The organism is Myxococcus sp. RHSTA-1-4 (assembly GCF_020037125.1).
GTDB lineage: Bacteria > Myxococcota > Myxococcia > Myxococcales > Myxococcaceae > Myxococcus.
On sequence record NZ_JAIQDG010000018.1, the window covers coordinates 1 to 57,671 of the forward strand.

The 57,671-nt window shown below is 70.8% G+C and carries 44 protein-coding genes; 10 read left to right on the forward strand and 34 right to left on the reverse strand.

Translation table 11 applies throughout. The annotated features are described in order from the left end of the window. The 3 genes from K8638_RS23660 to K8638_RS23670 all read right to left on the reverse strand — a co-directional run. On the reverse strand, nt 1–406 hold a 406-nt coding region (locus K8638_RS23660; RefSeq protein WP_255662891.1), incomplete at its 3' end, for a contractile injection system protein, VgrG/Pvc8 family. A 228-nt stretch (nt 407–634) separates the two neighbouring features. Further along, entirely contained in the window at nt 635–1,606 is a 972-nt protein-coding gene (locus K8638_RS23665; protein ID WP_223756871.1) for a nicotinamidase, read from the reverse strand. A 43-nt stretch (nt 1,607–1,649) separates the two neighbouring features. Then, complete coding sequence (locus K8638_RS23670; RefSeq protein WP_223756872.1) at nt 1,650–3,092, reverse strand: nicotinate phosphoribosyltransferase; 1,443 nt, start codon at nt 3,090–3,092, stop codon at nt 1,650–1,652. A gap of 896 nt (nt 3,093–3,988) precedes the next feature. Here K8638_RS23670 and K8638_RS23680 point away from each other — a divergent pair. After that, nucleotides 3,989–4,831: an energy transducer TonB gene (locus K8638_RS23680; RefSeq protein WP_223756873.1), complete on the forward strand. Its 843-nt coding sequence runs from the start codon at nt 3,989–3,991 to the stop codon at nt 4,829–4,831. On the opposite strand, the gene K8638_RS23685 is transcribed toward K8638_RS23680, so the two are convergent. Genes K8638_RS23685 through epmA form a run of 3 tightly spaced genes read right to left on the reverse strand, consistent with a single transcriptional unit; the run spans nt 4,828 to nt 7,270 of the window. Then, complete coding sequence (locus K8638_RS23685; RefSeq protein ID WP_223756874.1) at nt 4,828–5,532, reverse strand: inorganic pyrophosphatase; 705 nt, start codon at nt 5,530–5,532, stop codon at nt 4,828–4,830. The genes K8638_RS23680 and K8638_RS23685 overlap by 4 nt on opposite strands. Beyond that, on the reverse strand, nt 5,529–6,269 hold the full coding sequence (locus tag K8638_RS23690; RefSeq protein WP_223756875.1) for a lysophospholipid acyltransferase family protein: 741 nt from the start codon (nt 6,267–6,269) through the stop codon (nt 5,529–5,531). Before K8638_RS23690 ends, K8638_RS23685 begins: the two co-directional genes overlap by 4 nt. After that, the gene (gene epmA / locus K8638_RS23695; protein ID WP_223756876.1) at nt 6,266–7,270 is read right to left on the reverse strand and encodes an EF-P lysine aminoacylase EpmA; all 1,005 of its coding nucleotides are present in this window, start codon (nt 7,268–7,270) and stop codon (nt 6,266–6,268) included. Before epmA ends, K8638_RS23690 begins: the two co-directional genes overlap by 4 nt. A 30-nt stretch (nt 7,271–7,300) precedes the next feature. Here epmA and K8638_RS23700 point away from each other — a divergent pair, with 30 nt between their 5' ends. After that, on the forward strand, nt 7,301–9,031 hold the full coding sequence (locus K8638_RS23700) for a chromosome segregation protein SMC (protein WP_223756877.1): 1,731 nt from the start codon (nt 7,301–7,303) through the stop codon (nt 9,029–9,031). Between the two features lie 77 nt (nt 9,032–9,108). Here K8638_RS23700 and K8638_RS23705 read toward each other — a convergent pair whose 3' ends face one another. The 4 genes from K8638_RS23705 to K8638_RS23720 form a co-directional block, all read right to left on the reverse strand. After that, nucleotides 9,109–10,167: an SPFH domain-containing protein gene (locus K8638_RS23705; protein ID WP_223756878.1), complete on the reverse strand. Its 1,059-nt coding sequence runs from the start codon at nt 10,165–10,167 to the stop codon at nt 9,109–9,111. 194 nt (nt 10,168–10,361) lie between these two features. Continuing rightward, complete coding sequence (locus K8638_RS23710) at nt 10,362–11,162, reverse strand: ABC transporter permease subunit (protein WP_223756879.1); 801 nt, start codon at nt 11,160–11,162, stop codon at nt 10,362–10,364. A gap of 3 nt (nt 11,163–11,165) precedes the next feature. Further along, entirely contained in the window at nt 11,166–12,083 is a 918-nt protein-coding gene (locus K8638_RS23715; RefSeq protein WP_223756880.1) for an ABC transporter ATP-binding protein, read from the reverse strand. Continuing rightward, nucleotides 12,080–14,383: a glycosyltransferase family 39 protein gene (locus tag K8638_RS23720; protein ID WP_223756881.1), complete on the reverse strand. Its 2,304-nt coding sequence runs from the start codon at nt 14,381–14,383 to the stop codon at nt 12,080–12,082. Before K8638_RS23720 ends, K8638_RS23715 begins: the two co-directional genes overlap by 4 nt. A 275-nt stretch (nt 14,384–14,658) precedes the next feature. Between K8638_RS23720 and K8638_RS44935 the strand changes: the two genes are divergently transcribed. From K8638_RS44935 to K8638_RS23740, 4 genes are all read left to right on the forward strand, one after another. After that, nucleotides 14,659–15,927, forward strand: coding sequence for a hypothetical protein (locus K8638_RS44935; RefSeq protein WP_305071187.1), 1,269 nt, complete (start codon nt 14,659–14,661; stop codon nt 15,925–15,927). A 4-nt stretch (nt 15,928–15,931) separates the two neighbouring features. After that, nucleotides 15,932–16,855 (forward strand): hypothetical protein, encoded by a 924-nt coding sequence (locus K8638_RS23730; protein WP_223756882.1) that lies wholly within the window; start codon nt 15,932–15,934, stop codon nt 16,853–16,855. Nucleotides 16,856–16,966: 111 nt separating this feature from the next. Then, complete coding sequence (locus K8638_RS23735) at nt 16,967–18,217, forward strand: oxygenase MpaB family protein (protein WP_223756883.1); 1,251 nt, start codon at nt 16,967–16,969, stop codon at nt 18,215–18,217. A gap of 1 nt (nt 18,218) precedes the next feature. Further along, nucleotides 18,219–18,962: a hypothetical protein gene (locus K8638_RS23740; protein WP_223756884.1), complete on the forward strand. Its 744-nt coding sequence runs from the start codon at nt 18,219–18,221 to the stop codon at nt 18,960–18,962. A 10-nt stretch (nt 18,963–18,972) separates the two neighbouring features. Here the strand turns inward: K8638_RS23740 and K8638_RS23745 are convergent, their stop codons facing one another. After that, a complete protein-coding gene (locus tag K8638_RS23745) occupies nt 18,973–20,478 on the reverse strand; it encodes a rhomboid family intramembrane serine protease (RefSeq protein ID WP_370644097.1) in 1,506 nt (501 codons plus the stop codon). A 174-nt stretch (nt 20,479–20,652) separates the two neighbouring features. Between K8638_RS23745 and K8638_RS23750 the strand changes: the two genes are divergently transcribed. Next, nucleotides 20,653–22,467 (forward strand): FHA domain-containing protein, encoded by a 1,815-nt coding sequence (locus K8638_RS23750; protein ID WP_223756886.1) that lies wholly within the window; start codon nt 20,653–20,655, stop codon nt 22,465–22,467. Nucleotides 22,468–22,553: 86 nt separating this feature from the next. Beyond that, a complete protein-coding gene (locus K8638_RS23755) occupies nt 22,554–23,147 on the forward strand; it encodes a response regulator (protein ID WP_002634367.1) in 594 nt (197 codons plus the stop codon). Nucleotides 23,148–23,184: 37 nt separating this feature from the next. Here K8638_RS23755 and K8638_RS23760 read toward each other — a convergent pair whose 3' ends face one another. Genes K8638_RS23760 through K8638_RS23770 form a run of 3 tightly spaced genes read right to left on the reverse strand, consistent with a single transcriptional unit; the run spans nt 23,185 to nt 25,595 of the window. Continuing rightward, nucleotides 23,185–23,961: an enoyl-CoA hydratase/isomerase family protein gene (locus tag K8638_RS23760; RefSeq protein WP_223756887.1), complete on the reverse strand. Its 777-nt coding sequence runs from the start codon at nt 23,959–23,961 to the stop codon at nt 23,185–23,187. Between the two features lie 14 nt (nt 23,962–23,975). Continuing rightward, nucleotides 23,976–24,188: a biotin/lipoyl-binding carrier protein gene (locus tag K8638_RS23765; RefSeq protein ID WP_169350026.1), complete on the reverse strand. Its 213-nt coding sequence runs from the start codon at nt 24,186–24,188 to the stop codon at nt 23,976–23,978. A gap of 54 nt (nt 24,189–24,242) precedes the next feature. Beyond that, entirely contained in the window at nt 24,243–25,595 is a 1,353-nt protein-coding gene (locus K8638_RS23770) for an acetyl/propionyl/methylcrotonyl-CoA carboxylase subunit alpha (protein ID WP_223756888.1), read from the reverse strand. Nucleotides 25,596–25,767: 172 nt separating this feature from the next. On the opposite strand from K8638_RS23770, the gene K8638_RS23775 reads away from it, so the two are divergent. After that, a complete protein-coding gene (locus K8638_RS23775) occupies nt 25,768–26,121 on the forward strand; it encodes a hypothetical protein (RefSeq protein ID WP_223757068.1) in 354 nt (117 codons plus the stop codon). 2 nt (nt 26,122–26,123) lie between these two features. On the opposite strand, the gene ftsZ is transcribed toward K8638_RS23775, so the two are convergent. The 18 genes from ftsZ to mraZ all read right to left on the reverse strand — a co-directional run bounded on the left by ftsZ (nt 26,124) and on the right by mraZ (nt 53,798). After that, nucleotides 26,124–27,350, reverse strand: a complete 1,227-nt coding sequence (ftsZ, locus tag K8638_RS23780) for a cell division protein FtsZ (protein WP_223756889.1) — start codon at nt 27,348–27,350, stop codon at nt 26,124–26,126. Nucleotides 27,351–27,713: 363 nt separating this feature from the next. Beyond that, nucleotides 27,714–35,651, reverse strand: coding sequence for an Ig-like domain-containing protein (locus K8638_RS23785; protein ID WP_223756890.1), 7,938 nt, complete (start codon nt 35,649–35,651; stop codon nt 27,714–27,716). Nucleotides 35,652–36,010: 359 nt separating this feature from the next. Continuing rightward, nucleotides 36,011–37,243: a cell division protein FtsA gene (ftsA, locus tag K8638_RS23790; protein ID WP_223756891.1), complete on the reverse strand. Its 1,233-nt coding sequence runs from the start codon at nt 37,241–37,243 to the stop codon at nt 36,011–36,013. Between the two features lie 44 nt (nt 37,244–37,287). Further along, nucleotides 37,288–38,142, reverse strand: coding sequence for a cell division protein FtsQ/DivIB (locus K8638_RS23795; RefSeq protein WP_223756892.1), 855 nt, complete (start codon nt 38,140–38,142; stop codon nt 37,288–37,290). 162 nt (nt 38,143–38,304) lie between these two features. Next, nucleotides 38,305–39,261 (reverse strand): D-alanine--D-alanine ligase, encoded by a 957-nt coding sequence (locus K8638_RS23800; RefSeq protein WP_223756893.1) that lies wholly within the window; start codon nt 39,259–39,261, stop codon nt 38,305–38,307. Next, nucleotides 39,258–40,193 (reverse strand): UDP-N-acetylmuramate dehydrogenase, encoded by a 936-nt coding sequence (gene murB / locus K8638_RS23805; protein WP_223756894.1) that lies wholly within the window; start codon nt 40,191–40,193, stop codon nt 39,258–39,260. The genes K8638_RS23800 and murB overlap by 4 nt, the downstream gene beginning before the upstream one ends. A 7-nt stretch (nt 40,194–40,200) precedes the next feature. Next, nucleotides 40,201–41,619 carry a UDP-N-acetylmuramate--L-alanine ligase gene (murC, locus tag K8638_RS23810; protein ID WP_223756895.1) on the reverse strand — a complete coding sequence of 473 codons (1,419 nt, stop codon included), beginning with the start codon at nt 41,617–41,619 and terminating at the stop codon, nt 40,201–40,203. Further along, a complete protein-coding gene (gene murG / locus K8638_RS23815) occupies nt 41,616–42,761 on the reverse strand; it encodes an undecaprenyldiphospho-muramoylpentapeptide beta-N-acetylglucosaminyltransferase (protein ID WP_223756896.1) in 1,146 nt (381 codons plus the stop codon). Before murG ends, murC begins: the two co-directional genes overlap by 4 nt. After that, nucleotides 42,758–43,933: a putative lipid II flippase FtsW gene (gene ftsW / locus K8638_RS23820; protein ID WP_223756897.1), complete on the reverse strand. Its 1,176-nt coding sequence runs from the start codon at nt 43,931–43,933 to the stop codon at nt 42,758–42,760. The genes murG and ftsW overlap by 4 nt, the downstream gene beginning before the upstream one ends. Before the next feature lie 5 nt (nt 43,934–43,938). After that, a complete protein-coding gene (gene murD / locus K8638_RS23825; RefSeq protein ID WP_223756898.1) occupies nt 43,939–45,339 on the reverse strand; it encodes a UDP-N-acetylmuramoyl-L-alanine--D-glutamate ligase in 1,401 nt (466 codons plus the stop codon). Nucleotides 45,340–45,359: 20 nt separating this feature from the next. After that, a complete protein-coding gene (gene mraY, locus K8638_RS23830; protein ID WP_223756899.1) occupies nt 45,360–46,538 on the reverse strand; it encodes a phospho-N-acetylmuramoyl-pentapeptide-transferase in 1,179 nt (392 codons plus the stop codon). Next, nucleotides 46,538–47,938 carry a UDP-N-acetylmuramoyl-tripeptide--D-alanyl-D-alanine ligase gene (gene murF / locus K8638_RS23835; protein ID WP_223756900.1) on the reverse strand — a complete coding sequence of 467 codons (1,401 nt, stop codon included), beginning with the start codon at nt 47,936–47,938 and terminating at the stop codon, nt 46,538–46,540. Before murF ends, mraY begins: the two co-directional genes overlap by 1 nt. A gap of 47 nt (nt 47,939–47,985) precedes the next feature. Next, on the reverse strand, nt 47,986–49,506 hold the full coding sequence (locus K8638_RS23840; RefSeq protein WP_223756901.1) for a UDP-N-acetylmuramoyl-L-alanyl-D-glutamate--2,6-diaminopimelate ligase: 1,521 nt from the start codon (nt 49,504–49,506) through the stop codon (nt 47,986–47,988). A gap of 51 nt (nt 49,507–49,557) precedes the next feature. Beyond that, complete coding sequence (locus tag K8638_RS23845; RefSeq protein ID WP_223756902.1) at nt 49,558–51,576, reverse strand: penicillin-binding protein; 2,019 nt, start codon at nt 51,574–51,576, stop codon at nt 49,558–49,560. Then, nucleotides 51,573–51,995 carry a cell division protein FtsL gene (gene ftsL, locus K8638_RS23850; RefSeq protein WP_223756903.1) on the reverse strand — a complete coding sequence of 141 codons (423 nt, stop codon included), beginning with the start codon at nt 51,993–51,995 and terminating at the stop codon, nt 51,573–51,575. The genes K8638_RS23845 and ftsL overlap by 4 nt, the downstream gene beginning before the upstream one ends. Then, nucleotides 51,992–52,906 carry a 16S rRNA (cytosine(1402)-N(4))-methyltransferase RsmH gene (rsmH, locus tag K8638_RS23855; RefSeq protein WP_223756904.1) on the reverse strand — a complete coding sequence of 305 codons (915 nt, stop codon included), beginning with the start codon at nt 52,904–52,906 and terminating at the stop codon, nt 51,992–51,994. Before rsmH ends, ftsL begins: the two co-directional genes overlap by 4 nt. Nucleotides 52,907–52,912: 6 nt before the next feature. Further along, nucleotides 52,913–53,299 carry an STAS domain-containing protein gene (locus tag K8638_RS23860; protein ID WP_223756905.1) on the reverse strand — a complete coding sequence of 129 codons (387 nt, stop codon included), beginning with the start codon at nt 53,297–53,299 and terminating at the stop codon, nt 52,913–52,915. A gap of 49 nt (nt 53,300–53,348) precedes the next feature. Further along, nucleotides 53,349–53,798, reverse strand: a complete 450-nt coding sequence (gene mraZ, locus K8638_RS23865; RefSeq protein ID WP_223756906.1) for a division/cell wall cluster transcriptional repressor MraZ — start codon at nt 53,796–53,798, stop codon at nt 53,349–53,351. Nucleotides 53,799–54,108: 310 nt separating this feature from the next. Here mraZ and K8638_RS23870 point away from each other — a divergent pair, with 310 nt between their 5' ends. Continuing rightward, the gene (locus K8638_RS23870) at nt 54,109–54,804 is read left to right on the forward strand and encodes a PilZ domain-containing protein (protein WP_223756907.1); all 696 of its coding nucleotides are present in this window, start codon (nt 54,109–54,111) and stop codon (nt 54,802–54,804) included. A 15-nt stretch (nt 54,805–54,819) separates the two neighbouring features. Here the strand turns inward: K8638_RS23870 and K8638_RS23875 are convergent, their stop codons facing one another. Together K8638_RS23875 and K8638_RS23880 are read right to left on the reverse strand one after the other, a co-directional pair. After that, nucleotides 54,820–56,625, reverse strand: a complete 1,806-nt coding sequence (locus K8638_RS23875) for an acyl-CoA dehydrogenase family protein (RefSeq protein WP_223756908.1) — start codon at nt 56,623–56,625, stop codon at nt 54,820–54,822. 144 nt (nt 56,626–56,769) lie between these two features. After that, nucleotides 56,770–57,663 (reverse strand): type VI immunity family protein, encoded by an 894-nt coding sequence (locus tag K8638_RS23880; RefSeq protein ID WP_223756909.1) that lies wholly within the window; start codon nt 57,661–57,663, stop codon nt 56,770–56,772. Nucleotides 57,664–57,671 lie beyond the last annotated feature (8 nt).

Below are 57,671 nucleotides of genomic sequence, written 5' to 3' on the forward strand. Positions count from 1 at the left end.
CCAGCCGCACCTCCACCCCACCCTCGCCCAGCACCGCCTTGAGGATGTCCGGCACGCTCTTGCCCTGGAAGATGCGGCTCTTGTGTACCTGGCTCAGCCGCCACAGCCTGGGCACCACGTGCGCGCGGTAGCGCCGCCGGCCCGTCTTCATCCCCAGCGACTCCACCCCGCGCACCTGGCCGTGCACGTAGCGGGGGCTGCCGTCGCGTACGGAAACCGTGAGCAGTGCGTCCTTGCCCACCAGGTCCGCCACCGCCAGCGGCTCGCCATCTCGGGCGAAGAAGTCCACCCGGAAGTCGTACAGCCGGCTCAGGCCCTCGGTGCCGGACACTCCGGACACACTCAGGGCCTCGGGGCCATACGCACCGATCTGCACGGAGAAAGCGGGCGAGCTCGCTCGAGACATGACGCCCCCTGCGCCAGCGGAGGAAACCGCCAGGCCAAGAATGGGAGCGGAATACTACTACACTACGGGTACACGAACGCAGCCCCCCTGGCGGGCTGACGCCCGACATCCGCCCGGGGCGTCACGGGAGGCCACCCGCCACGAGGCGCGTGCGCACGCTTCCGGGCACCCCGGCAGGTCCCCGAATCCACCACGCGGGGACACCATGCGCGCCCCCGGACGGTGGCTTCAGGCGTCGAGCGGATCCGTGGTGCGCACCACACGCATGCCGGCCGCCTGGAAGTCCTCGAGCGCGGCGGCGGCCACGCGAGGGAAGTCCAGCGCCGGGGGCAGCGGCTCCAACGGAGGCGCCGGCACCGGGCTCATGGCGTCCTCCAGGATGAAGATGCGCCCCATCTTCGAGCGGTCCGTCCGCTCGATGTGCTGACGCAGGTCCCGCAGCGTGGACAGGACGCAGTGGGACTTGGCCTGGCCGAAGACGTACACCCGATCAAACGACATCAGGTGCGCGAAGAGGCGCGTATTGAACTCACCCACCTTCTGCCCCTTCACCTCCGTCACCTCGGGAGAAAGGACGGAGTAGTTCTCCGTGAGCGGGTGCTCCCCCTTGAGCTCGAAGTGCGTGGGCGTGTCGCGCACCAGGGCGTGGAAGAGGCTCGCCTCGTAGACGGCGGGCACCAGCGCGTGGCTCAAGCCCCCGAGCAGCGCGTGATAGGGCCAGATGGTGAGCACGTACCGGCCGCTGGCCTCCAGGCGCTCACAGTAGGCGAGGCTCTCCTCCGGGAAGCGGGTGGCCCGCCAGCGGCCCGCCCGCACGTCCGCCGCGGTAATCACCGACAGCGGCGCGGGCGGCCGGCCCTCCGCGTCCTTCCACCACGCCGGATGGAAGATTTGAAACGCGCGGTGGGTGTCGAGCGAGAACACCAGCTCCGTGACGCGGTCCAGGTGCGAGTAGAGGAAGCGCAGCGCGCGCTGCGTGTCCTCCACGGCGCCAGGGACGAAGAGGCTGGCGCCGGGGGTGCAGAAGGCCACCTGTACGTCGATGCCGAAGGCGGCGATGCGGACCTTGTCCTCGCGGGCCGGGCGGATGCGGTGCTCGGCGGCGTAGCGGCGGGCCTCGTCGGCCACCTCCGCGCCGCGCTCCAGGTAGAGCTGGCCGGCGCGCGCGTCCTCGTGGAAGCGGGGCATGGGCAGGGGCATGACGTCCTCGGGTGTCCTGACGGAAGTTGATGATGGAAGCGGCTCAGCGCCCCTGGGGGAAGTGGCGCCGCTTGAGGTCCTCCACGAGCGCCTGCGTGGCCGGGGTGTAGCCGATGCGGACCTCGGCCGGGACTTCGGGGGTGCCCACGAGCGATGGGGACTCGGGCTCGCTGTCCATGAGGGGGAAGTAGCCCTCCGGCACCGGCTCGCCCTCCTGGCCGACGAGGCCGATGGGCCCCGAGCCATGACGGCGGCGGAAGAGCACCGGCGTGCCGGGGATGCTCTGCTTGCCCTCGGCCAGCTCGTTGCCGAACTTCATCACCGGGGTGCGGCCGGTGCTGGACAGCTTGTAGATGGCGGCCACGCGGTCACGCGTGAAGGGGCAGTCCATGGTGCGGGCGACGATGTGGCCGCCGTAGCCGTAGAACTGCGCGGACGGCTCCCAGCCCACCTGGCGCCGCAACTCCTCGAACTCGCGGGTGGCCTGGGCATCCAGGCCGTCCTCGAGGATGTTGACGGGGCGGATGCCGATGTCCCGCGCGCGCGTCACGGCGTAGAGATACTGGAGCTTCTTGTTTCCCGAGTCGAAGCGGATGGAGTCCTGGGCGCTCGGGTCCTCGCGGATGAGCTGGAAGGCGGCGGGGATGCCGGAGGTGAGCGTGTCGAAGGTATCCAGCAGGTAGCTGGAGCGGCCAGGCCGGCGCTCGCGCATGGCCCGGAAGGCGGCGTCATCCGAGCCGAAGCGCTGGACGTGCTCGTGGCCCATGGTGCCCACGGGAATCATCCCCAGCTTGCGCGCGCCCTCCACGTTGCTGGTGCGCTGGACACCCGCCTCCTTGCAGGCGAGCAGGGCCAGCTCGTGGTGCCCCATGCAGGTGGCGGCGCGCAGGCCCACCTCGAAGACGCGGGCGGGGTCCTCGACGATGTCGACCAGCTCCTTCACGGTGGCGCGCACGCGGCGCAGGTAGCCCTCGGAGTCGACGGTGATGGGCACGGGCTTCACGCCCACGGCGTCGAGCGTCTCCAGGGCGATGGCCTTCTGCTCCTCGCAGGTGACGGTGGCCAGGGCGCGGGCCAGCGCGTCACGGTCCGCCAGGGCCTGGGTGGCCACCTGGATGCGGAAGTTGAGCTGGAGCAGCAGCGGCTCCACCCAGGACACGAGGGCGGAGGGACCGGTGACGGTGAGGATGGGCTCGCGCGGGTAGAAGACGGCGCCGCGGGGGATGGCGCGGACGGTCAGCCTGTCCTTGCGGAGGATGGCGGCCTTGAAGCCCACGCCCATCTCGTAGTCGTAGCGGGCGAGGTACTCGTAGTCCTCGGGGCGGGGCTCGGGGAGCAGCGCCTTGACGTAGGCGGCCAGGTCCAGCGGCATGACCTGGAGGCCCCCCTTGCGGTGCGAGTAGTAGAAGGTCTCCTGGCGCAGCGGCCAGCCCGCCTCCGCCATGCTGAATTTGTAACCATCCGTCGCGAGCAGCGAGGTCGACATCCTGGGTGTACTCCTCCGTGGAGGAGGAGCCTAAGCGCGAGAAGGTATTGTTTCCTACCTTCGGCCCACGCATTCGCGGGCGCGGCGCCGGAGCGGGGTTAAAAGCAGGGGCCATGTCGCCGGCTCCCTCTCGACGACTGCTCCTCGCGCTGGCCGTCAGCGCTGGCTTCCATGGGCTCCTGTGGCTCCTGGTGGCCGGAGAGGTATCACCCCGGGTGCGCCCTCCCCCGGCGCCCGCGGCGGTGGAGTGGGTCGAGGTGGAGGTGTCAAAACCGCCCGAGCCAGCGCCCCAGCCCCCGGAGCCCGCCCGTGTCACCGAGCGGACACCTCCCGAGCCTGGCGCGCCGCCCCGGAACGAGCCGCCTCGCGTCACCGAGCGACCGCCGCCAGTTCCTCCCGAGCCGGCGTCCGAAGTGCCACGCCCGCCCGAGCGCCCCGCGCCATCGCCTTCCCCCATCGCGGACAGGACGCCTCAGCGCCTCCCCGAACCGCCCCCTCCGGATGCGCCGCGCGAGGAGACGCGCCGGGCGGAACCGGACTCTACGGGCGCGCCCCGCGCGGAACTGACTCCGCCTTCAGCACCGCCACGCGCGGAGACTCCGAGGCCGGCCCCACGCTCCACCGACGTGCCCCACGCAGACGCGCCGAGGGCGGGCCTGTCTCCCTCCGGCATGCCCCGCGCTGACTCCCCCAGGTCGGAGCTGTCTCCCTCCGGCATGCCCCGCGCTGACTCCCCCAGGTCGGAGCTGTCTCCCTCCGACGCGTCGCGCGCGGACGCCCAGAGGGCGGACCCGTCCCCCTCCGACATGCTCCGCGCGGAAGCCCAAAGAGCGGCCCCGTTCCCCACCGACATGCCTCGCGCGGACGCGCCGAGGGCGGTCCCGCCCCTCTCCGACATGCCCCGTGCGGACCTGTTCCCCTCCGGCCTGCCTGGCGCGGGCACACCGGACTCGCGCCTGCTCCTGGCCGCGCGCGAGTCGCGGCCCCCCGTGCACGGCGGAGATGTGGTGGGCGAGGTGGACGCGGGAGTCCCGGACCCGCGCGCGCCACCGTCGGCGCAGCAGCTCGTGCAGGACCTGGTGTCGGAGAGCGTCGGCCGCGGCAAGGTGGACCGGGGACTGGTGCATCCCTATTTCAGCGCACTGGGCAAGGCGCTGGTGAAGGCGTGGGACGCGGACCGCTCGGTGAAGGAGCACGGCCTTCAGGGCTACTTCGACATGGGCGTGGAGCGCAGCCGTGCATTCTCACGCATCTGGCTGGAACGCGCGGAACACTACGGCGCCTCGGGCTCGTTCGCGCGAAAGGGCGCGCCGGAGCAGAACCGGCGCCGGCCCGTCAGCACCGTGGGAGACCCACAGCTCCAGGCACGCCGGGAGATGCGCCAGCAGATGCGCGAGGAGTTCCGCTCCACCCGGCGCGCCGTCATCCGCGTGGACCAGGATGCCCGGGGCCGGCTGCTGGACGTGCTGCTCGTGGACCCCAGCCACCAGCCGGAGGTGGACAAGGAGGCCATCAAGGACGTGCGGGCCGCGGCGGAGAAGCTCCCTCCACCACCTCCCGAAGCGGTCGCCGGACGGGAGCGCATCACCAGCTTCTGGCAGTTCGAGCTGATCATCTCCATCAGCCCGCCAATCCCCTCCTTCAGCTTCGAGTTCGATGAAGCGCTCGGCTTCATCGACACCCGGATGCCGCTGGACCGCCGCCTCTACAAGCGCGTGCGGCTCCTGGAGATTCGCTAGCTGGCGCGCGTGCGGGCCTTCGTCTTGCGGGCGGCCGGCCGCGCGGGCCGGGCGCGGCTCGCCGTCATGTTGGCCTTGGCGCCGTAGAGCCGCTCGTAGTCCTTCATGCTGCGCTTGATGACCTCGAGCGCCTCGGGCTGGTCGTAGACCTCGGCGATCTCCACGCTGCGCTTCCCCTCGCCCGGAATCTGCTTGTAGGTGAGGAAGTAGTGCTTGAGCCGGTCCAGCAGCGCGCGCGGGAGCTGCGCGATGTGCTGCAGCTCGCCGTACACCAGGTCCGACTCCAGCACGGCGATGATCTTGTCGTCCGCCTCGTTGCCGTCGACCATCCGGAAGCCGCCGATGGGCACCGCGCGCACCAGCAGGTTGCCGCTGGAGACGACCTTCTCCGTCAGCACGCAGATGTCAATCGGGTCGCCGTCGCCGTGGATGTCCCTCATGCCGGTGCGCTCGGCGCAGCGCTTCGCCACCAGCTCGTCGCAGTACGTCTGCGGGATGAACCCGTAGAGCGTGGGGCACTGGCTGCTGAACCGCTGCGGGCGGTCCAGCTTGAGGATGCCGGACTCCTTGTCCAGCTCGTACTTCACGGCGTCCGTGGGGACGATCTCGATGTACGCGGTGACGATGGAAGGAGCCTCATCTCCGGGCGTGATGCCATGCCAGGGGTGGGCCTGAGAGGTGGTCTGTACGGGCTTCTTCATGGAACATCTCCCGAGCGCTTGCACGCCTCGGAATAGAGTTGAGCGACCGCGTCTTCCAGCCGGCGCGTGAGCGCCTCACGGTCTTGAATCGTCAGGTCCTGGGTGGAGATGGGCTCGCCCACCATCAGCGCCACGCGCTGGCCCCACCGCACCGCCCTGCCCCCCTTGGGAAGAATGAGCCGTGTTCCGGACACGGCCATGGGAACCACCGGCACGCCCGCCTGGATGGCGAGCGCCGCGGCCCCCTTCTTGAACGGCCGCAAGAAGCCGTCCTCGCTGCGCGTGCCTTCCGCGAAGAAGAGCACGCTCACCCGTTCGCGCACCGCTCGCGCGGCCTCTGACAGGCGGGCCTTGTCTCCCCGGCCGCCCGTGCGCTCCACCGGAATGTTGCCCGAGCGCCTCAGCGCCGCGCCGAACACCGGTATCTTGAAGAGCTCCGCCTTGGCCACGTACCGCGTATGCTTGCGGATGTGCGCCAGGTGCACCAGCGCGTCGTAGTGCGACTGGTGGTTGCACACGAAGACGACGTTCCCGTCCGCGGGAATGTGCTCCAACCCCACCGCCTCGTGCCGCACTCCCGCCGACGCCAGCACCAGCCGCGCCCACGCGTTCAGCGCCCGGTCCGCGTCCTGCGGGTCCTCCCGCAGCGACAGCGCGGACACCACGGGGGAGAACACCCCCGTGAGCCCCACCGCCGCCGTCCCGGCGAACGCCGTCTGCAGGAGGTTTCGAATCACACGAACTCGTGAGCGGGGAACAGAAGGACGTCCGAGATGCGCTGGACCCCGAGCAGCAACATCAAGATGCGGTCGAGCCCCACGGCGATACCCGCCGAGGGTGGCATTCGACCTACCGCGTCAAGGAACCGCTCGTCCAGTGGATACACGGACCGCCCCAGCCGGCGCCTGAGCTCCTGTTCCTCCACCAACCGGGTTCTCTGCTCTACCGGGTCTGTCAGCTCTGAGAACCCGTTCGCGAGTTCCAGGCCCTTGGCGTACAGCTCCACGCGCTCGGCCACCGCCGAATCTCCAGGCTTCAGCCGGGACAGCGCCGCCATGGACGCCGGGTACTCGATGAGGAACGTGGGCCGCTCGTGCCCCAGCCCGGTCTCCACCTTCTGCAGGAAGAGGTGGAAGAAGACGTCGTCGAAGCTCTCCGCGTCGCCGGTGCGCACCCCGGCGGCCTCGGCGGCCCGCTTCAGCGAGGGCCCGTCCGGGTGCTTCCGGATGTCCACGCCCGTGGCGCGCAGCACCGCGTCGCGCACCGTCAGCCGCTCGTAGGGCGTGCGCGTGAAGAAGGCCGGGTCCGCGCCGGGCTCGCCCTCGGTGGCGGAGCGCCCCGCCTCCGCCAGCGCCCCCTCCAGGTCCGCCATGATGGCGTGGTAGTCCGCCTGGGGCCGGTAGAACTCCAGCATCGTGAATTCCGGGTTGTGCGTGGGGGACACCTCGCCGTTCCGGAACACCTTGCAGATTTGAAACAGGGGGCCTGCCCCGTCGGCGAGCAGGCGCTTCATCGCGTACTCGGGGCTGGTGTGGAGGTAGAGGGTGCGGGCCCGGCCGACGTCGGTCTCCGGGATGAAGCCGGCCTCGAAGGCGTTGATGTGCGGCTCCATGCCTGGGGCGGGGACGAGCAGCGGGGTCTCCACCTCCAGGTAGCCGTGGGCGGCGAAGAAACGGCGCAGGGCGGAGTAGAGGGCCTGGCGTCCCCGGGCGGCCCGCCATTGAGAAAGGTTGGGCATGGGCAGCGCGGAAGTAACATGAGGCACCACATGCACCCAAGGATTCCCCTGCTGCTCGCTGTTGCCTTCTGCATCAGCGCCTGTCCCAAAGGTCCGCCAGCCGATGCCCGCCGGGCCCTCACCGAGCAGCAGCAGCTCGCCGCCGACGTGAAGGAACTGTCCACGCAGGCGGAGGCGCTCCTGGAGGCGCAGCACCGGCTCGTCTGGGTGTTCTGGACGGAGGGCCGCCACGTGGACGTCGCCGGGACGTACGCGGGCAAGGAGACGCTGTTCAGCGTCGAGAACATCCGGAAGATAGACCGGCTCCGGCAGCTCACGCAGGACCCGCGCGAGGTGCGGGCCCTCACCGCGCTGCACTCACACTTCGCGGGGGAGTACCTCTCCCGCGCGCTGGCCGAGTTCAACGACGCGGCGGCCAACCTGGAGGCCTCCCTCACCTTCACGGTGGACGGGAAGGAGCTGCGCTACCGGAACCTGGAGCGGCTGCTCGCCAACGAGCGCTCGGTGGCGAAGCGGCGGGCCATGTACGCCGCGGCCACGCCCGCGATTGAACGGCTCAACCAGACGCTGCGGCGCCGCGAGGAGCGCGCGGAGCAGCTCGTGCGCGAGCTGGGCTTCGCCTCCTACGAGGCCTTCGGCAGCGAGCTGCGGCAGGCGGACCTGGGGCGGCTGAGCGTGCTGGCGGAGGAAATCCTCCAGGCCACGCAGGGGCCGTACCGCGTGGTGATGGAGCGGCTGAGCCAGCGCGAGCTGGGCATGCCCTTCAAGGACATCACCCGCGCGGACATCCCCCGGCTGTTCCGCTCGCGCGAGGTGGAGGAGGCTTTTCCCAAGGGCGAGTCGCTGCTCAAGGCGCACGGGACGCTGGCGGGGATGAGCATCGACCTGGGTGAGATGGCCAACGTGAAGATTGATTCACGCGACATCCAGGGGAAGAGCTCGCGCCCGCTGGCGCTGGCGGTGCGGGTGCCGGACGACGTGCGGCTGTCCTTCAAGCCGGGCTCGGGCGTGCTGCACCAGGGCCGGGTGCTGCACGAGTTCGGACACATGCTGCACGCGGCCTTCACGAAGGAGCCGCGCTTCGAGCTGGCGCGGCTGGGCAACCCCACGGTGGGCAAGGCGTACTCGGCGCTCTTCGCGGACCTGGTGGAGGACCCGGTGTGGCTGGAGGAGCACGCGGGCGTGGCGGGCGAGCAGCGCGCGAAGTACCTGGCGGCCTCCAGCGCGCACAAGCTGTACCTCATCCGCCACGCGGCGGGCCGGCTGCTGTACCAGCTGGAGCTGCACCGGCGAGCGGACGCGGACCCGCTGGAGCTGTACCGCGAGGTCATGTCGCGCACGGACGACATCCCGATGACGGACGAGGACGTGGTGCGCTACCTCGTGGACCAGGAGGACTTCTTCCAGTCCGCGGACAGCTTCCGCGCGTGGTTCCTGGCGGGCCAGCTCCAGGCGCAGCTCAAGGCACGCTTCGGCCCGGCGTGGTGGCGCGCCCCGCAGTCCGGCGCCTTCCTCAAGGAGCTGTGGGCCAAGGGCAACGCGCTGTCCGCGCGCGAGGTGGCCGAGGCGATTGGCGAGAAGGGCATCGAGCCGGACGTGCTGCTCCTGCGCCTGGGCACCACGCTGCAGGTGCCCATGAAGCTGAACCTGGAAGGCGTGGAGGACGCCATCCTCCCCGCGGCGCCGGGCCTGGAGGGCTTCACCCAGCCGCCTCCGCCGCCGGGCCTGGAGGAGTTCACGGGCTCCGGCGACGGCCGCTGAGCCCCTGAGACGGCGAAGGCCCCCGCCCTGCTCGTGAGGACGGAGGCCTTCGTATCAGTCGAGCAACGCGCCCGGGGTTACAGCAGCTTCATCAGCTCCGCGCGCTTGGCGTTGTACTCCTCGTCGGAGAGCACGCCCGCGTCCTTCAGCTCCTTGATTTCCTTCAGGCGCTGCGCGGGGCTGCGCGTGTCGGCGGGAGCCGCCTGGGGCGCGGGCTCGGGCGGACGCTGCTGCTGCTGCTGTTGCTGCTGCTGCTGGTTCATGTTCATGAACTGCTGGGCCATGCCGAAGCCCATGCCCATGCCCATGCCACCCAGCGCGTTGCCGGAGCCCTCGCCGCCCTTGGCCATGCCCTCGGCGGCGCCCAGCATCGCCTGGCCCTGCGCGTACTGCTGGAAGCCGCCGGCCAGGCGCGAGTACGCCACGTCCTTGGACAGCTTCTTCAGCGTCGCCTCGTCCTCCGGCTTGATGCTGACGTGGAAGTTGCCCATCCGCACCACGGTGAGGCCGTAGGTGTCCACGTGCGGCTTCAGCCCGCCGATGACCTCGGTCTCGATTTCCTCCGTGTACGCGCCGCTCGTCACGTCCAGCAGCGGCCAGCGCTTCTTCACCAGCAGCTCGGCGATGCGGTCGCGCGTCACCTTGAGCACCTGGTTCTTGAACCACTGGAGCAGCTCGTCGTTGCCGGTGCGGCCCATGCCGACGAGGCCCACCACCAGCTTCTCCGGGTCCGTCACGCGGATGGAGAAGTCGCCGTACACCATGGTGCCGATGCCCAGGCCCGTCTCCGGATCTCGCACGTCACCGATGGGGCCGCCGAACTTCACCCCGGCGAACTCGCGCACGGAGACGAAGAAGACCTCGGAGACGAAGAGGTTGCCGCCGGTGAACTTCTCCAGCAGCCGCGACAGGAACGGGATGTTGTTGGTGTCCAGCGTGTGGCGGCCGGGCCCGAGCTTGCCCTCCACCTTCCCGTCCTTCACGAAGAGGGCGACCTCGTCCGCGTCGACGGTGAGCTGGGTCATCATCCGGACGTTGTTCTCCGGATACTTGTAGATGATCTCGCCCTTCGCCGTGTCCGCACGGGCAATGAAGTTGCGCTTCGCCTCGCCCTTGATGGAATCGAAGATACCCATTGCTAGTCAGCGCCTCCGTGGCCGCCTCGGCAGCCGGTCAACCCGCACCGCCACCCACTCCTCTTAAGAACGTGGCACCCACGACGAAAACGCGCCCGCCTTCGCCCGGCTGCCTGCTCGTAAGATGCCAGTTTCACTGGCCATTGCCTAGCCGCCTGCCTGCCTGACGGCCTGATACCGCAGCGTAACGGACGTCAGCCCCAGCGGCTCACCAATCGCTCGCGGTCCAGCAGGCGGATGCTGGCCCACAGGAGGATGGCGTCCAGTACCAGCACCACCGCGCCCTGGAGGGCGTAGTAGCCCAGCCCCGCCTTGAGGAAACCGGCCACCTGCCCGCCCACCATCCCGACGATGGGCAGCACCACCAGGGCGGACAACTGCTGCGCCATCCGCGCCTCGCTCACCCGCGCGGAGATGAGCACCGCCACGCCGTTGCCGAAGAAGGCGAACAGCGGGGCGATGACGAACACACCGAAGGTCCACAGCGCGTCCGGCATCAGCGGCATCTTCACCAGCGGCCACGCGACGACGTCCACGCCCACGCAGAAGAAGACGAAGGCCACCCACGTAATCGCCACCGCGGGCACCAGCGCCGCCAGGCTCTTGCCCGTCACCAGCTCCGCGGCCGTCACCGGCGAGGCCAGCAGCGGCTCCAGCGTGCGCCGCTCCTTCTCGCCCGCCACGCTCTGCGAGGCGATGAGGATGGGGACGAACACCGGCATCACCAGGAACATGCCGAACCAGTCGGTGAGCGTCTTGTCGATGAGGAAGCGCGCCGCGCTCGCCCCCAAGGGCAGCGAGGGGTCATAGAAGAGCGCCACGCTGCGCAGGTCCGCGTGGTTGGGCGTCCGCACGTAGGACCACACGACGCCGATGGGCACCAGCACCATGACGGTGGGCAGCACCGCCATGGACACCAGCAGCCCCACGTTCTTGCGCAGGTCCAGGAAGTCCTTCCAGAACACCGCCAGGGCCCGCCGCGGACGGAACGCCATGGGCTACCCCCTCCCCTCGCGCAGCAGCTCCAGGTAGACCTCTTCCAGCGGCCGCTGGGCCGGCACCGCGCTGTGCACCCGCGCGCCCGCGCCCACCAGGCACGCCACCACGTCCGGCGCGTGCGCCTCGTCCGCCAGCATGACGCGCAGCCGCGCCCCTTCCGCCAGCACGTTGGGGGCGAAGGGCAGCGACGTCAGCACGTTGCGGTAGCGCTCCGCCTCGCCGTCCACGCGCACGTCCAGCGCGTGCCCCGCCCGCCGCAGTTCCTTCACGGGGCCGATGGCCAGCAGCCGCCGCTTCACCACGGCGACGCGCTCGCACAGGCGCTCCACCTCCGCCAGGTTGTGCGAGCACAGGACGATGGTGCGCCCCTCCGACGCCAGCTCCGCCACCGCGTCGCGCACCGTGCGCGCGGACTCCGGGTCCAGCCCGCTGGTGGGCTCATCCAGGAAGATGACCTTCGGGTCGTGCACCAGCGTGCGGACGATGGCCAGCTTCTGGCGCATGCCCTTGGAGAAGCCGCCCACCGGCTCCTCCTCGCGCCCGCCCAGCCCGAAGCGCTCCAGGTAGTGCAGCGCGCGCGGCCACGCCCTGGCCTCATCCAGTTCGTGCAGCTTCATGAAGAAGCGCAGGTTCTCCCGCGCGGTGAGCCTGTCATAGAGGCCGGGCTGCTCCGTGAGCAGGCCCACCACCTTGCGCAGCGGCTCGCCGTCGCCGTCCACGGGGTGGCCCCACACGGTGGCCTCGCCCTCGCTGGGGCGCAGGAGGCCGGTGAGCATGCGCACCGTGGTCGTCTTTCCCGCGCCGTTGGGCCCGAGCAGGCCGAACACCTCGCCGGGCCGCACGTGGAAGGAGAGCCCCTCCACGGCGGTGCGCTCGCCGAAGCGCTTGCCCAGTCCCTCGACGTGGATGCCGCTCAATCGACGGTCACCAGGACGAACTTGTTGTTGATGTCCCGGTCGATGGGGGTGACGACCTTGTCGGCGCCCACCGCGTTGCGAAGCAGGTTGAGGCGGTTGTGCTCCACCAGCACCCACTCGCGGCCGGGCCGCGCGGCCAGGTTGCGCATGCGGGTGTTGGCGTCGCTGCTGCGGTACTGCTCCACCGTGTTGCGCGAGTAGAGCGTCTCGCCGCGCCAGTTCATCATGTACGCGACGATGGGCTCGTCCGCCTTGCGCTGCGCGTAGTACCGCCAGAAGAGGTCGCGCTGCGTCCAATGGTGGGACAGGTCCACCCAGTGGCTCCAGTTGAACCAGAGGGCCACGCCCGCCGCGAGCGCCCAGAAGGTGCCGAACAGCATCACCCGCGCCCGCAGCAGCGCCGCCACCACGGCCATGGCGCCGGCCACCGCGAAGGTGAAGCCCAGGGAGCTCTTGATGTTGACGGGCTCGGACAGCGCCTTGAGCAGCGAGTCCTCCGCCACCGGCTTGTCGAAGCCGCGCGCGGCGAGCGCCACGCCCACCACCGCCAGCAGCCCCGCCAGGGTCTGCAAGCTGGCGCGGCCCTCCGTCCCCGGACGCGTGGACTGCCAGCCCAGGAAGGCGGCCACGCCCACCAGCGCCAGCCCCATCAGCGCCGTCGCGGACACCTGCGCCTGCGACGCCACCGCGCCCAGGGTGGCCACGCCCAGCAGCAGCAGGAGCAGCGCCACCGCGCGCGCGCCCGGAGAAACCCTGGCCTTGGGGCGGGGCGCGAAGGCGTCGAAGGACAGGTACACGCCGAAGGCCAGCAGCACCAGCGTCACCAGGTCCCCCGTCCACAGCGGGCGCGAGGCGAAGAAGGCGATGGGCTTCGACACCAGGTCCTGCGGGTAGGGCCGGTCGTAGTTGTAGACGAACAGGTCGGTGAAGTTCTTCGGGTTCTCCGACAGGTCCTTGCCCACCAGGATGAAGAGGACGAGGCCGAAGATGAGGCTCACCGCGTGGGCGGAGATGCCCTCCTCCCAGAGCCGGTCGGCGAACAGCGCCAGCAGGATGGCCATGCCCGGCAGCACGGGGAAGACGTAGTGGTGGAACTTGGTGGCGCTGGAGGCCAGCAGCCAGAAGGAGAAGGCCACCCACAGCACGGCGATGATGGCCAGGTGGTCCGCCTTCTTCTCCGAGCGCAGCTTCAGGCGCGCCACCACGGCGAAGGCGCCGGGCAGCAGGGCCACCCAGGGGAAGATGGCGAAGCCGCCCTGCTCGATGAAGTAGATGAAGGTGCCGCCCGGCGTCGTGGTGTGCACGCCCGCGGTGAGGCGGTTCAGGTGGTCGTGGACGAAGAAGCGGTACCAGAAGAGCTTGCCCTCGTCGTCCACGCTCTCGAAGAGGGACATCGTGACGTACCAGGGCGCCGCCACCGCGAGGAAGACGAGGATGCCCGTGCCCAGGTGCATCCGGTACATCTGCCCCCACAGCACCGGCATGGGCTGGCGGCCCTCTCGCACGTCCTTACGGAAGCCGCGTTTCATCAACCACTTGAGGTGCGCGTCCACGCTGGCGCCATCCCAGGGGATGACGGACAGCGCCGCGTACAGCACCAGGATGACGGCGGGCAGGCCCACGCCGAGCAGGCCCTTGGCCAGCGTGGACAGGCCGGCGAAGAAGTAGAAGCCGTACCACCACGCGGCGCGGTGCTTCGTCGTCTCATCCAGCTGGCCGATGAGCGCGCACGCCATGGCGCAGATGAAGGTGGTGACGAAGGGCGTGTCCGTCACCGTCTGCCGGGTGAGCAGGAAGTACAGCGGCATGGTGGCCAGGATGAAGCCGGTGGCCAGGCCCGCGCGCCGGCTCACCACCCGCGCCACCGCCAGCGACAGCAGCGCCACGGCGGTGATGCTCAGCAGGGCGAAGGGCACGCGCATGCCCCACTCGGTGAACAGGCCCAGCGCGCCTTCCGAGCGCAGGGTGCCCGCCACCTGCATGCCCAGCGCCTGCATCCACATGGTGAGGGGCGGCTTGGAGAAGAACCACGAGCCTTCCCAGTAGGGGTACACGTAGTCGCGGCGGACAATCATCATCCGCGCCACCTCGCCGTAGTGCGTCTCCCAGCAGTCCCAGAGCCCCACCGCCCCCAGGTAGGGCAGGAAGAGCAGGGCCGCGAAGCCGGCCGTGGCCACCACGACGCGCGTGCTGAACGGCAGCGCCAGCCACCGCGTCATCCACTTCGCCGAGAGGGTCTCCTTCCCGAGGATGGCCTCGGTGAAGGTCTGCTCGCGCTGCTGTTCGCCTTCGCTCGCCACGGGCTGAAGCTCCTTGAGTCTTTTCGGGCGGTTGGCCCGCGCCATCGGCACGGGCCGCGGACTTATATCCCCGCCGCCCCCGCCGGTCGACCACCGCCACGAGGCCACCGTCGTGTCCCGGGGTGCGCGCCATTGTGCAGGAGCCTGCACAAGGAGGGGAGCCCAACCCCGCGAAAGCCCGCCCGGCGGCCGGGGGCACGGGCCTTGTAACAGCCGCCCTCGCCGGCCCTTCCCGACCTTCTTCCCCGACCGGGCCGCGCCATCGAGGAGGCATCATGCTCGTTCCAGCCGTGGCCCTGGGTTGTGCCCTCCTGCTCGCACAGACAGGAGGCGAGGCGGACCTCGGGCCCCGGGTGGGCGACGTCCTGCCCCGGCTGGAGGTGGAGCCCGCCGGCCCGCCCGTCATCCAGCCTCCCGCCTCGCCCCTGCCCGTGCAGCACTGGCAGGCGCCCACGGTGTGCCTGACGCTGCCACCGACGAAGGCCGTGCCCTCCGGGAAGTGGCGGGCACAGTGCGACGCTGGCTCCAGGCGGTGCCTGGTGGCGCCCCAGCACGAGCTGGACTCGGAGGGCGTGGAGACGGAGCGCCCGCTGGAGCGGGTGACGTACTGCGCGGACGAGGGCTACGTCTCCGAGTCGGCGCTGATGAAGACGTACCGGCTGGAACCCGCGGTGGCCGACGCGCCGCCCGGCTGGTACCGCGACGAGCGCGGGCGGGTGATGCAGTTCAACTTCGACCTGAACCGGCGCCTCTGGCTGGGAGGCGCGTGGGCGCCGCTCTGGCGCGAAGGGCAGACGGAGGGCCGCATGCGCGCGGACTTCGGAATCTCCGTGGAGGTCCCTGGCGAGGGCCGGCGCCTGCACCGGCTCCGCTTCCTGGAGACGGAGCTGTACCTGGGCGAGCCCGGCTTCGACGCCACGGCGATGCGCTACGACTTCAGCGTGGAGCGGAACGAGCCGCTCTTCCGGGTGACGACCTTCTTCGGCGAGCCCCGGCGGCACGACATCCACATCAACCTGGGCCTGTGGATGGAGGTGCTGCGCGCGGAGGAACTGGAGCGCGACGGCACGGAGGCGGGCTTCCTCACCTGGGGTGCCGTGCACGCCACGCTGGACCTGTGGCACTCGAAGGACCTGGTGTCCTACGTGCGCGTGCGCGCCGGCCCGTCCGTGGAGCGCGACTACAAGAACGGCTTCAGCACGCTGGTGCCGGGCGCGGCGCTGGAGGGCGACCTGACGTTGGACCGGGACGGCTTCCATCACCTGCGCCTGGGCGTGGAGGCGGAGAAGGTGCTGCTGGCCCCGTCGGTGGAGGGCCGCCCGCTGCGCCCGGAGCGGCTGCGCGTGAGCGCCGGCTACGAGCTCATCCTCCTGGCCATCAACGACCAGCCGCTGAGCCTCGTGGTGGACGGACGCGGCGCGTGGCGCAGCGACCTGGCGAACGTGCCGGCGCGGTGGGAGTGGTCCGCCGCCGCGGGCCTGCGCTTCTCGCTGTGGGCCCCGGCGCGCCGCTCGGCGCCCATGGCTCCGGCCGCGAGGGAGTAGCCGCGTGCTCGCGCTCGGCCTGGCGTTGCTACTCACCTCCACGGCGCTCCCGCCGCGCGACGCGCACGCGGCCCCCTCGGTGCTCGAAGCGCACGTGGCTCTGGAAACAGGCGCCGCGGAGTGCCTCCCCGTGGACGCGCGCGGTGAGCCCTACCCCATCTGCTTCGACCCGGGGGACGGGCTGGTGCTGGGCACGGGGGGCCGGCTGCGGGACGGAGAAGGGGCGCCGTCTCTGCGGGCCGGCGTCCACATCCGCACGGGGCGCACCAGCCGGAGCAAGGGCACGCCCTGGTTCAACAGTCACCGCCTGCTGGGCCTGGAGGCCTGGGGCGGCGAGCAGCGCGGGCTCACCTTCACCGTGTACGACGGCACCCTGCGCCGGCACCTGGAGGAGGGCTTCATCCTGGTGCCCACCGCGCGCCCGCTGCGCATCCCCTTCCCCTTCGACGTGACGCTGGCGCCCCGCGTGGGTCACCTGGAGCGGCGCGTGTGGGAAGGCCCCGGCTGGACGCTGGAGACGGTGCGCGCCGGCCTGCTGCTGGACCCGGTGCGCTCGGAGACGGGGCGGGTGTGGCTGGGCGTGGGGCCCGTGGCCAGCCACACGCTGCGGCGCTCGCCCGACGGCGCCGAGCACACCGTGTCCCCCTTCACGACGCTGATGCTCGACACGGGCGTGGAGTCCGAGGACGGGCTGTGGGCGCTGCGCGCGTCGGGGCTCGCGGGGTGGAGCCTCGGTTTCGAGAATGGGACGTTCTTCCGCGCTCGGGCCGAGGCCGGCCTGGAGCGCGTGCTGCTGGCGGTGGAGGACCAGCCGGTGGTGCTCCAGCTCTCCGGCGCATACACACACCGGGACGCGGGACTCTCACGGCGGAGCGAATGGACGGCGGGCGCGGGGCTCGCGGTGCGCGCCTTCAGCGCCCGGTGGTGAAGTGAAGCGCCTCCGCCCGCGCTGAAACATCCACTCGCGACGACCAGCCCTGGCATCAGGGTCCGTATCACCGTCAGGAGGGCACATTTCCCGCGCCCTCCGGGACCCAACATGGCACCGAGCTTCTGGACCCACGCGTCCCTCGACGCGCTGCGGATGCATGGAGATCCGCTCGCGGACTCCGTCATCGAGCGGCTGTTCACCGAAGGCAGGGTGGACGCCGTCAACTTCCTGATGCGCGCGCTCGTCAGCAACGACGACCTGCCCTCCTCCCAGCTCCCGCCCTACGTGCTCGACTACCTGGCCCGCACGTCGGCGGACCTGCCCGCCATCGACGCCGAGCACCTCCGGCGGGCGCAGGCCCTCTTCGGCCTCTTCGGGCCGGAAATCATGGCGGTGCTCGGCTTCTACTCGCTGCCCGCCTCATACGCGGCGCGCAAGGGCGTCCAGGTGCTCGACCGCACCGGCTACCTGCGCAAGGCCCCCGTGCGCCGCCTCTTCGAGACGGCGCAGTTCGTGGTGGATGTGATGAGCGCGGGAGGCCTCGAAGCCGGTGGCCGCGGCCTGCGCACCGCTCAGAAGGTGCGGCTGATGCACGCGGCCGTGCGCCACCTCATCCTCCAGGACACCGCCCGGCCGTGGGACGCGGCGGAGCTGGGCATGCCCATCAATCAGGAGGACATGGCCGGCACGCTGATGACCTTCTCGTACGTGGTCCTCGAAGGGCTCAAGGCGCTCGACATCGCCCTCTCCTCCCGGCAGCAGGAGGCGTGGCTGCATGCCTGGGGCGCCGTGGGACACGTGCTCGGGTTGGAGCCGCGGCTCATCCCCTCCAACATGGAGGAGGCGCGCGAGCTGACCTTCCTCATCCGCGAGCGGCAGATTGCCCCCAGCTCCGAGGGCGTGGTGATGACGCACTCGCTGATGGAGGGCCTGAAGGAGCTGGTGCCCGGCCCGCTGCACGGACTGCCCGCCAGCCTCATCCACTTCTTCCTGGACCAGGACCAATGGCGGGGCCTCAACGTGGCGGACATGCTCCAGGTGCCCCGGCCGGACTGGACGGCCGTCATCCCCGAGGGGCTCCGGTACGTCGGCGGCTTCGTGGGGTGGATGGGGGACCGCACGCCGGTGGCGGCCCGGCTGCTGCGCTTCGTCAGCCGGGACTTCGTGGCGGCCATGGTGCGCGCCGGCAACGGGGGCCCGCGCGCCACCTTCAGCCTGCCGGAGGAGCTCCAGTCGAAGTGGCTGCTGGCACCCGAGCGGCGCGCCGCGCTCCCCGAGGCCCTGCGCGGCTTCGGCGAGGTCCTGGCCGCCGCCCGCGACGCGCTGACGCCTCGAGTCCTGTCCCGGAAGGTGGCCTGAGATGCTCCGCTCCCTGTTGCCCGAGAACTACGTCGTCGGCGGGCCGTATGACCCGCTGGCCTGGTTCAACATCGTCGGCGAGGTGGGCTGCGTCTTCTGGGTGCTGGCCTATGCCTTCATCATCCGCCAGTGCTTCAAGGACAAGTCGTACGGCCTGCCCCTGGTGGCCATCTGCATGAACCTGGCGTGGGAGTTCCTCGCCTCGTGGATCATCCCCAACCCGGTGCCGCTCTGGCACCTGTTCGACCGGGTCTGGTTCTTCGTGGACCTGGTCATCGTCTACCAGTTGCTGCGCTACGGGCGCTCGCTGCAGACGATTCCGGAGGTGCGGCAGCACTTCCATTGGGTGGTGGCGGGCACCACGGTGCTGGCGGGCATCGGGCTCTACACCTTCTACCTCCAGTACCACGACCTGCTCGGGCTGGTGGGCGCGTTCATGATCAACCTGGTGATGAGCGTGAGCTTCGTCTTCTTCTACTTCTCGCGCCGCCACCAGGCAGGCGTGGGCCTGTCCGTGCCCGCCGCGTTGTGCAAGATGCTGGGCACCCTGGGCACCTCCATCGAGTGCCACTACGTCATCGGCATGACGCAGCCCTGGCTGGGCGGCCTGTCCTTCCTCCACTTCCTCTGCGTCTCCATCTTCCTGTTCGACGCGCTCTACCTGTACCTCGTGGCGAAGGCGGCGCTGGCTCGCGCGCCCGCGGCGCGGGGGGAGCGGCCCGCCGGAGCCCTGGCCGTGGCGTAGTAGCCTCCTGTCAGTCCGGGTGCGGAGCGCCGCTTCCCGGGTGCCCCCCCGGCGCGTCCATCACGGCTCGCAGCGCCAGCTCCGCGGCCCGCAGCCGCGCGTCGCGCGGGTCCACGCGCCGTGCCTCCTCCAGGCGCTCCAGCGCGCGCGCCACGTCGCCCCGCGCCAGCTCGCAGCGCACGCCGGCCTCCAGCGCCCCCGTGTCCGAGGGCCCGTACACCTGGGCCTCCGCCGCCGCGTGGCACCCCTCGTCCACCCGTCCCGCCTCGAGGAGCGCCCGCGCCAGCTCCACGCGCGTCTCCACATGCGAGGGCGCCACCCGCACCGCGTCCGCCAGCGGCGCCACCGCTTCCTCCGGCACGCCCCAGCGCCTCAGCGTCACGCCCAGCGCGCGCAGCGGCCCCGGCGCGCCCGGCACCAGCAGCGCCCGAGCCCTCGCCTCGCGCAGCACCGCCGGCTCGCCGAAGCGCAACTCCGCCACCATCCGGTCCACCACCGCCTCGTAGGCCGGGTACGCCGCGGGCCAGGTGAAGAGCAGCCGGTACACCCATTCCCCTCGCGGCACGAAGAAGGCCACCAGGTGCGTGGCCCCACCCGGGCCTTCCAGCTCCGCCCGCATCCGCTGCGCGGCCCTTCCGCCCACCCGCACCGGCGTGGGCCCGGCCACCTTCAACGTCCGCCCCTCCGGCCCCGGCGCCCCGGGCACCAGCGACTCCTCCTGGAAGTGCCGCGCCTGCGCGGCGCCGTCCCCGGGCTCGCCCACCTCGATGACCTCCGCGGAGAAGGTGGCACGCCCCAGGCCCGGCAGCCCGTTGGAGAAGGAGCGCCTCCCCTGCCCGTCCTCCTCGCTCCGCCAGCCCTCCGGCAGCCCCACCGACACCCCGAAACCGTCGTCCCGCTCCACCCGCCAGCCGGAGCGCTCGCCCACCACCAGCGCCGCCACCACCGCCGCGGTCAGCACCACGGCCACCGGCCGCGCCGCCCCGGCTCGGCCCAGGGAGCGGGGCTCCAGGAAGGCGCCCACCAGCAGCCCGGTGAGCAGGCCTCCCAGGTGCCCGGCGTTGTCCACGCCCACCGACGTCCACCCCATCCACAGGAAGATGAGCACCGTGGGCAGCGCGCTCTCTCCGGAGAGCCAGCGCGCGCTCGGCAGCCGCGCGCGGTAACGCCGGCCCAGCACCAGCAGCGCCCCCACGCACCCGTAGACGAGCCCCGAGGCTCCCACGCTCACCGCCCCCGACCACCCGAGCGAGCCCGCCATGGTGGTCAGCCCCGCCGCCACCAGCAGCGCCGCGTACTCCCCGCGTCTGCACGTCCGCTCCAGCGCCGTGCCCGCCGCCACCAGCACCAGCAGGTTGAGCCCCAGGTGCAGCCAGTCCCGGTGCAGGAAGTTGGCGGTGACGAGCCGCCACGTCTGACCTGCCTCCACCACCAGCGGCCCCGCCTTGGCGCCCCAGCGCACCAACGCGTCCACGTCCGCCGGACCCGCCCACACCACCGCCCCGTGCACCGCCACCAGGGCCACCGCAAGGGCCAAAGTGACCCAGGGCCCCCCGCTCCCGGCCGATTGACCGATGGACAACAGGCTCGCCTGCCCCTCCTCTTGGGAAGAAAGCCCTGTCTTTTGAGGGGGATACATGGCTTGTGCAGGTAAAGTCCGTTCTGCTATGACTGTACGCGGATCGGACCCGTGCTGAAGCTCATCATCGAAGACGACGAGGGGCGCAAGACCGTTGTTCCCTTCGTGCGTGACGAGATCACCATCGGCCGTCAGGAGGGAAACACCATCCGCCTGACGGAACGTAACGTGTCTCGCCGTCACGCACGATTGGTGCGACTCAATGGCCACGTCGTGGTGGAAGACCTGGGTAGCTATAACGGCACCCGGATCAACGGCGAGCGAATCGCGGGTCAGTCGCCCCTGAAAGAGGGCGACCTGATCCAGATCGGCGACTACGACCTGGCCCTCCAGGCCGAGGGCGCCGCCAGCGTCGCCGGCCCCATCACCGCCAAGGTTCCCGCCCGCAGGCCGGAACTGGCGAAGACGGAGCCCGCGCTCGAGGCCATTTCCCCGCAGGCGCAGGAGCAGGAGGAGGAAGACACCTCCGACGAGCGCGCCTCCGAGGAGGACGGGGACGAGCACGACCAGACCCCGCCGCCCTCCGCCGACGTGCGCCGGCACTCCACCTCCATCATCCGCCTGGACCAGGTGGAGGCGGACCGCCCCCGCAAGGTGATGGACGTGCCCGCCGAGGACGCCCCCCGGCTGGTGGTGCTGACGCCGGACGAGCTGAAGGGCCAGGAGTTCGCCTGCATCCGCACCGAGCTGCGGATCGGCCGCACCGACGACAACGACATCACGCTGGACCATCGCTCCCTGTCGCGCACGCACGCCAAGCTGGTGCGCGAGGACGGCGGCGAGTGGCGCGTCATCGACATGCAGTCCGCCAACGGGCTGACCGTCAATGGCGAGAGCTACGCCCAGGCCACGCTCGGCAGCGGCGACATCATCGAGCTGGGGCACGTGAAGCTCCGCTTCCTCCACGCCGGTGACGCCGCGGACGACGTGCCCGCGAGCGAGGGCGGCTCACGCTCCAAGATGCCGCTGGTGGCGGGGCTCGTCGCCCTGCTGCTGGGCATTGGCGGCGCCGCCTTCTTCGCCATGCGCTCGCAGCAGGGCACCCAGCCGGTGCAGCCGGTGGCCCAGCCCACGGAGCCCACGCCGGAGCCCACCCCGGAGCCGGTGCGTCCTCCCTCCAATGGCGAGCCGACCCAGGCGGCCAACCCGCCCGAGGGTCAGACGCCCGAGACGCCGCCCACGCCGGCCGGCCCCTCGCTCCAGGAGCGGATGACGCTGGCCCAGGAGGCCATCGAGGCCCGCGACTTCGACAAGGCCGAGGACTACCTGTCCAACGCCAAGGATGCCCAGGGCAAGCGCCCGAAGGCCGCGGAGGACCTGCTCGACCGGGCCCGCGCGGAGCGGATGGTGGAGAAGCAGCTCGCCGCCGCCCGCACGGCGCTCTCCGAGGGCAAGCTCGACGACGCGGACGAGGCGCTGCGGGACAGCGCCGGCACCCAGGCCTTCGCCACCGAGCGCGCGGACCTGCTCGCCCGGCTCGCCGAGGCCCGGAAGAAGACGGCCGCCGTGACGCCTCCCCCGCCCACCAACCCCACCATCCCCGCGGGCGCCACCGAGCCCGCCGCGGTGCCGACGGTGGACAAGCTCCTCGTCGACATCCGCGAGCTGCTCAAGGCGAAGCAGAGCGCGAAGTACCGCGAGGCGCTCAAGCTGGCGAAGGAGTGCGCCAGGGTGGCCCCGTCCAACCCCGACTGCCATCTGATGCTGGGCACGGTGGAGGCCCGCCTGGGCAACATCGACACGGGCGCGGACCACTACCGCCGCTACATCGAGCTGGCTCCACAGGACCATCCGTACCGCGCCGGCGTGCTGGAGCGCCTGCGCATGTACGACACGGGCAAGCAGCAGGAAAACCCGGGAGGCTGACCCTCCATTGTCGGTTGTGGATGCCCGGCATTCCCGAGTTCCACATCCACCCAACCAACGCTGTTCACCTGCAGCGAGGAGACGCTGTGCAGATTCGCATCCTGGTGGTTGATGACGAGCAGGACAACTGCGACTACCTCAAGCTGGTGCTGACCCGTGAGGGTTACGAGGTCGTGACCACGACGGACCCCACGCAGACGGTGGAGATCCTCCGTGGCTCGGACTTCCATCTGGTCATCCTGGACATGATGATGCCGCAGATGTCCGGCACCGAGGTACTCGAGCAGATTCGCAAGTACGACACCGACGTCGCCGTCATCGTCGCCACCGCGTACCCCACGGTGGACACGGCCGTGGCGTCGCTCAAGGCCCAGGCTTCCGACTACGTGAAGAAGCCCATGGAGCCGGAGCAATTCATCACCGCGGTCCGCAACGCCCTCCAGAAGAAGGGCCTGTCGCAGGACCCGGAGGCGGACCTGCACCGCGCCATCGGCCGCACCATCCGCGACGCGCGCAAGACGCAGGAGCTCACGCTCAAGCAGCTCGCGCGGCGCACCGGCCTGTCCGTGTCGCTGCTGTCGCAGATTGAGCGCGCGGAGTCCTCCGCCTCCATCTCCTCGCTGTACAAGATTGCCTCGGCGCTCCAGCTGCGCATGGGCGAGCTGTTCGGCGACACCTGAGGCGGCACGCGGTACCGCCCCCCACCGGCCGCCGTGACTAACGGCCGGTGAAGCGGGGCGGGCGCTTCTCCAGGAAGGACGCCCGCCCCTCCTTCGCGTCCTCGCTGCCGAAGGCCGCCGCGCGCAGCTCGCGCAGCCGCGCCCGGTCCGCCTCTCCCAACGAGGCCCTGGCGAGCAGGCCGAAGGACTCCTTCATCCCCGACACCGCCAGCGGCGCATGCCCCGCCAGCGTGGCGCACAGCGCGAGCGCGCGGGCCTCGGCCGCGTCCGCCTCCAGACACTCGTCCAGCAGGCCCCAGTCGAGCGCCTCCCTCGCGTCCAGCTTCCGGGCGGCCAGGAAGAGCTGCTTGGCGCGGGCGAAGCCCACCAGCCGCGCCGCCCGGGCCAGTCCCTCCGGCGAGTAGACGATGCCCAGCCGCGCCGGGGGCATGAGGAAGACGGTGCCCGGCGTGCCCACGCGGAAGTCGCACGAGGCCGCCAGGTCGAAGCCCGCGCCCACCGCCGCGCCCTCCACCAGCGCCACGCTGGGCGCCGGGTGCCGCTCCAGCTTCAGGAGGCACGCCACCAGCGGGTCATCCGGCAGCCGCCCGTCCGCGCCAGGCGGCCCCAGGTGCGTCAAGTCATAGCCGGAGCAGAAGGTGCCGCCCGCGCCGCGCACCAGCAGCGCGCGGACATGCGGGGCGGGCGCCAGCGCCGCATCCAGCCGGGCCAGCAGCGCGTCGTTGAGCGCGTTGCGCCGGGCCGGGTTGGACACCGTGAGCACGCGGATGCCACCCTCCCGGTCCTCCACCTCCAGCGACGGCTCCGCTCCCAACGAAGGCTCCACCGCTAGCCGAGCACCACGAGGACGTCGCCCTCGTTGACGGGCTGGGACTCCTTGCAGCGAATCTCCTTCACCGTGCCGCCCTCCTCCGCCTCCACCGGCATCTCCATCTTCATGGACTCGAGGATGACGAGCGTGTCGCCCGCGTTGACCTGCTGGCCAACCTTCACCTCGATCTTCCACACCGTACCGGTGATGTGCGCCGCGACGTCCGCCATAAAAACCGTGCCTCCTCAGGGGGTGGATGGGGCTGGAGCGGGCCCCGGCTGCTGCTACGCCGGCTTGGCGTGGTGCTCCAGGAAGTGCGTGTCCAGCTCGCCGGCCCGGAAGGCCGCATCCTGCACGATGCGCAGGTGGAGCGGGATGTTCGTCTTGATGCCTTCGATGCGGAAGTTCCGCAGCGCCGCCACGGAGCGCTCAATCGCCTGGGCGCGCGTGTCGCCGGAGATGATGAGCTTGGCAATCATCGGGTCGTAGTTCGGCGTGACGGTGTTGCCCTCGCCGTAGCCCGAGTCCAGCCGGACGCCCTCGCCCGTGGGAGGCTGGAACACCTTGAGGGGGCCCGGCGAGGGGAAGAACTTCACCGGGTCCTCCGCGTAGATGCGGAACTCCAGCGCCGCCCCGCGCCGCTTCACGTCCTCCTGCTTCACCGTGAGGCGCTCGCCCGCGGCGATGCGCAGCTGCCAGCCGATGAGGTCCAGCCCCGTGGTCAGCTCCGTCACCGGGTGCTCCACCTGGAGCCGGGCGTTCATCTCGATGAAGTAGACCTGCCCGTCCGAGTAGAGGAACTCCACCGTGCCGGCGTTGGCGTAGCCGAACGTCTTCGCGGCGGTGACGGCGGCGGTGAACAGCGTCTTCGCCAGCTCCGGGTTGCGCCCGTCGGCGAACAGCACGGAGGGCGCCTCCTCCACCACCTTCTGGTGCCGGCGCTGGATGGAGCACTCGCGCTCCAGGCAGTGGATGAGGTGGCCGTGGTGGTCGCCCAGAATCTGGACCTCGATGTGGCGCGGCGCCGGGAAGTAGCGCTCCAGGTAGACGCCCTCGCGGCCGAAGGCGGCCTTCGCCCGGTCCGTGCACTGGCGGAAGACCTTCTCCAGCTCCGCGGCGTCCTTCGCCACCGCCATGCCGATGCCGCCGCCGCCGCTGGCCGCCTTGCACAGCACCGGGTAGCCGATGCGCTCGGCCGCCTCCAGTGCGCCCGCCACGTCCGGCACCACGCCGTCGCTGCCGGGCACCACCGGCACGCCGGCCGCGGCCACCAGCTTGCGAGCCTGGCTCTTGTCCTTCATCCGCGCCATGGCCGCCGGGGGCGGGCCCACGAAGGTGAGCCCCGCGTCCGCGCAGGCCTGGGCGAACTCTCCGTTTTCGGACAGGAAGCCGTAACCGGGGTGCACGGCCTGGGCGCCCGTCTGCTTCGCGGCGTCCAGGATGGCGGCGATGTTGAGGTAGCTGTCCTTCGCCGGGGCGGGGCCGATGCGCACGGCCTCGTCCGCCTCCTTCACGAAGGGCAGCTCGGCGTCCGCGTCCGAGTACACGGCGACCGTCTTCAGCCCCATCCCCCGGGCCACGGTGCTGATCCGCCGGGCAATCTCTCCCCGGTTGGCGATGAGCAGCTTCTGGAACATGGCGACGCCCTCCCCTGCGAAGGGCGGCGAACCTAACCCTCGCCCCCTCTCAAGACAAGGGCGCGAGCGAGTGCGCTACAGGAGGGTACAGTCCCGTAAATTTGCGGCTTTGCGCGGCCATGACGTACCTTGCCGCACCGTGAAGCCCCCCTCTTCCACAGGCCCTGGCGGCGTGGTGGATCTCCACCGTGCGCGCCGCGCGAAGCGGCTGGACCTCTACCGTTCCCGGCAGGCGGATCGCGTGCGCTCCGTCCGCGCCACGCTCGAAGCCCTCACCCAGAGCGGCACCCTCTTCACCCAGGAGGGCACGCGGCGCGGGCTGTCCCTGCTGAAGGCGCTGCAGCTGCTTCAGCGCGCCGGCGCCCGTCTGGACGAGCTGTCCGGCGGCGGCGTGCTGCCCGCGCCCCGCAGGCCGGAGCGGGTCGACGCGCTGTACGAGGAGGTGGATGACCTCTTCGACCGCGCGGACAAGCTGGCCGGCCGCGACGAGGCGAGCGTGGCCCGCCTCCCGGGCAGCCAGGGCTGACCTTACGGCAGCTCCGTCTGGCCCTGGCGCCGGAGGAAGGTGGGGATGTCGAACTGATCCTCATCCAGCGGCAGCGCGGCGTCCTTCACCACGGCGGTGCGGGCGCTGACGGCCTTGCCGCCCTCCACGGAGGACAGGGCGCGGGGCTGGCTGCCCCCCTTCGTGGGCACCAGGCTGGCCACCTCCTCGCGCGAGGCGGCGAGCACCGACGCCGGAGCCGGGCGGGACAGCGGCACCTGCACCACCGGCGCCACGGGGCGCGCCTTGGGCGCGTCGCGGTGGACGAAGCCGGTGGCGATGATGGTGATCTTCACCTCGTCCTGGATCTGGTCGTCGATGAGCGAGCCGAAGATGATCTCCGCCTCGCTGTCCGCCGCGTCGTGGACCAGGGTGAGCGCCTCGTTGACCTCCTGAAGCGTCATGTCCCGGCCGCCGGTGATGTTGATGAGCAGGCCGGTGGCGCCGTCGATGGAGACGTCCTCCAGCAGCGGGCTGGAGATGGCCTGCTGCATGGCGGTCAGGGCGCGCTTGTCGCCGGACGAGTGGCCGGTGCCCATGAGCGCCAGGCCCTTGTCGCTCATGATGGTCTTCACGTCCGCGAAGTCCACGTTGATGTAGCCGTGGTACTGGATGAGGTCGCTGATGCCCTGCACGGCGTTCAGCAGCACCTCGTCCGCGCGCTTGAAGGTCTCCAGCAGCGGCATGGGCTCGTTGGAGAGCGACAACAGGCGCTGATTGGGAATCGTGATGAGGGTGTCCACCGCGGCCTTCAGCTCCACGATGCCCTGCTCGGCCTGCTTGCGGCGCTTGTTGCCCTCGAAGAGGAAGGGCTTGGTGACGACACCCACCGTCAGGCAGCCCAGGCTCTTGGCGATGTCCGCGATGATGGGCGCGGCGCCCGTGCCGGTGCCGCCGCCCATGCCGGCGGTGACGAACACCATGTCGGCGCCCTCGAGCACCGCGGCAATCTGGTCGCGCGACTCCAGGGCGGCCTCGCGGCCCATCTCCGGGTTGGCGCCCGCGCCCAGGCCCTTCGTCAGCGTCTGCCCGAGCTGCAGCCGCGTGGGCGCCTTGCTCGCGGCGAGCGCCTGGACATCGGTGTTCGCGGCGATGAAGTCGACCCGGTCGAGCTTCGAGAGAATCATCGTGTTGACCGCGTTGCAGCCGGCCCCACCTGCCCCCACCACCCGAATCTTGGCGGCCTGCTTGTTCTGGTCGAACTGGTCCATGGCGGTCCTTTCGGCTGGAGCGGCGCGGTGCAGCGCGCGCACTCCCAACCTCCACAATCATCAGCAAGTCCCACGCTTTGGCAAGTATTCCGCTACGAGCCTGTAGCGGGATGCTTCGCCGCCGAGTCCTCACGCACACTTACACGGCATCCCCCGCGTGCGCGCGGTGCGGCCTGGTGGGTGCACTTCGCCTCTTGACTCGCGAAAAGCGGCCCCCCTTGGCGGGTCGGACTCACGCCCTACCCGAAAAACAAAGGGTGGTCCCGGAACGACTTCCAGGACCACCCTCGCTCATCGTCCGGTGTGCCTCACCGGGTCCTCATCGGCGCCAGCAGCGCGCCTACCAGGGGCCGGCGGAGCGCGTCAGGGGGCGTCGCGCTCGACCTCCACCTTGCCCACGCGGAGGATGTTGAACTCCACGCGGCGGTTGTTCTCGCGGCCCTTCGCCGTCTTGTTGGTGTCCACCGGCTTCGTCTCGCCGTAGCCCTCGGACTCCAGGCGGCCGGCGGCGATGCCCTCCTCGATGAGGAAGGCGCGCACGTTGGCGGCGCGGCGCTTGGACAGGTCCAGGTTCATGGCGTCGTTGCCCTGGTCGTCCGTGTGGCCCTCGATGCGCAGCAGCTCCACCTGCGGGTTGGCGCGCAGCACCGCGGCCACCTGCTTCAGCAGCGGGAAGGAGCGCGCGAGGATGATGTCCTTCGCCGTGGCGAAGTACACCTTCTCCAGGATGAGGATGCGCTCGCCGTCGACCTGCACCTTCACCTTGCCCTTGTCCGGGCAGCCGTCCTCGTCCTGCACGCCGTTGATGACCTCCGGCTCGGCCGGGCACTTGTCCGCCGTGTCGGGGATGCCGTCCTTGTCGTTGTCCAGCTCGGGGCAGCCGTCCGCGTCCTCGAAGCCGTCCTTGTCCTCGGCGGACTTGGGGCAGCCATCGTTCGGGTCCAGCAGGCCGTCACCATCCGAGTCCACCGGCGCGGGCTCCGTGTCCGGGCACCCGTCCGCGTCCTCGTGGCCGTTCTTCGTCTCGGGCTCGTTCACGCACTTGTCGGAGTCGTCGAAGATGCCGTCCTTGTCGTTGTCCACGTCGGGGCAGCCGTCCGCGTCCTCGAAGCCGTCCTTGTCCTCGGGCTCCGTGGAGCACGCGTCCTGGCCGTCCACCAGGCCGTCGCCGTCCGAGTCCACCGGAGCGGGCGGCGGGGCCTTCTTCGGCTCGCGCGAGGGCTCGGGGCTGTAGCTCAGGCCTCCGAGCACGCGAAAGCCCGGCGTGCCATAGCCGCGGGTGAGGCCCGGCCCGGCGCCCAGGTGCGCGGAGAAGCCACTCACCGAGCGGTACTTCAGCGCGGCCAGCAGCTCCAGGGGACGCTCCTCCGAGTCCTGCTCCTCGAAGCCGAGCCCGCCTACCAGGGTGGCGGCGGCGGCCAGCGGAAGCTCGCCCACGGTGAAGGGCATCTCCGCGCCCAGGCCGAAGGCCAGCGAGTTGCCGGTGTGCAGGTTGCGGAGCTGCTGCTTGCTGCGGAAGTCCACGCCCAGGTTGGCCGCGAGGCGCAGCTTCTGGCCGTACTCCGCCACCAGGCGCGGCTGCACGCCAAAGCCCGAGCCGCCGAGGAAGTCCGCCTCGCCACCCGTGGGCAGCACCACCGGCACCGCCAGCGCGAGGTCGAAGTCCTCACCGTCCACCAGCCGGGCCTTGGGCACCACGCGCAGGTCGCCGATGCCGCCGGAGCCCACGCCCTGCGAGAAGGACGGGTCCACCTGCGGCGCCGGCTCCGAGTCCTGCAGCGTCACCGGCAGCAGCACGCCCACCTCGAAGCGGTCGAACAGGCCGACCGCCCCCATCAGGTCCAGCCCCACCTGGCTGCGCACCAGGGCGGTGATGAACCGGTCCTCGCGCGGGTCCAGGAAGTTGAGCGGCTTGTCCGCGTAGTTGAGGGACAGGCCCACGTTCCAGCCCAGGTGGGGATGCACGCGGGCGCTGTGCACGCCGAGGATGTCGTTGACGCTCGGCCCCGGCTTGTACTGCTGCACGTCGATGGCCTGCGAGGCCGTGGGCACTGTCACCTGCGCCTCGGCCGGCGAGGCCACCAGCGCGCCCGTGAGCGCGAGTCCACCAGCGGCCCCGGCCACCAGGGCCCGGGAGGGACGCCGGCCCGCGCGGCGCAGGCGTCCCAGCAGGGGCAGCGCGAGAAGCAGCAGTGCCAGCGGCGCGAAGGTGCCCGCCCCGCCCGTGCTGCAGCCACGGCCCACCACGACGAAGTCGTCGTTGCCGTCCAGCGGGTCGCCGCCGCCGTTGACCTCGTCGCCGTCGCTGGCACCGCCCTGGTCCGTGTCGGAGTTGAGCGGGTCGGTCTCTCCGTCGTCGAGGCCGCCGTTGTGGTTGGCGTCCTCCACACCGTCCTTCAGTCCGTCCTCGTCCGAGTCGGGATTGAGCGGGTCGGTGGCGTTGCTGCCCCGCACCTCCACCCCGTCGCTCAGGCCGTCGTCGTCCGTGTCCGCGTTGTTCGGGTCGGTCTCGGTGGCGCCCACGCGGCCGTTGTGGTCCGCGTCCTCCGCGCCGTCGTTCAGCCCGTCACCGTCCGTGTCCGCCCGCTTCGGGTCGGTGGTGGTGCTCGGGTCGTCATCCGGGCGGAAGTTGGGCGAGCGGGTGTTGGTGCCCACCGGCGCGTTCTCCAGCGTCACGCCCAGCTCCGTGCCGTCGAGGATGCCGTCGTTGTCGCTGTCCGGATCCTTCGCGTCGATGGTCCCGTCCCCGTCCGTGTCGGTGAGGCCATCCGCGCCGTCCTGCACGCCGTCGTCGTCGGTGTCCGCGTCGAGCGGGTCCGTGCCCAGCTCGATTTCGGTGATGTCATCCACGCCGTCGCCGTCCGAGTCGGTCATCGCCACCGTGAAGGTGTTCGTGTCCGTGGCGGTATTCCCGGCCGTATCAGTGGTCGTAGCGGTGACGGAGTGAGAACCATTGGTCAGCGGCGTGGCGCCAGTCACGGACCAGGTGCCATCCGCGGCCGCCGTCGTCGTGCCCACCGTCTGGCCGTCCACCACCACCGTCACCGTGGCCCCCGGCTCCGCCGTGCCCGTGTACGTCACCGTGCCGGTGTTGAGCACCGCGCCCTCCGCGGGCGTGGTGATGGCCACCGACGTCTGCGTGTCCACCGTGAAGGCGTTCGTGTCCATGGCGGTGTTGCCCTGTGCATCCGTGGCCGTCGCCGTCACCGTGTGTGCCCCATCCGCCAGCGGAGTGGCGACAGCAACCGACCAGGAGCCATCGGCGGCCGCCGTCACCGTACCCACCGTCTGGCCGTCCACCGCCACCGTCACCGTGGCGCCCGGCTCGGCCATGCCCGTGTACGTCACCACCGGGTTGCTGAGCACCGCGCCCTCGGCCGGAGTGGCAATGGCCACCGACGTCTGCGCGTCCACCGTGAAGGTGTTCGTGTCCGTGGCGGTATTGCCAGCCGCGTCCGTGGCCGTGGCCGTCACCGAGTGCGGACCATTGGTCAGCGGCGTAGCGCCAGTCACGGACCAGGTGCCATCCGCGGCCGCCGTCGTCGTGCCCACCGTCTGGCCGTCCACCACCACCGTCACCGTGGCCCCCGGCTCCGCCGTGCCCGTGTACGTCACCGTGCCGGTGTTGAGCACCGCGCCCTCCGCGGGCGTGGTGATGGCCACCGACGTCGCCGTGTCCACCGTGAAGGCGTTCGTGTCCGTGGCGGTGTTGCCCTGCGAGTCGCGCGCCGTGGCCGTCACCGTGTGAGCTCCGTCCGCCAGCGTGGTGTTCGACTCGATCTGCCAGCTACCGTCCGCAGCGGCCGTCACCGTACCAAGCGTCTGACCGTCCACTACCACCGTCACCTCGGCCCCCGGCTCCGCCGTGCCCCGGTACGTCACCGTGCCGTTGTTGAGCACCGCGCCCTCGGCCGGAGTGGTAATGGCCACGGACGTCTGCGCGTCCACCGTGAAGGTGTTCGTGTCCGTGGCGGTGTTGCCGGCCGCGTCCGTGGCCGTGGCCGTCACCGAGTGCGGACCATTGGTCAGCGGCGTGGCGCCGGTCACGGACCAGCTTCCGTCCGCACCCGCCGTCACCGTGCCCACCGTCTGGCCGTCCACCACCACCGTCACCGTGGCCCCCGGCTCCGCCGTGCCCGTGTACGTCACCGTGCCGGTGTTGAGCACCGCGCCCTCGGCCGGAGCCGTGATGGCCACCGACGTCGCCGTGTCCACCGTGAAGGCGTTCGTGTCCGTGGCGGTGTTGCCCTGCGCATCGCGCGCCGTGGCCGTCACCGTGTGAGCTCCGTCCGCCAGCGTGGTGTTCGACTCGATCTGCCAGCTACCGTCCGCAGCGGCCGTCACCGTGCCAAGCGTCTGACCGTCCACCACCACCGTCACCTCGGCCCCCGGCTCCGCCGTGCCCCGGTACGTCACCACCGGGTTGCCGAGCACCGCGCCCTCGGCCGGAGCCGTGATGGCCACCGACGTCGCCGTGTCCACCGTGAAGGCGTGGGTGTCGGTAGCCGTGTTGCCTTGCGCATCACGCGCCGTGGCCGTCACCGTGTGCGTTCCGTCCGCCAGCGTCGCGGCGGAGGCCAGGGACCAGGAGCCATCCGCGGCCGCCGTCACCGTGCCAAGCGTCTGACCGTCCACCACCACCGTCACCTCGGCACCCGGCTCCGCCGTGCCCGAGTACGTCACCACGGGGTTGGTCAGCACCGCGCCGTCCGCGGGTAGCAGGATGTCCACCACCGTCTGCGTATTCACCGAGAAGGTATTCGTGTCCGTGGCGGTGTTGCCCTGCGCATCACGCGCCGTGGCCGTCACCGTGTGAGCTCCGTCCGCCAGCGTCGCGGCGGAGGCCAGGGACCAGGAGCCATCCGCGGCCGCCGTCACCGTGCCAAGCGTCTGACCATCCACCACCACCGTCACCTCGGCGCCTGGCTCCGCCGTGCCCGAGTACGTCACCACGGGGTTGCCGAGCACCGCGCCCTCGGCGGGCGAGGTGATGGCCACCGACGTCGCCGTGTCCACCGTGAAGGCGTTCGTGTCCGTGGCGGTGTTACCGGCCGTGTCCGTGGCCGTCGCCGTCACCGTGTGAGCCCCGTCCGCCAGCGTCGCGGCGGAAGCCAGGGACCAGGAGCCATCCGCGGCCGCCGTCACCGTGCCCACCGTCTGGCCGTCCACCACCACCGTCACCGTGGCCCCCGGCTCCGCCGTACCCGTGTACGTCACCACCGGGTTGCCGAGCACCGCGCCCTCGGCCGGAGCCGTGATGGCCACCGACGTCGCCGTGTCCACAGAGAAGGCGTGGGTGTCGGTAGCCGTGTTGCCTTGCGCATCACGCGCCGTGGCCGTCACCGCGTGCGAACCATCCGCCAGCGAAGTGGCGACAGCAACCGACCAGGAGCCATCGGCGGCGGCCGTCACCGTGCCCACCGTCTGGCCATCCACCACCACCGTCACTTCCGCGCCCGGCTCCGCCGTGCCCTGGTACGTCACCACGGGGTTGGTCAGCACCACACCATCGGCGGGCGTGGTGATGGCCACCGACGTCTGCGCGTCCACCGTGAAGGTGTTCGTGTCCGTGGCGGTATTGCCGGCCGTGTCCGTGGCCGTCGCCGTCACCGTGTGCGGACCATCGGTCAGCGGCGTGGCGCCGGTCACGGACCAGCTTCCGTCCGCACCCGCCGTCACCGTGCCCACCGTCTGGCCGTCCACCACCACCGTCACCGTGGCCCCCGGCTCCGCCGTACCCGTGTACGTCACCGTGCCGTTGTTGAGCACCGCGCCCTCCGCCGGCGTCGCGATGGCCACCGACGTCGCCGTGTCCACCGTGAAGGCGTTCGTGTCCGTGGCGGTATTGCCAGCCGCGTCCGTGGCCGTGGCCGTCACCGAGTGCGGACCATCGGTCAGCGGCGTGGCGCCAGTCACGGACCAACTCCCGTCCGCGCCCGCCGTCACCGTGCCCACCGTCTGGCCGTCCACCACCACCGTCACCGTGGCCCCCGGCTCCGCCGTACCCGTGTACGTCACCGTGCCGGTGTTGAGCACCGCGCCCTCGGCCGGAGCCGTGATGGCCACCGACGTCGCCGTGTCCACCGTGAAGGCGTTCGTGTCCGTGGCGGTGTTGCCGGCCGTGTCCGTGGCCGTCGCCGTCACCGAGTGCGGACCATCCGCCAGCGTCGCCACGGCCGCCACGGACCAGGAGCCATCCGCGCCCGCCGTCACCGTGCCCACCGTCTGGCCGTCCACCACCACCGTCACCGTGGCGCCCGGCTCCGCCGTACCCGTGTACGTCACCACCGGGTTGGTCAGCACCGCGCCCTCGGCCGGCGTTGCAATGGCGACCGAGGTCGCCGTGTCCACCGTGAAGGCGTTCGTGTCCGTGGCGGTGTTGCCGGCCGTGTCCGTGGCCGTCGCTGTCACCGTGTGCGCCCCATCCGCCAGCGTCGCGGCGGAAGCCAGGGACCAGGAGCCATCCGCGGCGGCCGTCACCGTGCCCACCGTCTGGCCGTCCACCACCACCGTCACCGTGGCGCCCGGCTCCGCCGTGCCCGTGTACGTCACCACCGGGTTGGTCAGCACCGCGCCCTCGGCCGGCGTCGCAATGGCCACCGACGTCGCCGTGTCCACCCGGAAGGAGTGGGAATCCGTGGTGGTCGCGCCCAGCGGGTCGACCGCCGTGGCCACCGCCGTGTGCTGCCCGTCCGGCAGCGGCGTCGCCGCGGTCACGGTCCAGCTGCCATCGGCGGCCGCCGTCACCGGCCCCAGCGTCTGACCGTTCACCACCACCGTCACCGTGGCGCCCGGCTCCGCCGTGCCCGTGTACGTCACCACGGGGTTCGTCAGCACCGCGCCGTTGGCCGGCGTCAGGAGGTCCACCGGATCCGCCGAGGCCAGGACCACCCGCGTGACGAGACCGGGGCTGCCCTGCACGGCGCCGTACGAAGGTCCGTCGATGGCGCCCGCGTCCGGCTGAACCCCCGCGACGCCCTGGGCGGCGCTCGCGTCGCAGGTAATCGCCAGGCCCTCCAGCAGCACGCGGCCACCGCCACCACCACCACCCGTGCCGTGGGGCGAATCGAGGAAGGTGGAGTCACCGCCCTTCCCCCCCCGCGCGAAGACCCTGTCCGCGCCGCAGGTGAGCGTGCCCGTGAAGCGCAGGTACAGCGTGCCGCCCGCGCCACCGCCGCTCGCCGCGTCATTCACCGCGCCGCCACCCGCCGCGCCATCCGCCGAAATCTCGCCCGCGCCGGAGAGAGAATCGCCGCGGATGAAGACGATGCCGCCGCCGTTACCGCCCGAGGTGCCCGTGTCATCGTTGCTGTGTCCGGCGCCACCACCACCGCCGAACAGCAGGCGGGTCGCCGGGTCGTAGACCAGCTGCGTGCCACCCAGACCACCCACGTCACGCGACGGAGGCTCATCGCCGCTCCAGGTGCGGCCGCCCTTGCCACCCGCGCCGGCACCACCACCACCGCCGCCACCCGAGTTGTGGCACACGCCGCCACCACCGGCGTTGACCACGTTGCCGTTGCCGAACATCTGGGCGGTCACGGGGGGAAAGCCCAGATCGAAGGTGTAGTAGAGCGAGGACGCCACGCCCTCGCCCTTCGGCGCGCCGTGGGGCCAGAGCAGGTCCAGGCCGTCACAGCCGTCATCCTGTCCATTGAGCATGATGCCGCCGCGGAAGCCCCGCCCGCTCGCGGTGATGACACCCGCGTTGTTCACCGCGCCCGTCGCCAGGAAGGCCACCACGCCACCCATCGCCCCATCCCAGGGCTGGGCGACGATGCGGCCCGTACCGGTGACGGTGACCGTGGTGTACTCGGGCACCTTCACCACCTGCGTCGCCAGGGCCGCGAAGGCCACCGTGAGCGGTTGGGTGAACTCGATTTGTCCGGGGTCGCCGTCCACCACCGCCGCCACGCGAGCGAACTCCCAGCGTCCAACGGCGCCGCCCGCGAGGGGAACGGGCGTCTGGTCACCCGAGGTGACAGGCAGCGGATGACCCGCGCCCTGCAGCACCAGCACCAGGTCCCCGGCATTGAAGCCCGCCGTGGCGCTCACCACGACGAAGTCCTGCCCGGCCGCAACGGCCTCCCGGACCTGGGCATAGCTGTTGACGGTTTGCTCGTCGTTGACGGTCAGCGGACCATCCGAGCCATCGCCCAGGCCAAAGGTGTCGGGCTCGGCGTAAGCGGAGGGAGCGACCAGCACGGCGCACAGGAGCGCCAGCAGACCGGCGGCAGGCAACCGGGCACGAAGCCGCGGCGCCGGTACCAGCGAAGTGGGGGTGTGGGTGTTTTCGTTCATGGGCGGGGCCCGCCGGGGTGGGATGGGTGTCCCGGCGGCAACAGCCGCACATAGCAATCCCGAAGCCAGCCGCCGTCCACTTCCCGCCCCCTCACGGTTCCGAGGGCTTCGGCGACCCACCACTCCCCTCTTAGAGGGGCCAATCCGAATCACGGATCCGGATTCTGGAAACCGGACAGCTTGAGACCCCAACGGTGCCGTGGAGGGCCCCACTTGACGCGTCACCCGGCGACGCGGCCCCCGGCTGACGCGTCCATCCCGGACGCACCCGGCGTATGACGCACCCGGCCGGAACGCAAAAAGGGGCCCCCCTTCCGGAGAGCCCCTTCACATGCGGCGGGCGAGCGAGCCTCGGCCCGTCAGAAGATTTCCTCGAGCCACTCGCGCATGCGGCCCTTCACCTTCTTGTACACGTTCTCCTCGCGGATGCGGAACATGCGCCGGTCCAGGTGCTTGGCACCGTAGACGACCAGGCCCACGCCGGTGGCGTACATGGGGCTCTTCACCACGTCCACCAGCCCGCCGATGCCGCGCGGCATGCCCCGGCGCACCGGCAGTCCCAGCACCTCTTCGGCCAGCTCCGGCATGCCGGCCAGCAGCGTGGAGCCACCCGTAATCACCACGCCCGAGGCCAGCAGGTCCTCGTAGCCGCACTTCTGGATTTCGCGGTGCACGAGCTGGAAGATCTCCTCCACCCGCGGCTCCAGAATCTCGCAGAGAATCTGCCGCCCCAGCACGCGCGGCTGGCGGCCGCCCACGCTCGGCACCTCAATCGTCTCGTCCTTGTTGATGAGGGACGCGAGCGCGCAGCCGTACTTCTGCTTGATGCGCTCGGCCTCGTGCGCCGGCGTGCGCAGGCCGATGGCGATGTCGCTGGTGAGGTTGTTGCCGCCCAGCGCAATCACCGCCGTGTGCACGATGGAGCCGCCGGAGAAGATGGCGATGTCCGTGGTGCCGCCGCCGATGTCGACGAGGCACACGCCCAGCTCCTTCTCGTCCTCGCCCAGCACCGCCTCCGCGCTCGCCAGCGGCTGGAGCACGATGTCGGAGACATTCAGCCCCGTGCGGTTGGCGCACTTGACGATGTTCTGCGCGCTGGAGACGGCCCCGGTGACGATGTGCACCTTGGCCTCCAGGCGCACGCCCGCCATGCCCAGCGGCTCCTTGATGCCGCCCTGGTCGTCGATGATGAACTCCTGCGGAAGGACGTGGATGACCTCCCGGTCCAGCGGAATGGCCACCGCCTTCGCCGCGTCGATGACACGGGCGATGTCCGCCTCGCGGACCTCCTTGTCCTTCACCGCGACGATGCCCTGGGAGTTGAACCCCTTGATGTGGCCGCCGGCGATACCCGTGTAGACGTGAGAGATTTCGGCGCCAGCCATCAGCTCCGCTTCCTCGACGGCGCGGCGGATGGAGGACACCGTGGCCTCGATGTTGACCACCACGCCCTTGCGCAACCCCTTCGACGGGTGCGTACCGATACCGATGATGTCGATCCCGCTGTCGGTCAGCTCCCCGACGATGGCGCAGATCTTCGTCGTGCCGATGTCGAGGCCGACGATGATCTCCCCCGACTTCTGCTTCGCCATGACAACCCTCCCAGGCCCCCCACTCTCGTGAAAGGGGCATCCTCTTACCGCGTCGAGGTCCCGTTCCTCTCGGAGACAGGACTCGAAAGCTTCACCGCCACCCAACCGGGCCGAGCACGGTTATCCAGGTGAATGATCTCCGCTGCAAGTCCCCTCGCACCCAGCTCGCGCCGGACACGGTCCAACCGCTGCAGCTTGACCTCGGAATCCCCTTCTCCCAGGCGCACTTCCTGGCCGGACGCCGTCACCAGCGCCAGCCCCTGCGCCTCCACGCGGACCTCGGACAGCCGCTCGTCCTTGCCGGGTGACAGCGCCGTGTACGCGCGCGCCACCTCCAGCGCCGAGCGGATGCGCTCCCGCGCCACCACCGGGTCCGTCACGTAGCCTTCCCTGTCAAGCCCCGTGACGAGCGGCAAATCCAGCCCGTCTCCCGGCGTCACCCGCTTGAAGGGCTCGCCGTCCTCGTCCAGGACGTACAAATCCCCCAGCACCGCCATGGCGACGGGGACGTGCTCGGTCACCTCCACCGACACGCGGTTGGGAAAGCGCCGGGTGACCTCGACCGTCTTCACCCAGGGGTGCTGCGACATGGCGCGCTCCAGGGTGCCCGTGTCCAGGCTCCACAGGTTCTGCCCCTTCGTCAGCGCGGCCAGCCGCAGCAGCTCCACGCGGGATGCGCGCTGGAGACCGGAGAAGGACACCGCCGCCAGGTCGAAGCGGGGGGACGTCAGCGCCCAACGCCGCGCTTCCACCCCACCCCACACCAGCAGGCCCGTGGCCAGCGTCAGCGCCAGCACCTTCAGGACGCCCGGCCCGTGCGTGCGCACGGCGCCCTTCACCGCCTCCTTCTGCTGGGCGGTGTCCTGACGGCGGCGATTTCGCGTTCTGCCAAAGGCCATGGGTCGGGGACGGTCGCACGCATGCTGCGCGCGGATGGATCTCCACGCCAGTTTTTGGCTACAGGTACGTCGCTGTAGCGCCCGGCGGCTGGGGGTGGGCCTGGAACTTCGGGGGTTTTCGACGGAGCCGGACGCGAAGTTGCGTCCGGCATGCAACTTCACTCAGGCCTTGAGGCTCGCGCCTTGCAACAGGCGCTCACACAGGGTCGGGAAGTCGATGCCGCGCCCGGCGGCAATCTTGGGCAGGAGGCTGGTGGCCGTCATGCCCGGCAGGGTGTTGATCTCCAGCAGGAACACCTCGCCTCCCTCGGTGACGATGACGTCCGACCGGGAGCCCCCGCTGCAGCCCAGGGCCTTGTGCGCGGCCAGACACACCTCGTTCACCCGCGCATACTGATCCGGCGGCAGGGGGGCGGGGAAGAGGTACTGCGTGCCGGAGCCCGACTTGTACTTGGCCTCGTAGTCGTAGAACTCGCGGGCGGCGCGCACCTCGATGACGCCGAGGGCCTCGTTGTCCAGCACCCCACCCTGCACCTCGCGTCCCTTGACGAACTGCTCCACCAGCAGGAAGCCGGCGTACTTCTCGGCGTCCTTGACGGCGGCCTCGTAGTCCTCGCGCGTCTTGCAGATGTGCACGCCCACGCTGCTGCCCTCGCGGCTGGGCTTCACCACCACCGGGAAGGGGAAGGGCAGCGAGCCCGCCTCCGCCAGCGCGGACGCCGCGTCCCGGAAGGCCCGGTACGCCGGGGTGGGGATGCCGTGCGCGACGAAGACCTGCTTGGCGTACACCTTGTCCATGCCCAGCGCGGACGCGAGCACGCCACTGCCGGTGTAGGGGATGAACATGGACTCCAGCAGGCCCTGGAGGCACCCGTCCTCGCCGTAGCGGCCGTGCACGGCCAGCCACGCCACCTCCACCTTCTCCGCCGTGAGGCGCGCGGGCAGATCGCGGCCCACGTCGATGTCCACCACGTCGTAGCCCTTGGAGCGCAGCGCCTCGGCCACCGCGGCGCCGGTGCGCAGGGACACCTCGCGCTCGGTGGAGAGGCCGCCGTACAGCACGCCCACGCGCTTCTTCTTGAGCTCGTCCGGGGTGAAGGCGCTGCGAATCGTGGTCATGGCAGGAACTCTCCGACGCGCTTGACTTCGGGTTTCATGTCGACGCCGGTCTCCTCGCGCACCCGCCGCTGCATGAGGGTGACGAGTCCCAGCACGTCTCGGGCGGACGCTCCGCCCAGGTTGACAATCCAGTTGGCGTGCAGCGTGGACACCTGTGCACGCCCCAGCGTATGGCCCTTCAGGCCCACGGCTTCAATCAGCCGCCCGGCATGGTCGCCCGGCGGGTTGGTGAAGACACTGCCGAAGTTGGGCTGGCTCAACGGCTGGGTGCGCTTGCGGTACCCCAGGTCCGCGTCCATGGCCGCCTTGGAGGCCACCACGTCCCCCTTGCGCAGGAGGAAGCGCACCCGCGTCACGACGCCGCCCGGTGGCAGCTCGGAATGCCGGTAGGCGTGCGGCACCTGCGCCTTCGTCAGCCACCCCACCCCGTCCGCGGTGGCCACCTCCACCGCCTCGATGACGCGGAAGGCCTCGCCATTCTTGGTGCCGGCGTTCATCGCCACCGCGCCGCCCAGCGTGCCGGGGATGCCCGCGAGGAACTCCGCGCCCACCAGCGCGTGGTTGCGCATGAGGTTCACGAGCCGGACGATGGCCGAGCCCGCGCCCAGCGTGAGGCGGCCCTCCTCCGGGCCCACGTCGGCGACCTCTGGAAAGAGGTCTCCGGGCAGCTTCACGGTGAGGCCCGGCACGCCGCCGTCGCCCACCAGGGTGTTGGCGCCGCCGCCGAGGAGGGTGACGGGCACGCCCTCCTCGCGAGCCAGCTTCAGCAGGGCCACCAGCGCATCCGGCGAGCGCGGGCGCACCAGGGCCTCCGCGGCGCCGCCCACCCGGACGCTGGTGAGCGGGGCCAGGGGCTCGCCCGCCTTCACCTCGCACCCGGTCAGCCGCTCCACGCGGTCCGCCAGCGCCGTCCTCACGCCCGCTTCCACCATGGTGCGCTCAGCCCTTCGACAGCGTGGAGGTGCCCAGCAGGGTGAGCAGCTCCGGCCCCACCTGGGTGATGTCGCCCGCGCCCAGCGTGAGCACCAGGTCTCCCTCGCGCAACCGGGGAAGCAGCGCCGCCGGCAGGTCCGTCCGCTTCTCCACGAAGGTGACGTCGCGGTGGCCGTGGGCCCGGATGGCGTCCGCCAGCGCGTCGCCCGTGGCGCCCGGAATCTTCTCCTCGCCCGCCGCGTAGACGCTGGTGACGAAGAGCACGTCCGCGTCGTTGAACGCGGTGGAGAACTCCTTCATCAGGTCATGGGTGCGCGTGTAGCGGTGCGGCTGGAAGGCCACCACCACGCGCCGGCCGAAGGCGCGCCGCGCGCCGGCCAGCGTGGCCATGACCTCCGTGGGGTGGTGCCCGTAGTCGTCCACCACGGTGACGCCCTTCGCCTCGCCGCGCACGGTGAAGCGCCGCTGCACGCCGCCGAACTCGGCCAGCGCGCCGCGCACCGTCTCCAGCGGAATGTCCATCTCCTCCGCCACGGCGATGACGGCCAGCGCGTTGAAGGCGTTGTGCGCGCCCACCATGCGCACGCGGAACTCGCCCAGCGGCTCTTCCCGGCGGAAGGCGTTGAAGGTGGTGGTGAAGCCGTCGAGCTGGATGTTCTCCAGCCGGTAGTCCGCCATGTGCGAGCTGCCGTAGGTGACGAAGCGCTTCTCGATGCGCGGCAGCAGCGCCTGGACGTTGGGGTTGTCCAGGCAGAGGACGTTGAGGCCGTAGAAGGGCACCCGGTTGCAGAACTCCACGAAGGCGGACTGGAGCGCGTCCAGCGTGCCGTAGTGGTCCATGTGCTCCGGGTCGATGTTGGTGACGATGGAGATGGACGGGTGCAGCTTGAGGAAGCTGCCGTCGCTCTCGTCCGCCTCCACCACCATCAGCTCGCTCTTGCCCAGCTTGGCGTTGGAGTCGAGCACGTTCACCTTGCCGCCCACCACCGCCGTGGGGTCCAGCCCCGCGGCGCTGAGCACGGTGGCCACCATGGACGTCGTCGTCGTCTTGCCGTGGCTGCCCGCCACCGCGACGGCGTACTTCAGGCGCATCAGCTCCGCGAGCATCTCCGCGCGGGGGATGACGGGAATCTTCCGCTGGCGCGCGGTGACGACCTCCGGGTTGTCCTTGCGCACCGCGGAGGAGATGACCACCACGTCCGCCTGGACGAGGTTCTGCGCCTTGTGGCCCTCGAAGATGGAGGCGCCCATGCGCGCCAGGCGCCGGGTGATGTCGCTCTCCTTCAAGTCACTGCCGGACACCCGGTAGCCCAGGTTGAGGAGCACCTCGGCGATGCCGCTCATGCCGATGCCGCCGATGCCCACGAAGTGGACGTGCGCGGCGTGGCGCGTCTTGAAGAGGCTTACGGGCTTGTTCTTCGTCACGAGTGGCTCCTCGGCGCCTTCTTCGGCTCGCTGGGGGCGCGCTCGCGCCCGTTCGGGCCCCATGTCTGCACCATCAGGTCCACACACACGTCGGCCAGCTCCTTCGCGGCCTCGGGGCGGCCCAGCAGGCCCGCCTTCTTCTCCATGCTCTTGAGCTTCGCGGGCTCGCTCTTGAGCTGGCGGATGGTCTCCGCCAGCTTCTGCCCGGTCAGCTCCGCCTCGCGGAACATCAGCGCCGCGCCCGCGTCGACGAGGGCGCGCGCGTTGACCTCCTGGTGGTTGTCCGTGGCGTGCGGGAAGGGAATGAGGATGCTGGCCTTCTTGCACACCGTCAGCTCCGCCAGCGTGGTGGCTCCCGCGCGGCACACCACCAGGTCCGCCCGGGCGTAGGCGCTCGACATGTCGTCGATGAACTCCACCACGTCCGCCTGGAAGCCCTTCTCCGCGTAGCCCCTGCGCACCAGCTCCAGGTCGTTCTTCCCCGTCTGGTGGACGAAGTGCAGCCCTTCCTTCAAGTCACCGAGGTGGTCCAACGCTTCAATCATCCGCTGGTTGATGCCACGCGCGCCCAGGCTGCCGCCGAAGACGAGCAGCGAGAAGCGCTCGTGCGCCACGTGGCTGCGCAGATAGTTGTCCATCAGCTTGCGGCGGATGGGGTTGCCAATCATCTGCACCTTCTTCTCGGGGAAGAAGCGGCGCGCCTCGTCGAAGGCGATGAAGACCACGCGGACGACGCGGCCCAGAATCTTGTTGGTGATGCCCGGCAGCGCGTTCTGCTCCTGGATGGCGGTGGGGATGCCCATCAGCCACGCGACCAGCACCACCGGCCCGCTGGCGTAGCCGCCCACGCCCACCACCACGTCCGGCTTCTGCCGGGCGAGGATGCGGAAGGACTCGATGAAGGCCAGCGGCAGCGCGAAAAGCGCCTTGAGGAAGGCCACGAGGCTCTTGCCCTTGAGGCCCTGCACCTTCACCAGCTCCAGCGGGTAGCCCTCCTTCGGGACCACGCGCGCCTCGAGACCGCGCTCGGTGCCCACGAAGACCACCTCGTTGCCGTGGTGGCGCGTCGTCACCTCCTCCGCCAGGGCGATGCCCGGGAAGAGGTGGCCACCGGTGCCGCCGCCCGCGATGAGGACCTTCACGCCGTCACCTCCCGCATGTCCGTGCCCGCCCGCGCGGCGCGAGTGGCCGGTTGGGCATTCGCGCTCAGCGACAGCAGCACCCCGGCCGCCCCCATCAGCACCACCAGCGACGTGCCGCCGTAGGACACGAACGGCAGCGTCAGCCCCTTGGTGGGCAGCAGCCCCATGGCCACGCACATATTCACGGTGGCCTGGAAGGCGATGATGGAGGTGATGCCCAGCCCCAGGTAGGTGCCGAACGTCTCGCCCGCCGCCAGGCTGGCCCTCACCCCGCGCCACAGCACCACGCCATACAGCAACACCAGCAGTCCCACGCCCACCAGTCCCGTCTCCTCGGCGAGAATGGAGAAGATGAAGTCGGTGTGGGCCTCCGGCAGGAAGAAGAGCTTCTGCCGCCCGTCCCCCAGCCCGAGCCCGGACACGCCGCCCGAGCCGATGGACATCAGCGACTCGGCCACCTGGTAGCCCACGTCGTGCCGGTGCGCCCACGGGTCCAGGAAGGCCAGGATGCGCTTCATGCGGTAGGGGCTCGAGGCGATGGCCACGTACGCCAGCGGCAGCGCCAGCAGCACCGAGCCCACCAGGTAGCTCAGCTTCGCCCCTGCCGCGAAGAGCAGCACGAAGAGCATGAACACCAGCAGCACGCTGCTGCCGAAGTCCGGCTGCAGCATGCACAGCCCGACGAGCAGTCCGCACAGCGCGAGGTGCGGCAGGAAGCCCACGGAGAAGGTGGCCACCTTCTCCCGCTTCTTCGCCAGCGAGTAGGACAGGTAGACGACCCAGGCGAACTTCGCCACCTCCGCCGGCTGCAGGCTGAAGCCCGGCAGGCGAATCCACCGCCGCGCGCCACCCGCCGTGCTGCCGATACCCGGAATGGCCACCAGCACCAGCAGGACGATGGCCGCCAGCAGCAGCGGGTACGCCCAGCGCGCCAGCTTGCGCCAGCCCACCTTCATGGCCACGGCCATGGCGACGAGCCCCATGCCGGCCGCGGTGAGCTGCCGCTTGAGGAAGTACAGGCTGTCACCCAGCTTGTCCTGCGCCAGCACCGCGCTGGCCGAATACACCATCACCAGGCCGAGCGTGACGAGCCCCAGCACGGCGCACAGGAGCAGCGGGTCGAACCGCACGGCGGCGGGCGCGGACGCGGACGCGGGAGGAGAGGTCTTCATGGCCGTCAGAGCGCCCCGACGAGGCGCTTGAACGTGTCGCCCCGGTCCTCGAAGTTCTTGAACTGGTCATACGACGCGCACGCGGGAGACAGCAGCACCGTGTCCCCCGCCTTCGCCAGGTCGCGCGCCTTCGCCACCGCCGCCGCCAGCGTGCCGCACGCATGCACCGGCGCCTGTCCCGCGTACGCCCGGGCGAGCGTGTCCGCGTCCTGGCCGATGGTGAGCACGCCCTTCACCTTGCCCCGCCCCTCCTCCACCATGGGCGCGTACGGCGCGCCCTTGCCCTTGCCGCCGGCAATCAGCCACAGGTCGCCCTTGAAGGCCCGCAGCGCCACCAGCACGGAGTCCACGTTGGTGGCCTTGGAGTCGTTCACCCACTCCACGCCCTCCAGCACGCGCACGCTCTCCAGCCGGTGCGGCAGGCCGGGGTAGCTGTCCAGCCCCGCCTGCACCGCGTCGGCGGCCACACCGCCCAGCCGCGCCAGCAGCACCGCGGCCATGGCGTTCTGCGCGTTGTGCGCCCCGCGCAGCGCGCGGTTGTTCAGCCGGTAGCGCTCGCCCAGGAAGTCCAGCCGGAAGCCGCCCTCCTCCACCACCGCCAGGCCCGCCAGCTTCGGCGTGTCCACCACCGTCCGCCCGCTGACGCTGAAGCCGTACACGGGCACCTTCGCCTCGCGCGCCAGCCCCATCACGTCCGCGTCCTCCGCGTTCACCACCGCGAAGTCCGGGCCCTGCTGGTGCTGGCCCGGCTGGGCCTGCTGGCCCAGCTGGTTCTGGAAGATGCGCGCCTTGGCCGCGCCGTACTCCGCGTGGCTCGCGTAGCGGTCCAGGTGGTCCGGCGTGAGGTTGAGGATGACGGCGCCCCGGGGCCGCAGGGTGCGGATGCCCTCGAGCTGGAAGCTGGACAGCTCCACCACCAGCGCGTCCCAGTCGCCCGGGGACATGGCGGCCTCGGAGAAGGGCCGGCCCAGGTTGCCGCCCACGAAGGTGCGCCGGCCGCCGCGGGAGAACAGCTCGCCGGTGAGCGCCGTGGTGGTGCTCTTCCCGTTGGTGCCGGTGATGCCGAACAGCGGCACGGAGGAGAGGAAGCGCCAGGCCAGCTCCACCTCGCCCCACACCGCCACGCCCGCCGCGCGCGCGGCTTCAATCTCCGGCAGCGCCAGCGGCACGCCGGGGCTCACCACCACCAGGTCCTGGGACGCGAGCAGCCCGGGAGGCGTGGGGCCGGTGACGAGCGTCGCGCCCAGCGCCTTCACCTCGCGGCCCACCTCGCCCAGCGCGTCCTCCGCGCGAGCATCCAGCGCCGTCACCTCCGCGCCGTGGTGGCGAAGCAGGCGCAGTGCCGCCACGCCGCTCTTCGCGAGCCCGAACACCAACACCTTCTGACCGGACAACCCCAACGACATGGCCGGGCCCCCTTACGGCTTCAGCGGAGCTTGAGCGACAGGAGCGCCACGCCACCACAGAGGATGGAGACGATCCAGAAACGGACGATGATCTTCGGCTCGGCCAGGCCCTTCAGCTCGAAGTGGTGGTGCACGGGCGCCATCTTGAAGACGCGCTTGCCCGTCATCTTGAAAGACGCCACCTGAATCATCACGCTCAGTGCTTCCGCGAAGAAGATGCCGTGAATGATGGCGGACACCACCTCGTTCTTGGACAGCACCGCCAGCCCGCCCAGCGCGCCACCCAGCGCCAGGGAGCCGATGTCGCCCATGAAGACGGAGGCCGGGTAGGTGTTGAACCAGAGGAAGGAGATGCCCGCGCCGACAATGGCCGCGCAGAAGACGGCCAGCTCCGCGCCGCCGGGCACCTGGAGGATGCCGAGGTACTGGTAGAGCGGCGTGGCCACCAGCTTCTGCACGCCGCCCACCGTCTCGTAGTCCGCGATGCTCAGCGTGGTGCCCGCCACGTAGCAGAGCACCGCGAAGGTGATGGCGGAGACGATGGTGGGGACGATGGCGAGGCCGTCCAGGCCGTCCGTGAGGTTGACGGCGTTGGACGTGCCCACGATGACAATCCAGGCGAAGACGACGTAGAACCAGCCCAGGTCCGGGTTGAACCAGCGCGTGGGGATGAAGGGCAGCGTCAGCTTCGTGTTGATGAGCAGCGTGGGCCCGAAGGAGCCGTCCGGCTGCGTCCACGTGGTGAGCAGGCCGAACACCGCCACCAGGAAGAAGAAGGTCTGCAGGGCCATCTTCTTGCGCCCGGCCAGGCCCTTGGAGTTGCGCTTGGACAGCTTCAGCCAGTCATCCAGGAAGCCGATGAAGCCGTAGCCGAAGGTGAGCAGCAGCATCACCCACACGCCGCGGCTCTTCAGGTCCGCGAACAGCAGGGTGCCGGCGGCGATGCAGATGAGGATGAGCGAGCCGCCCATGGTGGGCGTGCCCTTCTTCTTCTGGTGCGTGTCCGGCGTGTCCTCGCGCACGTTGCTCTGCCCGTGCTGCTTCAGCCGCAGGCGGGCGATGAGCCGGGGGCCGATGAGCATGCCGAGCAGCAGCGCGAAGACGCCCGCGGCGATGATGCGGAAGGTGGGGTAGCGCAGGAAGTTGAGGACGCGCCCCGCTTCCGAGTTCTGGATGAGCTCGTAGAGGAGGTACAGCACTAGTGGTTTCCTCCAGGTGCGGCCGTGCCCGTCAGGGCGGCCACCACCCGCTCCAGCCGCATGCCGCGGCTGGCCTTCACCAGCACCACGTCACCCGGGCGCAGCCGCGGCGACAACCACGCCACCAGCGGCTCCACCTCGGTGAAATGGGCGGCGGAATCTCCCATCGAAGCGGCCTCCCACCCCTTGACGGAGCGGGGACCGAAGAAGGCCGCCAGCTTCGCGTGGCCGGGGACACGCGCGCCCAGGCGCTCGTGCTCCTCCAGCTCGCCGGGGCCCAGCTCCAGCATGTCTCCCAGCACCACCACGGGCCGGCCGCCCGCGGGCACCAGCGTGCCCAGCGTGGCCAGCGCCGCGTCCATGGAGGCGGGGTTGGCGTTGTAGCAGTCGTCCACCACCGTCACGCCGCCCTTGCCGTCCACCACGTTGAGGCGCCGCGCGTACGGCCGCGCATTCTCCAGGCCGCGCACGCACTCTTCGGGCGAGTAGCCCAGCGCCAGCGCCAGCGCGAAGGCCGCCGTGGCGTTCTGCGCGTTGTGCGGGCCGATGAAGTGCAGCCGCACCGGCCAGTCGCGGCCCGCGTGGCGCACCGTGGCCACCATGCCCTCGCGGCCCCGCGTCTCCACGGCCACGAGCCGCACGTCCGCGCCTTCCGCCCGGCCGAAGGTCAGCCGCCTCGCCCGGCTGCGCGCGGCCTGCCCGGGGATGAGCGGGTCATCCACGTTCACCACCACGGTGGTGCCGGGGCCCATCTCCCGGAACATCTCCCCTTCCGCTTCCGCCACGCCCTCGATGCTGCCCAGGCCCTCCAGGTGCTCGGGCTGCACCACGGTGATGACGCCGGCGGCCGGCCGCACCACGCGGGTGAGCCGCTCAATCTCACCGGGGCGGTTCATCCCCACCTCGATGACGGCCGCCACGTGCTGGGGCTCCAACCGGAACAGCGTCAGCGGGACGCCCACCTCGTTGTTGAGGTTGCCCTCCGTCTTCAGCGCGGGCCCGCGCGTGGCGAGGATGGCGCCCACCATCTCCTTGGTGGTCGTCTTCCCGTTGGAGCCACCCACGGCGCACACCGGAATCGCGAAGCGCTGGCGGTGGTGACGGCCCAGGCCGCCCAGCGCCATCAGCGTGTCCTCCACCTCGTAGAGGGGGAAGCCGTCCGGCAGCGCGGGAAGCGTGCGTCCACGCGCCACCACCGCGCCGGCCGCCCCACCCTTCGCCGCCGCGTCCACGAAGGCGTGGGCGTCGAAGCGCTCGCCGACGAGCGCCACGAAGAGGCACCCCTGCGTGAGGGCCCGCGTGTCGGTGCAGACCGCCGTGAAGGTGGCCGGGGCCGGGCCACCGCGCCGGGTGGCCCCGGTCGCCTGCACCACCTCATCGTCGTTGAATCGGGCTGTCATCGGGGTGGGGGGGCGAGCGCGGCCCTGCGGGGCCGCGCCCGGGTATTTCAGGGGGTGCGATTCGCCAGCGCCTTGGCGGCCACCTGGCGGTCGTCGAAGGTGAGCTTCTCCTGGCCCACCTGCTGGTACGTCTCGTGGCCCTTGCCGGCGATGAGGACGACGTCGTCGCCGCTCGCCAGGCTGATGGCCAGCTCGATGGCGGCGCGGCGGTCCGCGTCCACCAGGTAGCCCTTCTCACCGGACTTGGCCTTGCCCGAGGAGATGCGGCGCAGGCCGCCCTTCTCCAGGCCCGGCGTCACCTCGGAGATGATGTCGTCCGGGTCCTCGGTGCGGGGGTTGTCGCTGGTGACGATGGCCAGGTCCGCGGCCTCCGCCGCCACCGCGCCCATCAGCGGGCGCTTGCCCTTGTCGCGGTCACCACCGCAGCCGAAGACGGTGATGACGCGGCCCTTGGCCAGCGCCCGCGCGGCCTCCAGCGCGCGCTTGAGCGCGTCGTCGGTGTGCGCGTAGTCCACCAGCACCGCGGGCGCCCCGCCGGGGCCGTAGTTCTCCACCCGCTCCATGCGGCCGGCCACCGGCGTCATGCGCTCGATGCCCTCCTGCACGTCGCGCCGGGCGAAGCCCGCGCCCAGGCCGATGCCCGCCGCCAGGAGGATGTTCTCCAGGTTGTGGGGCCCCAGGAGCTTGCTCTTCAGGGGGATGTCACCCGCGGGCGTCTTCAGCGTGCCCTTGATGCCGTTGAGCGTGAAGCTCACGTCGGCGGCGGAGATTTCACCGTTGCCCAGGCGGCTGAACTTCCACGCCATGCGCTTCTGGCCGCGCAGCTCGTTGTAGATGCGGCTGGCGTAGGTGTCGTCGCCGTTGACCACGGCCACGCCGGTGGCGGACAGGTTCTCGGCGAAGAGCTTCCGCTTCGCCTGGAAGTAGTCCTCCATGTCCTTGTGGTAGTCCAGGTGGTCGCGGCTCAGGTTGGTGAAGCCCGCGGCCTTGAAGGTGAGCCCATGCACGCGCTCCTGCGCGAGCGCGTGGCTGGACACCTCCATCACCACCGTCTCCACGCCCGCGTCCACCATCTCCCGGAAGATGCGGTGCAGCTCCAGCGGGTCCGGGGTGGTGTTGGCGGTCTCCACCGTCTTGCCGGCGTACTTGTAGCCCAGCGTGCCGATGACTCCGGTGGAGGCATAGGCCGCCGTGCTCATCGCCTCCAGCAGGTAGGTCGTCGTCGTCTTCCCGTTCGTCCCGGTGACGCCCAGCAGCGTGAGCTGGTCGGCCGGACGGCCATGGAAGTTGGCGGCGATGAGCGCCAGCGCCTTGCGCGCGTTGCCCACCTTGAAGAAGGGCACCTGCGAGGACGGCACCGCCTTCTCGGAGACCACGGCCACGGCGCCGCGGGATACGGCCTCGCCGATGAACTGGGCCCCATCCTCCTTCGTGCCAGGAATGGCGACGAAGAGGTCCCCCGCCTTCACGCGCCGCGAGTCCTGCGTCACACCCGTGACGTCAACCGCGGAACGGCCGCCCGAGATCTGCTCGGCACCACATCCTGCGAGGACATCCGTCAGCTTCATCTCTTCCCCTTCACACGTCTTGCAAGCGCGGGGCCTGGAGCGAGCGCGGCCTCATTGCCGCGTCGCGAGCTCCAGCGTCACCCGGGCCCCCTTCTCCACCAGTGAGCCGGCGGCGGGGGTTTGAGACACCACACGTCCACTGCCCATTACTTGTGGCTCGAGGGCCGCGGCGAGCAGCTTCACCACGGCCTCCCGTCCGACCTGCCCCTGGACGTCCGGCACCCGGACGGTGCCGGGCTCCGGAGTCTCCGTTACCGCTTCCGCCAGCGCCGGACGGGCGGGCACGGTGGCCTTCGCCACCGGCTTCGCCGCGCCGGGCGCGGGGGACACGGCGGCCACGGCCACCTCGGGTGCCACCGTCCGGGACGGGGGCACGGCCAGGTGGGCCATGGCGGCGGTCGCAATCTCCTTGAAAGCAGGGGCAGCCACGAGCCCCCCGTATACGTCCGTCTTGGGTTCGTCCACTACGACGAGAATCACGGCGCGCGGTGACTCGGCTGGCACCATGCCAGCGAAGGAGGCGATTCGCTTGTCCGAGTACCCTCGCGCCACCGGGTCCGCCTTCTGGGCCGTGCCCGTCTTGCCCGCCACCCGGTAGTCCTCCATGGCGGCCCTGGGCGCGGTTCCCTCCTTGGTCACCACGCTTTCGAGCATGCCCACCACCTGCCGGGCCACCTTCGCGGACACCGCCCGGCGAATCTCCGTGGGACGGTTTTCCAGCAGGACTACCCCGTCCGGGTCCACCACCTTCGATACAAGGTAGGGCCGCATCAGCACGCCATCGTTCGCCAGCGCACCATAGGCGGACGCAATCTGCACCGCCGTGGCCGTCAGGCCCTGGCCGAAGGACTGGGTGGCCAGCGCCACCTCCGCCTTCGGGAAGGGGATGACGCCGCGCCCCTCGCCCGGCAGCGCCAGGCCGGTGCGCTCGGCGAAGCCGAAGGCGTGGTAGCCCGCCACCAGCTTCTCGCGCCCCATCTGCTGGGCAATCTTGGCCATGCAGATGTTGGAGGACACCTGGAGGATGCCGCGCGGGGCCAGCCAGCCGTACGAGTGGGTGTCGTTGATGGTGTGGCGGCCCACCGGCCAGGCGCCGTTCTCACAGAAGAAGACGCTGTCGGTGGTAATCGCCTTCTGCTCCAGGGCGGCGGCCACCACGAAGGGCTTCATCGTGGAGCCCGGCTCGAAGGTGTCCAGCGCGGCGCGGTTGCGCATGCCGGTGCGCGTGCTGGACTCGGGGGTGTTCGGGTTGAAGCGCGGGTGGTTGGCCACCGCCAGCAGCTCGCCCGTCCTCGGGTCCAGCACCACCGCCATGCCGGCCACGGCCTTCGCGTCCTCCACCGCCTTGGCCAGCGCCTTCTCCGTCACGTACTGGAGGTGGCGGTCGATGGTGAGCGTCACCGTGGCGCCCTGGCGCTCCAGCGGGTCCAGCGTGCCCTGCACCAGCAGCTTGCGGCCCTTGGCGTCGCGGAAGCCGGACATGCGCGAGTTCTGCCCGGACAGCTCGTCCTGGAAGGCCAGCTCCAGCCCCTCCAGGCCGCGCCCGTCCAGGCCCACCGTGCCCACCACGTGTGCCCCCAGCTCGCGCTGCGGGTAGAAGCGCTTGGGCTCCTTGGTGAAGCCGAAGCCCGGCAGGCCCAGCGCCTTCACCGCCGCCACCTCCTGCGGCTTCGCCTGGCGCTTCACCCACGCGAAGCGCTTCGCCCGGCCCAGGCGCGCGGCCAGCTCGTCCGCGTCCAGCTTCAGCGCCTTGGCCAGCGCGCGCGACGCCGCGCGGACGTCCGGCAGCATGGAGGGGTCCACCCAGATGGAGTCCACCTCCACGCTCTGGGCCAGCGGCGTGCCGCGGCGGTCGAAGATGTCGCCTCGGCGGGCGGGGATTTCAATCTGGCGGACGTACTGGTCCTGCGCCAGGCCGCGCAGCTTCTCCTGCTCGAAGACCTGGAGCTGCACCGCACGGCCGAAGGCGACGCCCAGCAGCGTCAGGAAGAGGCCGGACAGCAGCTGCACGCGCAGCTTCAGCCACTTCGCGTTGGGCTCCGGAGCCCGCGTCGCCTTGAAGTCCCTCACCGCACCGACCCCGCCACGTCACGCCCCGCCACGCGCATGCCGGGCCGGTCGGCTTCCGCCCGGGCGCTGGCGCGGGCCGGCTTCTCCGCGGCCAGCGACACCACGGCGCCGCCCCGGGGCATGGCCATGCCGAGCTGCTCGCGCGCCACGCGCTCCAGCCGCGCCGGGGCCTTGAGGGTGGCCAGCTCCAGCTTCAGCCGGTCATTCTCCCGCGTGAGGGTGCGGCTCTCGGCCTCCTCGCGGGACAGGCGGTAGCCCATGTCCACCACCAGCACGCGGCTGGTGACGTGGAGGATGCCCACCGCCGCGAAGAGGGCGAAGAAGAGCACCGCGGGCAACAGGTGCAGCAGCACGCCCGTCACCGAGACGGAGCCACGCGTGGAAGCAACCCTGGAAACCCTGGACGTCGACTTGCTCATCGGACCTTCTCCACCACGCGCAGGTGCGCGCTGCGAGAGCGGGGGTTGGCCTCCACCTCTTCCTCCGAGGCGGCCACGGCCTTCTTCGTCACCAGGGCGAAGTCGCCCGAGTAGCCACAGGCGCACACCGGCAGCCCCGGCGGGCAGGTGCAGCGGCCCACCAGGTCGCGGAACGCCTCCTTCACCTTCCGGTCCTCCAGCGAGTGGAAGGCGATGACGGCGGCGCGGCCGCCCACCTTGAGGAGCTGGGGAATGGCGGCGAGCAGCGCGTCCAGCGACTCCAGCTCGCGGTTGACGGCCATGCGCAGCGCCTGGAAGGTGCGGGTGGCCACGTGGATGCGCGTGGGCCACGCCTTGCGCGGCACCGCCCGCTTCACGACTTCCGCGGCCTCCAGCGTACGGACAGGCAGCGCCTTCTTCAGCTCCCGGGCAATGGGGCGCGCGAAGGGCTCCTCGCCGTACTCCTTGAGGATGTGGGCCAGCTCGCGCTCATCCATGGAGGCGATGAGCTCCGCGGCCGTGGGGCCCTCCGCGCCCATGCGCATGTCCAGCGGGCCCTCCTTGGCGAAGGAGAAGCCGCGCTCGGCCACGTCGAGCTGCGGAGAGGAGACGCCCAGGTCCACCAGCACGCCGTCCACCGGGAGCACGTCCGAGGCCACGCGGGGCAGGTCCGCGAAGTTGCCCTGGCGGGCCTGGAAGCGCGGGTTGTTGCCCAGGCGCGCGGTGGCCGCGGCGAGCGCCACCGGGTCGCGGTCCACGCCCACCACGGTGGCACCCCTGGCCAGGAGCGCCTCCGTGTGGCCACCGCCGCCCAGTGTGCCGTCGATGATCACCTTCCCCACTCCCGGTTGCAGCAAGTCCACTGCTTCCCGCAGGAGGACGGTCTGGTGCTGGAAGTCCAAGGCCCCCACAGGCCGTCAGACGAAGGGAGCCCGCGCGAGCGCGAAGGCCGCCCGGGCGTCGTTCATGTGGGGGTAGATTTCGAACGCGTCGTGCGCGCCGGCCGCGCGGAAGATGGCGGCCAGGTACGGCGACAGGCCGGACAGCTTCAAGTCCCCGCCGGTGCGGCGGAAGGCCTCCGCCCGGGCCATGAGCGGCTTGACGCCCCGGTAGTTCAGGTGCCCCACGTCGGCGAAGTCCAGGACGAACTGGCGCATGCCCCGCTGCATCTTGCGGGTGAGCTCGTCGCAGAGCTGGAGCAGGTCCTGCTCGCTCAGCTCGCCCTCGAGCATGAGCGTCTCCACGCGCTCGGTTCCCACCGCCGCGCCCACCGCCCGTCGCCGCACCTCCAGAACCTGGTTCATACGCTTGCCACCCTCCCGGGACTTCCGAGTCCTGTCGACTTTCCGGCCGCTACTGGCGCAGCTCCGCGAGCACCTTCATCACATCCGCCGAGCTCGCCTCCTGGCGGGCCTCCTCCTGCGCCTTCGCCCAGCCCTCTCGGCTCCACAGCTCGATGACCTTCACCATTCCCGCCCACACCACGTCCTTCTCCAGCCCGGCGTAGGAGCGCAGCGAGGGGGGGATGAGCAGGCGCCCCAGCTTGTCCAGCGGGCACTCCTGCGCGCTGGCCACATACAGGCGCATCAGCGTCTTCACCCCCGGCTCCATCGGGTTGCGCTTCGCCAGCGAGGCCTCCAGCGCCTCCCACTCCCGCACCGGGTACGCGTGGAGGCACCGGTCGAGCGCTGTCGTGAGGATGAGCCTCTCGTCGTAGGCGCCCACCAGCGTTTCCCGGAGCTTCGCCGGGAGGCTCGTCCGCCCCTTCGCGTCGATCTGGTGCTCATAGACGCCTCGGAACACGCGGGACGATCCACCTTTTCAACCCGCTACGGGATTGACCTCCACTCCTTCCCACTCCTTGCCACTCCGGGCGGCATACATACGCGTCCCCCCAGGGGGGGTCAAGAAACCGCAACAGGTTGGAACAACAGTTCGTTGGTGCCCGACACCCGGCCCGGGGCGTCACGCCGCTGGCGCATGACTCCCTGGAACCCCGCCACACCTGGAAGGTCCGGTGTTTGCCGCAATGCAGCGCCCTACCTGGGGAGATGGGGTGAACTTGAGTTCCGCCCGGGGACAGGCGCAGAGTGTCGGTTGCGTGAACACAAACGTGCGACTGAAGGTGGCCTACAAGACCCCGCAGTCATTGGTGGGGGAGTACACGCGCAGCGTCGGGCAGGGGGGCGTCACGCTGGAGACGCGCCGCAGCCTGCCGCTGGGTACTCGCTTCACCTTCGAGCTGCACGCGGGGGGCGTCCCCAGGCCCGTGGAGGTGCTGGGCGAGGTGGTCCAGGTGGAGCCGCGCGAGGCGCAGCGGTTCCTGCTCACCGTGCGCTATGGCGTGGGGGAGGACCGCAGCGCGCTGGACGCGGTGCTCCAGCGCATCTACTCCGCGCAGGAGCACGAGGGACTGCGCCGCTTCCCGCGGCTGCCCCTGCACCTGCGCGCGGTGGAGGCGGCGCCCTTCTCCCCCTCATTCCTGGTGCGGGACATCTCCCGGGGCGGCGTGGGCCTGGAGGTGCAGGCCCCGGCGCTGCCGCGCAAGGTGCACGTGGGCACCCCCTTCCTCCTGGAGATGGACCTCCAGGGGGGGCCGCTGATGCTGCACGGCGAGGTGGTGTGGACCTCCTCGGTGCCCCGGAAGCACTCGGAGACGGTGACGCCGGGCTTCGGCGCCACCTTCGGGCGGCTGAGGCCGCAGATGCAGAAGCGCCTGGAGGCGCTGCTGGCCCTGGCGTCGCTGCCCCCCGCGCCCTGGAAGGCGCGGGTGAGCTTCGGGATGGACGCGGTGACGCGGATGCCGTGAGGCCCGGGGCTCCCGTTACTCCCGGGCGAGCGGATAGCCGCCGGCCGCCTCGAGGGCGGTAACCACTGTCTCGCGCAGCACCGCGGGGTTGTACGGGGTGAAGACGTCCAGCGTGGCCAGGCGCTTCAGCTCCTTGTCGAGCGCGTCACCCTGGAGGGTGGCGCACAGCGCGCGGCGCGTCCTGTCGTAGGCGCGGGGGACGGCGTCCAGCGCGTAGAGCTGGGTCAGCGCCACGCGCACGGGGTCCAGCGTCCCCTGGCTCGCGGCCTGGCGGGTGCGCGTCACCATGGAGTCCAGGGCGAAGGCATCCATCACCACGTCGGACAGCGCGGCGAGCACCTCCTGGTGCTTCTCCAGGTCCGTGCCGAACGTCTCCGCGGCGATGCGCAGGCCGTGCAGCGCGAGGCGCTTGGCGGACTCGGCGGCCACCTCCTGCGGGGACAGCGCATCCTCGCCGCGCGCGCGGGGCCGCTCGCCGCGGGACAGCTCCTCGGCCACGTTGCCGGCCACGGCGAACAGCGGCAGGTCGCCCTTCACCGCGCGCTTGAGGAGCATGCCGACGATGAGCATGCGGTTGATTTCGTTGGTGCCCTCGAAGATGCGGTTGATGCGCGCGTCGCGGTACGAGCGCTCCACCGGGTACTCCTCGATGTAGCCGGCGCCGCCGTGGAGCTGCACGGCGTCGTCGACGAGGGCGCCGAGCGACTCCGAGCCGTGCACCTTCATGATGGACGACTCGATGGCGTACTCCTCGACGGCGGCGAGCAGGTTCGCCTCGTAGTCCGGGGCCGACTTGTCGCGCCCGGCCAGGCGCGCGTCGACGAGGCCCGCGGTGCGGTACGTCATGCTCTCCACCGCGTGGATGAGCGCCGTCATGCGGGCCAGCTTCTCTCGAGACAGGGGGAACTGGACGATGGGGGTGCCGAACTGCTTGCGCTCCTGCGTGAAGCGCAGCGCGTTCTGGAGCTGGAGCTTCATGCCCCCCAGCACGCCGGCGCCCAGCTTGAGGCGGCCGTAGTTGAGGATGTTGAAGGCAATCTTGTGGCCCTTGCCGACCTCGCCGAGCAGGTTCTCCGCCGGGACGCGCGCGTCCTCGAAGTAGAGGGGGCACGTGGACGAGCCGCGGATGCCCATCTTGTGCTCCTCCGGGCCCACGGTGAGGCCCGGGGTGTCCTTCTCCACGATGAAGCCGGTGAACTTGTCGCCGTCCACCTTGGCGAAGACGATGAACACGTCCGCGAAGGCGGCGTTGGTGATGTAGAGCTTGGAGCCGTTGAGAATCCAGTGCTTGCCGTCCGCCGAGCGCACCGCCTTCGTCTTCGCGCCCAGCGCGTCACTGCCGCTGCCCTGCTCCGTGAGGGCATAGGCGGCCACCCACTCACCGGTGGCGAGCTTCGGGAGGTACTTCGCCTTCTGGGCCGCGTTGCCGAACCAGACGATGGGCAGCGTGCCGATGCCGGTATGGGCGCCGAACGTCACGGACCAGGAGCCGTTGAGGCTCATGGCCTCGGCGAGCAGCAGGGACGTCGTCTTGTCGAGGCCGGTGCCGCCGTAGGCCTCGGGGATGTCCACGCTGAGCAGGCCGAGCTCGCCGGCCTGACGGAGCAGGTCGCGCAGGAGCGCGTTGTCCTTGGCCTCGATTCGCTCGGCGTTGGGGAGCACCTGCTCGCGGGAGAACTGGAGCGCCGTCTTGAAGAAGAGGCGCTGGTCCTCGGCGAATGTCTCGGGGGTGACGATGCGGGTGGCGCCAACCTCCTGGAAGAGGAACGCGCCGCCGGCGGGAATCTCGTTCGACTGGGCGGGCTCGGGTACGGCGGCCATCAACGACCTCCAGGTTCGCGGAAGGGAGCGTCCCTCCGGCGGGCGGGCAGGCGCCCGGACGGGGCAATCTAGGGTTCGGGGCGTCAGGGGGGTAGTAGCAATCGGGACATCGGCCTTCAAAGGAGAAGGCCCGGCGCGGGATGGTCAGTCCAGGAAGCGGCGCTCCCAGCGGCGAATGTCCTCCGGGCTCATGCGGCCGAGCGGCCTGCTGTTCCGGTACAGGTGGGGTTCGAGGACCCGGGCAAGCGCACGGTGCAGGGGGAGCGTCTCGCCTGCTTCCACGTCCCCCGGGTTGGGCTCGTCGCCCAGGGTGATGAGCACGCGCTCACCGCTGAGCTCCTGGATGGAGGTTCCGGAGAGGTTGAGACGCTCGCGGAGAGCGGCAACGCCCCCGAGCTGACCGAGCACGGGCTGGCCGAGGAAGTTCATCCAGTGGACGCCATCGACGTGGGTGTCCATGTCGTAGCACGGGCCTTCCCGGGTCATGTGTATGCCCGGATAGCGGGTGCTCACGAGGGCAGCAGCCTCTCCCTCCATTCCGGACCCGGACAGGACAAGGTCCGCATAGCCGGAGTTGAACGGGAGCTCCTCGGCCACGGCGACGGCCAACTCACGAACCCGAGTTGGCCCTTGCTCTTCCAGATATTCCGTGGGCAATCGCAAATACAATCCGCTTGTGTCATGCCGCCTCTCGGGCCAGGGCATGGGAATCGTGGGCAGTCCTCTGTATTCCACGTAGAGCCCACCGGGGCCCTCAGGCGTCGCCGACAGCCGCAGGCCGACGCCATCGTCACCCTCCAGCATCTCCTTCCGGACTGTGTCCCACCGCTTGTCATCGAGGAGATAGGTGTAACCATCGTGAGCGATGTACCAGTCGATCGCCAGAGGACGTATGCGCTCGCGAAACACATCCAGCGCGCGCATGACAGCAGGCGCGATTCGCTGATGGGCTTGCTTCATATAGAAGCAGATGACCAACGCCTCGCTTGCGACTTGCGCATCCCACTGATTGAAGTACCGCAGTCTCGGGTATCGCATGTGGCCCC

Coding starts and splice junctions, on each gene's coding strand:
- K8638_RS23735 (WP_223756883.1), top strand. CDS start 16,967: ATGGCACCGAGCTTCTGGACCCACGCGTCCCTCGACGCGCTGCGGATG.
- ftsZ (WP_223756889.1), bottom strand. CDS start 27,350: ATGGACCAGTTCGACCAGAACAAGCAGGCCGCCAAGATTCGGGTGGTG.
- K8638_RS23705 (WP_223756878.1), bottom strand. CDS start 10,167: ATGGGTATCTTCGATTCCATCAAGGGCGAGGCGAAGCGCAACTTCATT.
- K8638_RS23795 (WP_223756892.1), bottom strand. CDS start 38,142: ATGGCCTTTGGCAGAACGCGAAATCGCCGCCGTCAGGACACCGCCCAG.
- K8638_RS23880 (WP_223756909.1), bottom strand. CDS start 57,663: ATGCGATACCCGAGACTGCGGTACTTCAATCAGTGGGATGCGCAAGTC.
- K8638_RS23680 (WP_223756873.1), top strand. CDS start 3,989: ATGCCCCGTGCGGACCTGTTCCCCTCCGGCCTGCCTGGCGCGGGCACA.
- K8638_RS23700 (WP_223756877.1), top strand. CDS start 7,301: ATGCACCCAAGGATTCCCCTGCTGCTCGCTGTTGCCTTCTGCATCAGC.
- K8638_RS23765 (WP_169350026.1), bottom strand. CDS start 24,188: ATGGCGGACGTCGCGGCGCACATCACCGGTACGGTGTGGAAGATCGAG.
- K8638_RS23710 (WP_223756879.1), bottom strand. CDS start 11,162: ATGGCGTTCCGTCCGCGGCGGGCCCTGGCGGTGTTCTGGAAGGACTTC.
- murD (WP_223756898.1), bottom strand. CDS start 45,339: ATGTCGTTGGGGTTGTCCGGTCAGAAGGTGTTGGTGTTCGGGCTCGCG.
- K8638_RS23685 (WP_223756874.1), bottom strand. CDS start 5,532: ATGAAGAAGCCCGTACAGACCACCTCTCAGGCCCACCCCTGGCATGGC.
- K8638_RS23840 (WP_223756901.1), bottom strand. CDS start 49,506: ATGAAGCTGACGGATGTCCTCGCAGGATGTGGTGCCGAGCAGATCTCG.
- murB (WP_223756894.1), bottom strand. CDS start 40,193: ATGGTGGAAGCGGGCGTGAGGACGGCGCTGGCGGACCGCGTGGAGCGG.
- ftsA (WP_223756891.1), bottom strand. CDS start 37,243: ATGGCGAAGCAGAAGTCGGGGGAGATCATCGTCGGCCTCGACATCGGC.
- epmA (WP_223756876.1), bottom strand. CDS start 7,270: ATGCCCAACCTTTCTCAATGGCGGGCCGCCCGGGGACGCCAGGCCCTC.
- K8638_RS23860 (WP_223756905.1), bottom strand. CDS start 53,299: ATGAACCAGGTTCTGGAGGTGCGGCGACGGGCGGTGGGCGCGGCGGTG.
- K8638_RS44935 (WP_305071187.1), top strand. CDS start 14,659: ATGCTCGTTCCAGCCGTGGCCCTGGGTTGTGCCCTCCTGCTCGCACAG.
- K8638_RS23875 (WP_223756908.1), bottom strand. CDS start 56,625: ATGGCCGCCGTACCCGAGCCCGCCCAGTCGAACGAGATTCCCGCCGGC.
- ftsW (WP_223756897.1), bottom strand. CDS start 43,933: ATGAAGACCTCTCCTCCCGCGTCCGCGTCCGCGCCCGCCGCCGTGCGG.
- ftsL (WP_223756903.1), bottom strand. CDS start 51,995: ATGAGCAAGTCGACGTCCAGGGTTTCCAGGGTTGCTTCCACGCGTGGC.
- K8638_RS23800 (WP_223756893.1), bottom strand. CDS start 39,261: ATGACCACGATTCGCAGCGCCTTCACCCCGGACGAGCTCAAGAAGAAG.
- K8638_RS23770 (WP_223756888.1), bottom strand. CDS start 25,595: ATGTTCCAGAAGCTGCTCATCGCCAACCGGGGAGAGATTGCCCGGCGG.
- K8638_RS23740 (WP_223756884.1), top strand. CDS start 18,219: ATGCTCCGCTCCCTGTTGCCCGAGAACTACGTCGTCGGCGGGCCGTAT.
- K8638_RS23785 (WP_223756890.1), bottom strand. CDS start 35,651: ATGAACGAAAACACCCACACCCCCACTTCGCTGGTACCGGCGCCGCGG.
- K8638_RS23670 (WP_223756872.1), bottom strand. CDS start 3,092: ATGTCGACCTCGCTGCTCGCGACGGATGGTTACAAATTCAGCATGGCG.
- K8638_RS23665 (WP_223756871.1), bottom strand. CDS start 1,606: ATGCCCCTGCCCATGCCCCGCTTCCACGAGGACGCGCGCGCCGGCCAG.
- murF (WP_223756900.1), bottom strand. CDS start 47,938: ATGACAGCCCGATTCAACGACGATGAGGTGGTGCAGGCGACCGGGGCC.